The organism is Vibrio sp. T3Y01 (genome assembly GCF_013114525.1).
GTDB lineage: Bacteria > Pseudomonadota > Gammaproteobacteria > Enterobacterales > Vibrionaceae > Vibrio > Vibrio chagasii_B.
The window spans coordinates 173,015-230,685 of sequence record NZ_VTXJ01000004.1 but is presented as its reverse complement, the minus strand read 5'-3'; the positions used below and the strand labels follow the sequence as shown (position 1 = coordinate 230,685).

Annotated in this window: 54 protein-coding genes, 1 riboswitch and 1 other annotated feature (2 of these 56 running past the window's edge); of the genes, 22 read left to right on the top strand and 32 right to left on the bottom strand. The window is 44.6% G+C overall.

Going from position 1 to position 57,671, the window contains the following annotated elements; all coding sequences use genetic code 11:
- On the bottom strand, positions 1-634 hold the 5' portion of the coding sequence (locus F0232_RS06590) for a methyl-accepting chemotaxis protein (protein WP_105059286.1). The gene continues 983 nt to the left of window position 1, outside the view; only the first 634 of its 1,617 coding nucleotides appear in the window; its start codon is at positions 632-634; its stop codon lies beyond the left edge, outside the window.
- Between the two features lie 189 nt (positions 635-823).
- The gene (locus F0232_RS06585) at positions 824-2,257 is read right to left on the bottom strand and encodes a sodium-dependent transporter (RefSeq protein WP_105059285.1); all 1,434 of its coding nucleotides are present in this window, start codon (positions 2,255-2,257) and stop codon (positions 824-826) included.
- 366 nt (positions 2,258-2,623) lie between these two features.
- On the opposite strand from F0232_RS06585, the gene cls reads away from it, so the two are divergent.
- On the top strand, positions 2,624-4,078 hold the full coding sequence (gene cls / locus F0232_RS06580; protein WP_061031734.1) for a cardiolipin synthase: 1,455 nt from the start codon (positions 2,624-2,626) through the stop codon (positions 4,076-4,078).
- 182 nt (positions 4,079-4,260) lie between these two features.
- Complete coding sequence (locus F0232_RS06575; RefSeq protein WP_017108370.1) at positions 4,261-5,445, top strand: cystathionine beta-lyase; 1,185 nt, start codon at positions 4,261-4,263, stop codon at positions 5,443-5,445.
- Between the two features lie 102 nt (positions 5,446-5,547).
- Here F0232_RS06575 and F0232_RS06570 read toward each other — a convergent pair whose 3' ends face one another.
- The 9 genes from F0232_RS06570 to pspA all read right to left on the bottom strand — a co-directional run bounded on the left by F0232_RS06570 (position 5,548) and on the right by pspA (position 14,415).
- Positions 5,548-6,018: a hypothetical protein gene (locus F0232_RS06570; protein ID WP_017108384.1), complete on the bottom strand. Its 471-nt coding sequence runs from the start codon at positions 6,016-6,018 to the stop codon at positions 5,548-5,550.
- The gene (locus F0232_RS06565) at positions 6,009-6,980 is read right to left on the bottom strand and encodes a winged helix-turn-helix domain-containing protein (protein WP_105059284.1); all 972 of its coding nucleotides are present in this window, start codon (positions 6,978-6,980) and stop codon (positions 6,009-6,011) included. The genes F0232_RS06570 and F0232_RS06565 overlap by 10 nt, the downstream gene beginning before the upstream one ends.
- 109 nt (positions 6,981-7,089) lie before the next feature.
- Positions 7,090-7,656 carry a DNA-3-methyladenine glycosylase I gene (locus tag F0232_RS06560; protein ID WP_017108386.1) on the bottom strand — a complete coding sequence of 189 codons (567 nt, stop codon included), beginning with the start codon at positions 7,654-7,656 and terminating at the stop codon, positions 7,090-7,092.
- Between the two features lie 77 nt (positions 7,657-7,733).
- Positions 7,734-10,844, bottom strand: coding sequence for an efflux RND transporter permease subunit (locus F0232_RS06555; RefSeq protein WP_061031736.1), 3,111 nt, complete (start codon positions 10,842-10,844; stop codon positions 7,734-7,736).
- A complete protein-coding gene (locus F0232_RS06550) occupies positions 10,837-11,922 on the bottom strand; it encodes an efflux RND transporter periplasmic adaptor subunit (protein ID WP_017070498.1) in 1,086 nt (361 codons plus the stop codon). Before F0232_RS06550 ends, F0232_RS06555 begins: the two co-directional genes overlap by 8 nt.
- A 1-nt stretch (position 11,923) precedes the next feature.
- Positions 11,924-12,958 carry an efflux RND transporter periplasmic adaptor subunit gene (locus F0232_RS06545; RefSeq protein WP_105059283.1) on the bottom strand — a complete coding sequence of 345 codons (1,035 nt, stop codon included), beginning with the start codon at positions 12,956-12,958 and terminating at the stop codon, positions 11,924-11,926.
- A 158-nt stretch (positions 12,959-13,116) separates the two neighbouring features.
- Positions 13,117-13,503: an envelope stress response membrane protein PspC gene (pspC, locus tag F0232_RS06540; RefSeq protein WP_105059282.1), complete on the bottom strand. Its 387-nt coding sequence runs from the start codon at positions 13,501-13,503 to the stop codon at positions 13,117-13,119.
- Positions 13,496-13,729, bottom strand: a complete 234-nt coding sequence (gene pspB, locus F0232_RS06535; protein WP_004742066.1) for an envelope stress response membrane protein PspB — start codon at positions 13,727-13,729, stop codon at positions 13,496-13,498. Before pspB ends, pspC begins: the two co-directional genes overlap by 8 nt.
- A gap of 14 nt (positions 13,730-13,743) precedes the next feature.
- Positions 13,744-14,415 (bottom strand): phage shock protein PspA, encoded by a 672-nt coding sequence (gene pspA / locus F0232_RS06530; RefSeq protein WP_010440091.1) that lies wholly within the window; start codon positions 14,413-14,415, stop codon positions 13,744-13,746.
- A gap of 272 nt (positions 14,416-14,687) precedes the next feature.
- On the opposite strand from pspA, the gene pspF reads away from it, so the two are divergent.
- The 7 genes from pspF to F0232_RS06495 all read left to right on the top strand — a co-directional run bounded on the left by pspF (position 14,688) and on the right by F0232_RS06495 (position 21,866).
- Positions 14,688-15,710, top strand: a complete 1,023-nt coding sequence (gene pspF, locus F0232_RS06525; RefSeq protein ID WP_061031740.1) for a phage shock protein operon transcriptional activator — start codon at positions 14,688-14,690, stop codon at positions 15,708-15,710.
- Positions 15,711-15,812: 102 nt separating this feature from the next.
- Positions 15,813-17,435 carry an ABC transporter substrate-binding protein SapA gene (gene sapA / locus F0232_RS06520; protein ID WP_004742060.1) on the top strand — a complete coding sequence of 541 codons (1,623 nt, stop codon included), beginning with the start codon at positions 15,813-15,815 and terminating at the stop codon, positions 17,433-17,435.
- Positions 17,435-18,397, top strand: coding sequence for an ABC transporter permease subunit (locus F0232_RS06515; RefSeq protein WP_105059281.1), 963 nt, complete (start codon positions 17,435-17,437; stop codon positions 18,395-18,397). The genes sapA and F0232_RS06515 overlap by 1 nt, the downstream gene beginning before the upstream one ends.
- Positions 18,384-19,271 carry a putrescine export ABC transporter permease SapC gene (sapC, locus tag F0232_RS06510; RefSeq protein ID WP_061031742.1) on the top strand — a complete coding sequence of 296 codons (888 nt, stop codon included), beginning with the start codon at positions 18,384-18,386 and terminating at the stop codon, positions 19,269-19,271. Before F0232_RS06515 ends, sapC begins: the two co-directional genes overlap by 14 nt.
- Complete coding sequence (locus F0232_RS06505; RefSeq protein ID WP_061031743.1) at positions 19,271-20,272, top strand: oligopeptide/dipeptide ABC transporter ATP-binding protein; 1,002 nt, start codon at positions 19,271-19,273, stop codon at positions 20,270-20,272. Before sapC ends, F0232_RS06505 begins: the two co-directional genes overlap by 1 nt.
- Positions 20,269-21,051 (top strand): ATP-binding cassette domain-containing protein, encoded by a 783-nt coding sequence (locus F0232_RS06500; protein WP_008222635.1) that lies wholly within the window; start codon positions 20,269-20,271, stop codon positions 21,049-21,051. The genes F0232_RS06505 and F0232_RS06500 overlap by 4 nt, the downstream gene beginning before the upstream one ends.
- Before the next feature lie 35 nt (positions 21,052-21,086).
- The gene (locus F0232_RS06495) at positions 21,087-21,866 is read left to right on the top strand and encodes a DUF2927 domain-containing protein (RefSeq protein ID WP_061031744.1); all 780 of its coding nucleotides are present in this window, start codon (positions 21,087-21,089) and stop codon (positions 21,864-21,866) included.
- A gap of 98 nt (positions 21,867-21,964) precedes the next feature.
- Here the strand turns inward: F0232_RS06495 and F0232_RS06490 are convergent, their stop codons facing one another.
- Together F0232_RS06490 and F0232_RS06485 are read right to left on the bottom strand one after the other, a co-directional pair.
- Positions 21,965-22,354, bottom strand: a complete 390-nt coding sequence (locus F0232_RS06490; protein ID WP_004742050.1) for a DUF2750 domain-containing protein — start codon at positions 22,352-22,354, stop codon at positions 21,965-21,967.
- A 150-nt stretch (positions 22,355-22,504) separates the two neighbouring features.
- Positions 22,505-23,410 (bottom strand): manganese-dependent inorganic pyrophosphatase, encoded by a 906-nt coding sequence (locus tag F0232_RS06485; RefSeq protein ID WP_061031745.1) that lies wholly within the window; start codon positions 23,408-23,410, stop codon positions 22,505-22,507.
- Positions 23,411-23,611: 201 nt separating this feature from the next.
- Here F0232_RS06485 and F0232_RS06480 point away from each other — a divergent pair, with 201 nt between their 5' ends.
- On the top strand, positions 23,612-24,826 hold the full coding sequence (locus F0232_RS06480) for a putative manganese transporter (protein WP_061031746.1): 1,215 nt from the start codon (positions 23,612-23,614) through the stop codon (positions 24,824-24,826).
- Positions 24,827-25,105: 279 nt separating this feature from the next.
- Here F0232_RS06480 and torA read toward each other — a convergent pair whose 3' ends face one another.
- From torA to torE, 3 genes are read right to left on the bottom strand one after another with little or no spacing between them, the layout of a single operon-like run.
- A complete protein-coding gene (gene torA / locus F0232_RS06475; protein ID WP_061031747.1) occupies positions 25,106-27,568 on the bottom strand; it encodes a trimethylamine-N-oxide reductase TorA in 2,463 nt (820 codons plus the stop codon).
- Between the two features lie 24 nt (positions 27,569-27,592).
- A complete protein-coding gene (gene torC / locus F0232_RS06470; protein WP_105059280.1) occupies positions 27,593-28,774 on the bottom strand; it encodes a pentaheme c-type cytochrome TorC in 1,182 nt (393 codons plus the stop codon).
- A 50-nt stretch (positions 28,775-28,824) separates the two neighbouring features.
- Complete coding sequence (gene torE / locus F0232_RS06465) at positions 28,825-29,007, bottom strand: trimethylamine N-oxide reductase system protein TorE (protein ID WP_008222628.1); 183 nt, start codon at positions 29,005-29,007, stop codon at positions 28,825-28,827.
- Between the two features lie 437 nt (positions 29,008-29,444).
- On the opposite strand from torE, the gene F0232_RS06460 reads away from it, so the two are divergent.
- A complete protein-coding gene (locus F0232_RS06460; RefSeq protein ID WP_105059279.1) occupies positions 29,445-30,239 on the top strand; it encodes an ABC transporter permease in 795 nt (264 codons plus the stop codon).
- Positions 30,240-30,579: 340 nt separating this feature from the next.
- Here F0232_RS06460 and focA read toward each other — a convergent pair whose 3' ends face one another.
- Positions 30,580-31,422, bottom strand: coding sequence for a formate transporter FocA (focA, locus tag F0232_RS06455; RefSeq protein ID WP_008222626.1), 843 nt, complete (start codon positions 31,420-31,422; stop codon positions 30,580-30,582).
- Between the two features lie 362 nt (positions 31,423-31,784).
- The gene (locus F0232_RS06450) at positions 31,785-33,092 is read right to left on the bottom strand and encodes an ATPase (protein WP_105059278.1); all 1,308 of its coding nucleotides are present in this window, start codon (positions 33,090-33,092) and stop codon (positions 31,785-31,787) included.
- 260 nt (positions 33,093-33,352) lie between these two features.
- On the opposite strand from F0232_RS06450, the gene F0232_RS06445 reads away from it, so the two are divergent.
- The 3 genes from F0232_RS06445 (at position 33,353) to F0232_RS06435 (ending at position 35,190) form a co-directional block, all read left to right on the top strand.
- Positions 33,353-33,583: a TIGR02647 family protein gene (locus F0232_RS06445; protein WP_008223560.1), complete on the top strand. Its 231-nt coding sequence runs from the start codon at positions 33,353-33,355 to the stop codon at positions 33,581-33,583.
- Positions 33,584-33,695: 112 nt separating this feature from the next.
- The gene (locus F0232_RS06440; RefSeq protein WP_105059277.1) at positions 33,696-34,550 is read left to right on the top strand and encodes an NAD(P)H-binding protein; all 855 of its coding nucleotides are present in this window, start codon (positions 33,696-33,698) and stop codon (positions 34,548-34,550) included.
- Entirely contained in the window at positions 34,543-35,190 is a 648-nt protein-coding gene (locus F0232_RS06435) for a YdcF family protein (RefSeq protein WP_008223556.1), read from the top strand. The genes F0232_RS06440 and F0232_RS06435 overlap by 8 nt, the downstream gene beginning before the upstream one ends.
- Positions 35,191-35,289: 99 nt before the next feature.
- Here the strand turns inward: F0232_RS06435 and F0232_RS06430 are convergent, their stop codons facing one another.
- Both F0232_RS06430 and cysS read right to left on the bottom strand, forming a co-directional pair.
- On the bottom strand, positions 35,290-35,868 hold the full coding sequence (locus F0232_RS06430) for a thymidine kinase (RefSeq protein ID WP_008223554.1): 579 nt from the start codon (positions 35,866-35,868) through the stop codon (positions 35,290-35,292).
- A 97-nt stretch (positions 35,869-35,965) separates the two neighbouring features.
- Positions 35,966-37,351: a cysteine--tRNA ligase gene (cysS, locus tag F0232_RS06425; protein ID WP_105059276.1), complete on the bottom strand. Its 1,386-nt coding sequence runs from the start codon at positions 37,349-37,351 to the stop codon at positions 35,966-35,968.
- 189 nt (positions 37,352-37,540) lie between these two features.
- Between cysS and F0232_RS06420 the strand changes: the two genes are divergently transcribed.
- From F0232_RS06420 to F0232_RS06405, 4 genes are all read left to right on the top strand, one after another.
- Positions 37,541-38,035 carry a peptidylprolyl isomerase gene (locus tag F0232_RS06420; RefSeq protein ID WP_004742032.1) on the top strand — a complete coding sequence of 165 codons (495 nt, stop codon included), beginning with the start codon at positions 37,541-37,543 and terminating at the stop codon, positions 38,033-38,035.
- Between the two features lie 80 nt (positions 38,036-38,115).
- On the top strand, positions 38,116-38,862 hold the full coding sequence (gene lpxH, locus F0232_RS06415; protein WP_105059275.1) for a UDP-2,3-diacylglucosamine diphosphatase: 747 nt from the start codon (positions 38,116-38,118) through the stop codon (positions 38,860-38,862).
- Positions 38,863-38,973: 111 nt separating this feature from the next.
- Positions 38,974-40,185: an EAL and HDOD domain-containing protein gene (locus tag F0232_RS06410; RefSeq protein WP_061031754.1), complete on the top strand. Its 1,212-nt coding sequence runs from the start codon at positions 38,974-38,976 to the stop codon at positions 40,183-40,185.
- A 116-nt stretch (positions 40,186-40,301) separates the two neighbouring features.
- A complete protein-coding gene (locus F0232_RS06405) occupies positions 40,302-40,811 on the top strand; it encodes a YchJ family protein (RefSeq protein WP_105059274.1) in 510 nt (169 codons plus the stop codon).
- 170 nt (positions 40,812-40,981) lie between these two features.
- On the opposite strand, the gene hisIE is transcribed toward F0232_RS06405, so the two are convergent.
- The 9 genes from hisIE to F0232_RS06360 form a co-directional block, all read right to left on the bottom strand.
- Entirely contained in the window at positions 40,982-41,617 is a 636-nt protein-coding gene (hisIE, locus tag F0232_RS06400) for a bifunctional phosphoribosyl-AMP cyclohydrolase/phosphoribosyl-ATP diphosphatase HisIE (protein ID WP_008223543.1), read from the bottom strand.
- On the bottom strand, positions 41,614-42,387 hold the full coding sequence (gene hisF / locus F0232_RS06395; RefSeq protein ID WP_105059273.1) for an imidazole glycerol phosphate synthase subunit HisF: 774 nt from the start codon (positions 42,385-42,387) through the stop codon (positions 41,614-41,616). The genes hisIE and hisF overlap by 4 nt, the downstream gene beginning before the upstream one ends.
- Positions 42,369-43,106, bottom strand: a complete 738-nt coding sequence (gene hisA, locus F0232_RS06390; protein WP_004742025.1) for a 1-(5-phosphoribosyl)-5-[(5-phosphoribosylamino)methylideneamino]imidazole-4-carboxamide isomerase — start codon at positions 43,104-43,106, stop codon at positions 42,369-42,371. Before hisA ends, hisF begins: the two co-directional genes overlap by 19 nt.
- 43 nt (positions 43,107-43,149) lie before the next feature.
- Positions 43,150-43,764: an imidazole glycerol phosphate synthase subunit HisH gene (hisH, locus tag F0232_RS06385; RefSeq protein WP_105059272.1), complete on the bottom strand. Its 615-nt coding sequence runs from the start codon at positions 43,762-43,764 to the stop codon at positions 43,150-43,152.
- Between the two features lie 9 nt (positions 43,765-43,773).
- Positions 43,774-44,862, bottom strand: a complete 1,089-nt coding sequence (gene hisB, locus F0232_RS06380) for a bifunctional histidinol-phosphatase/imidazoleglycerol-phosphate dehydratase HisB (protein ID WP_105059271.1) — start codon at positions 44,860-44,862, stop codon at positions 43,774-43,776.
- 132 nt (positions 44,863-44,994) lie between these two features.
- Entirely contained in the window at positions 44,995-46,035 is a 1,041-nt protein-coding gene (hisC, locus tag F0232_RS06375; protein ID WP_061031759.1) for a histidinol-phosphate transaminase, read from the bottom strand.
- A gap of 9 nt (positions 46,036-46,044) precedes the next feature.
- Entirely contained in the window at positions 46,045-47,346 is a 1,302-nt protein-coding gene (gene hisD, locus F0232_RS06370) for a histidinol dehydrogenase (protein ID WP_105059270.1), read from the bottom strand.
- On the bottom strand, positions 47,346-48,242 hold the full coding sequence (hisG, locus tag F0232_RS06365; protein WP_061031761.1) for an ATP phosphoribosyltransferase: 897 nt from the start codon (positions 48,240-48,242) through the stop codon (positions 47,346-47,348). Before hisG ends, hisD begins: the two co-directional genes overlap by 1 nt.
- A 53-nt stretch (positions 48,243-48,295) precedes the next feature.
- Positions 48,296-48,432: a sequence feature (His leader region), on the bottom strand.
- Positions 48,433-48,622: 190 nt separating this feature from the next.
- A complete protein-coding gene (locus F0232_RS06360; protein WP_061031762.1) occupies positions 48,623-50,215 on the bottom strand; it encodes a Na+/H+ antiporter NhaC family protein in 1,593 nt (530 codons plus the stop codon).
- 112 nt (positions 50,216-50,327) lie between these two features.
- A riboswitch (Lysine riboswitch) is annotated at positions 50,328-50,505 on the bottom strand.
- A 364-nt stretch (positions 50,506-50,869) separates the two neighbouring features.
- Here F0232_RS06360 and F0232_RS06355 point away from each other — a divergent pair.
- Positions 50,870-51,280 carry an H-NS family nucleoid-associated regulatory protein gene (locus F0232_RS06355; RefSeq protein WP_061031763.1) on the top strand — a complete coding sequence of 137 codons (411 nt, stop codon included), beginning with the start codon at positions 50,870-50,872 and terminating at the stop codon, positions 51,278-51,280.
- Positions 51,281-51,491: 211 nt separating this feature from the next.
- On the opposite strand, the gene F0232_RS06350 is transcribed toward F0232_RS06355, so the two are convergent.
- Together F0232_RS06350 and F0232_RS06345 are read right to left on the bottom strand one after the other, a co-directional pair.
- Positions 51,492-52,796, bottom strand: coding sequence for an inosine/guanosine kinase (locus tag F0232_RS06350; RefSeq protein WP_105059269.1), 1,305 nt, complete (start codon positions 52,794-52,796; stop codon positions 51,492-51,494).
- A gap of 102 nt (positions 52,797-52,898) precedes the next feature.
- Positions 52,899-53,168 (bottom strand): hypothetical protein, encoded by a 270-nt coding sequence (locus tag F0232_RS06345; protein ID WP_008223525.1) that lies wholly within the window; start codon positions 53,166-53,168, stop codon positions 52,899-52,901.
- Between the two features lie 203 nt (positions 53,169-53,371).
- Between F0232_RS06345 and mnmA the strand changes: the two genes are divergently transcribed.
- The 3 genes from mnmA (at position 53,372) to purB (ending at position 56,683) form a co-directional block, all read left to right on the top strand.
- Complete coding sequence (gene mnmA, locus F0232_RS06340) at positions 53,372-54,508, top strand: tRNA 2-thiouridine(34) synthase MnmA (RefSeq protein ID WP_061031765.1); 1,137 nt, start codon at positions 53,372-53,374, stop codon at positions 54,506-54,508.
- A 43-nt stretch (positions 54,509-54,551) separates the two neighbouring features.
- Positions 54,552-55,169, top strand: a complete 618-nt coding sequence (gene hflD, locus F0232_RS06335; protein ID WP_061031766.1) for a high frequency lysogenization protein HflD — start codon at positions 54,552-54,554, stop codon at positions 55,167-55,169.
- A 143-nt stretch (positions 55,170-55,312) separates the two neighbouring features.
- Positions 55,313-56,683: an adenylosuccinate lyase gene (gene purB / locus F0232_RS06330; protein ID WP_061031767.1), complete on the top strand. Its 1,371-nt coding sequence runs from the start codon at positions 55,313-55,315 to the stop codon at positions 56,681-56,683.
- Between the two features lie 242 nt (positions 56,684-56,925).
- Here purB and htpX read toward each other — a convergent pair whose 3' ends face one another.
- On the bottom strand, positions 56,926-57,671 hold the 3' portion of the coding sequence (htpX, locus tag F0232_RS06325; RefSeq protein ID WP_061031768.1) for a protease HtpX. Its footprint extends 118 nt past the window's final position; the window shows 746 of its 864 coding nt (coding positions 119-864); the start codon falls outside the window, past its right edge; its stop codon occupies positions 56,926-56,928.

Here is a 57,671-nt window from a genome sequence, read left to right as displayed (position 1 = left end):
GATTAGTAATAGAACTCGACAACATATACGCAATCACACAACCGAAGACGATAGCAATCGCAGACAACACCATGATAGTGCGTTCAATAGTAGTAAACGTATCGGTGAGTATCAGTAGCGACTGCTCGGTATCCGCTCGCTCATTTGCAGATGCTTGATCCAGCAAGTTTTCAATTGGGATAAGATTTGCCTCATACAAGGATCGAAGCTGCTGCATGTTTGATAGCAGTGCTGATTGGTCATTGATCTTGGGTATAAGCTTAGATTCAAACTCTTGTGTAAAGCGTCCCATTAACTCTTCAATACGCAGAATACGGCGATGATCTTCAGAGCCTCTGCTTTCCAAGCGTTTTGCCTGTTCAATAGCCTGAGCGAACTCACTCTTATTAGTGCGATAGTCATTCAGTGCGTTATCAACCAGTGTAATTGCACCCAGCGCATCTCGGTATACATCACCCGCTTCATCAATCAGCACAAGGTAGGTAACAGTACCCGGAACATCGTCCATTCTAATTTCATCTGCGCTTTTATGGGCATCAATGACTTCAAACCAGACGATGGTAACTAAGGTAACAAGCACCGCCAAAATTGAGCCAAACCCAGCATAAAGCTTTTTTCTTACAGATAATTTCACACAACACCTACCTAAATAAACGACAGCTTATACAGCCTTAACATTTAATATATCGTCTACCAGACGGATAACTTTAGTGAATACCAACGATTATTTTTTATCGATTATTAAGTTACAGGTACAAAAAAACGGGAGCCATTGGCTCCCGTTTTGTAACTTACTTTAGCTCGCGATTGTAGCTTCTTAAAACTATAGCTTCTTAGAGATAAGCGCAGAGCCAGCAATAATACCAATACCTAGTAGCATGATTGCACCTTTACCGCTGTCGAAGCCAGAAGAGATACCCATGAATGCAACGATTGCGATAGCTACTGGGATGATGTACTTAACTAGTGTGTACCATAGACCGAATAGTGGGAAAGATACTTCACCGTCGTTAGTGATTTCTTTCTCTAGGTCTGCTCGGTTTAGTCTCCAACCAGCGAAGATACATACCAACATACCGCCAACAGCTAGGAAGATCTTATCTGTCAGTAGGTCGAAGATATCAAATGCGCCCGTGTCGAATAGTGTTGGACCAACGCCACCTAGAGATAGAGAAGCGAAGATACATAGCGCAGCCATTACCACACTTGCAGACAGTACTGCTGTTACACGCTTCATGCCTTTCTCGTCGATTAGGTAAGAAACCACAACCTCAAGTAGAGAAACAGAAGATGTTAGAGCTGCAACACTTAGACCGATGAAGAACATAAGTGCGAATAGAAGACCAATTACGCCGCCCATTTCAGCAAATAGCTGAGGAACAACAACGAATACTAGACCAGGACCTGCTGCAGGCTCCATACCGAATGCGAACATTGCTGGGAACATTGCAACACCAGCTAGGATAGCAACACCTGTATCCATTGCTGTAACCATAGCGGTAGTTTGAACTAGGTTTTCTTTCTTCTTAAGGTAAGAACCATAAGTCAACATACAACCCATACCAAGAGATAGTGAGAAGAATGCTTGGCCAAGTGCAGCTAGAATTACGTTGCTGTCTACCTTAGAGAAATCAGGGCTGAATAGGAACTCAAGACCAGCCATAGAACCTGGAAGAGTCAGACCTTTGATCGATACCACGATAAGGATCAGGAATAGCAGTGGCATTAGAACCTTACCCGCTTTCTCGATACCGCCCGAGATACCTTTCATAACGATAACAACGTTAAGAAGTAGGTATAGCCCCATCCACATTAGTGGTTGAACTGGGTTAGAGATGAAACCACCGAAGCTGTCACCGATTGCTTCAGGTGCGTCTAGAAGACCACCAGCAATCTTACCGATGTATGCGATAGACCAGCCACCTACTACAGGGTAGAAACCCATGATAAGTAGACCACTCACTACGCCAATAACACCAGCGAACGTCCAACGACGGTCAGTTGATTTAAATGCACCTACTGCTGATTTTTGCGTATGACGGCCAATAGCAAATTCAGTCAGCATTACACTGAAACCGATGAAAATTACAAAAAACAGGTAAATTGCAACGAATGCACCACCGCCACTCTCGCCTGCTGTGTATGGGAATTTCCAAATGTTACCTAAGCCAACAGCAGAACCTGCTGCAGCCATTACGAATCCTAACTTCGAACCCCAGGTATCACGGGGTGTTGTGGTTGTATTACTAGTAGCCACGTTTACTCCAAAATTTGTGTTGTGTGATGTTGTGTTTTGCTTTGGGTGGCGTCTTTAAAAGATAAGGTGTAAAAACGACTTTACACACTTAGAAGATTTGATTGACGCTCTTTGTATAGCAAGTAAACCAGTTTAAGAATAAAATTGGAAGTCCGAACCGTACATATTTCGTTACCAATGTAAATTTTTATGGTTAAATGCCGCCTTTTCATACAAAACAATCGTTTTCTTCTTAAGTTAACCAAAACTTAACAACTATAACCTGTTTAAAGCTTTTGCTCTATTTTGTAAATAGTTGATTCCTTAAATTCCCATATCCACAAAATAGCATTACTATCTAAGTATCTCTTTTTTCGAGTATTCAATGTGGAAAAGCTCTACCATTTTTTAACATTAGCCGCTGTTGCTTTGTACTGGGTACTTGTCGCCGGTGTAACATTGCGTGTTGTACTAAAACGACGCTCTGTCAGCGTTTCTCTCGCTTGGCTTATGGTTATCTACATTATCCCAATTGTGGGGGTGGCTTGTTACTTCCTATTTGGCGAGCTAAATCTTGGCAGGAAAAGGGCTGAACGCGCACATCGCATGTTTACTCCCTTTGGTGATTGGTTCCGTCAATTGAACGATTGCCAACTTCACCAACCAGGGAAAGTCGGCTCCCCTATCCATAAGATTGACGAGCTTTGTAACAATCGAATGGGCATTCCTGCGCTCAGTGGAAACACTCTATCCCTGCAATCTTCACCAAACGAGATCCTACACGCAATTATTGAAGATATAGAAAATGCCCAAACCAGTATTAAGATGGTTTTCTATATTTGGCATCCAGGTGGCCTGACCGATTCGGTTGCCTCTGCGCTGATTCGCGCAGCAAAACGTGGCGTAGATGTTAAAGTTTTGCTCGATTCAGCGGGTAGCCCGCGCTTTTTCAAAAGCCATTGGCTCGCAATGATGAAAGACGCGGGTGTTCATGTTGTACAAGCATTGGAAGTGAGCCCGTGGCGTATTTTCTTGCGACGCCTTGATCTAAGGCAGCACCGTAAGATTATTGTTATTGATGAGACTATTGCCTACACAGGCTCGATGAATATGGTCGACCCTGCTCATTTCAAACAGAGCTCAGGGGTTGGCCAGTGGATTGATGTGATGGTTCGCGTCACCGGCCCAACCGTTAACGTGCTCTCTGCAATCCACGGCTGGGACTGGGAAGTAGAAACCGGCGAGCGTATTTTACCTGAGTTACCTGAGTGCTCTGTAGAAGAAGCAGTGACGCATCACCCCGTACAAGTTGTGCCGTCGGGTCCAGGTATGCCGGAGTATTTGATCCTGCAAGTTCTAACTATTGCGATCAATCAGGCTAACCATACCGTGCGTATTACGACCCCTTACTTTGTGCCGAGTGCGGACTTGTTAGAAACCCTTAAGATGACGGCTCAACGTGGTGTCAACGTCGAACTGATCATCCCACACAATAATGATTCGCTGATGGTTAAGTGGGCCTCTCGTGCATTCTATACCGAGCTACTCGAGGCGGGTGTGAAGATCTACGAGTTTTACGGTGGTCTTCTTCATACCAAATCGGTAGTCATCGATGAAGAGTTCTGCTTAATTGGAACGGTCAATATCGACATGCGCAGTTTATGGCTCAACTTTGAAGTAACGCTCGCTGTGGACGATGTGCATTTCACTCAAACACTCTCTGAACTGCAGAAATCTTATATCGCTTCATCTCACTCTGTAGAGTTAGAACAGTGGGAGCAAAGAAACCTAAGTAATCGCTTCTTTGAGAGGCTGTTCTACTTGTTCAACCCACTCCTATAGTTCCAGCAATAAGTCGATTATGGCTCGTTGTTTCCCCATCGATCATTTTTAACCTTTCACTGTTAACTGAGTGAAAGGTTAAAAATCGTAAGAAAAGCGCAAAAATCCCCGCTCCGCTCTTGCTTTGAACACTCTTGGCATGTTTTAAATAGGACATAACCGATTGATAAGGAATTCACAGCATGTCCGAGAACAAAACCACTAAACTGATCACAGCCGGTCGTGATAAGAAGTGGACCAATGGTGTTGTTAACCCACCAGTACAACGCGCTTCAACTGTCGTATTTAACTCAGTAGAAGAAAAGCGTAAGGCTACGATTAACCGCGCTAACAAAACCCTTTTTTACGGACGTCGTGGAACCAACACTCATTTCGCTTTCCAAGATGCGATGGTTGAAGTGGAAGGCGGTGCTGGCTGTGCACTCTACCCTTGTGGAACGGCAGCTATCTCTAATGCGATCCTTTCTTTTGTAGAAACAGGCGACCATATTTTGATGGTCGACACGTGCTACGAGCCAACTCGTGACTTCTGTGACACCATCATGAAGAAAATGGGTGTAGAAACCACCTACTACGAGCCAACCATTGGTGAAGGTATCCAAGACCTTATCAAACCAAACACCAAGGTACTGTTTACCGAGTCTCCGGGCTCTGTCACCATGGAAGTCCAAGACATTCCAACGCTTGCGCGTATTGCTCACGAACATGACATCATCGTGATGCTAGACAACACTTGGGCAGCCGGCGTTAACTTCTCTCCGTTTGAGTTTGGCGTTGATATCTCGATTCAAGCCGCAACCAAATACATCGTTGGCCACTCAGATGTGATGCTAGGTACAGCGGTCGCGAACGAGAAATGCTGGGATCAGCTAAGAGAGCAAAGCTACTTGATGGGTCAGTGTGTTTCACCAGACGACGCTTACCTTGGCCTACGCGGCATACGTACTCTTGATGTTCGACTGCGCCAACACGCAGAAAGTAGCTTGAAAGTCGCTAAATGGTTAGAAACACGTCCAGAAGTCGACCACGTTCGTCACCCAGCTCTAGAGTCTTGCCCAGGCCATGAATTCTTTAAGCGAGACTTTACCGGTGGTAATGGCTTGTTCTCTTTCGTGCTCAAAAACTCAAATACAAAAGCGACCACAGCGCTACTTGATGGCATGACGCACTTTAGTATGGGTTACTCCTGGGGCGGCTTTGAGAGTTTGATCCTAGCGAACGAACCGAGCAGTTTTGATAGCCTAAGAACCGTTGCGAACCCTAACTTCGAAGGTACCTTGATTCGTGTTCATATCGGCTTAGAAGATGTTGATGATTTGATTGCAGATCTAGAGGCTGGATTGGAGCGTTACAACGCGCTCGTTTAATCTTTAGCATCAAGCTTACCGAGACTAAAAAGGCAGGACTACCCTGCCTTTTTTCAGTTCTGCGTATCAACAGCGTACAGCCCCACAAGCCCTAATAGCTGATTAGTGAACCTTGTAGCATGTCCAATTAAAGATTTCAGAGCGGTGTTCATTAAACAGATACAGGGACTGCTCCTTCTCCAAAATCGAGTAATCAATGGTCACTCCTTTGTACTCACTGTATTCCTGATTGATGATTGGATCATGAAACGGAGTTGCGGTTCTCACATCAATAATGCTCATCGACAAATGATCCCCATCCAAACCATAGTAACCCGAATAAAGGTTTTCCATCGTGCCTTCGGTACCGTCTTTCTCTGTAATCGTCACAAACTCTCTCATGCTAAAAGTTTGGTCAGACTGAAAAGTAATGCTCATTCGCTCATAAAGCGATTGGTACGGTCGGAATGCCTGAGATAAGAAATCCGTTTTTAGCGTTTTACAGTGCCATCGAGAGCCCGCCAGTGCATTTTGGTCGAGAAAAAAGCTTGCCGAAGCAATTACCAATAAAATGAGTAAGCCAATTAATCGCAAAAGTAGCTCCTCTTTTTCATATGAGCTGCAAACGAGTCAAAAGACGTCTCTACATTGAAAATCGTCGCCCCATAATTAAGAGCCTCGCCATCCTTCCTTTGAACTAACATGTACAAAGCATCGCTCTCTGGCTGATCGACAGATGGATAAATACGAACAAACACATCCACATTACAGTGGCTAGGTATCACACTGGTCAGCTTTTCAGTTATCGCTGGTAGCGAATAGGAATCTCCATGAACAATATGGAAAAAATAGTGGTTAGTATTGTCTGTGTAACTATCACTATATTCCGCCTCATCGATAAAGTAAGGCGTTGGCTTGTAGTAAGTTTGGAATAGATTGAACGCAGTAACGAGAACACAAATAAGTGCGATTATATAGCCTGCTTTGATAGCATGTTTATTGTTAGTTATGCTTGATAAACCAAGTGCAACCGAACCGTGCGCTTGATTTGAAGATGTAAAGCCCGAAGTTATAGCCGAAGAACTCTCTACAGGCTCTTGGCTTGTCGTTGAGGCTTTATCTGCTGTTACGATCGACTCCTCTTGAATCGTTGGCTTTGCTGCTATAGTCGCTACAGACGCCGACTGGACTTCATCAAGGTCTACTTGAGGCGCAGCTTGGGTGTTTGAGCTTGTTCCTTTCGACTCATTGATTTCAAGGGAATAGCCGGTTTTACTTACGGTACGAATTGTTGCACAACCACAAGTGACTCTAGACAGCGTTTTTCTGATCTTAGATATCACATTGGTTAGAGCTTGCTCTGAGACAATGACGTTACCCCAACACCTTTCAAATATCAGGCCTCGCTCAATGCATTCACCAGCATTCTCCAGTAAGAACAGGAACACCTTACCTTCTAACGGCGCGATAGTTTCTACGTGGCCATCTTCACGCACAAACTGCCTAAGCAAGGGATCATAACTAGCATCACAAATTTGGTAGCTTTGTTGTTTCACTATCGTCTTCTAGGTTTTAATTCGGTCGCATATGATATTGAATAGTTTATAAATGGCTAGTGAATTTTCCAATTTTCACACAATTATTTCGCGACAATAATTAACACTTTTATTTGTAAGGACAACCAACGATGTGGTCGTTCACCATACCGGTGGCTTGCATAAATGCGTAACAGATTGTTTCTCCTACAAACTTAAAGCCTCTCTTCTTTAAAAACTTGCTCATCGCTTTGGATTGCTCTGTTGAAGCGGGTACTTGAGACATCTCGGTCCACTGATTATCGACCACTTTGTTATCAACGAACTGCCATAAAGCATTCGATAGTGAGCCAAACTCTTTCTGAAGTTCCAGCGTTGCGCGAGCATTACTATATACCGAGGCAATCTTGCCCTTATGCTTAACCACATCGAAGTTTTCAATAATGCTCGGTACATTGTCCTCATTGAAAGCAGCGAGCTTGTTGAGATCATAGTTCTCAAACGCAGCACGATAGCCCTCTCGTTTTTTCAGTATAGTAATCCAGCTAAGTCCCGCTTGAGCGCCCTCCAAAGTGATGAATTCAAACAACACTTGGTCATCGTAGACAGGTACGCCCCACTCCGTATCGTGGTATTCCCTTTCAAGTTCATGTTTGAGTGCCCATGCACAGGTTCTTTCCACGGTATTCGCTTCCATTTCGATAATCTCACTTTGGTAATCGTACATAAAAATAATGCCCCAAGTCGGGGCATTATTTCAAAAGTAAATTAGAGTTATGCTACGTCAATTTTATGGAACAGGCGGTACAGTACCGGTACAACGATAAGCGTCAGTACCGTCGCAAAACCCAAACCAAACATAATGGTAACAGCCATTGGCTTGAAGAAAATATCAGGCAACAAAGGAATCATACCTAGAATCGTCGTAATCGCTGCCATACATACCGGGCGAACACGACTTAGCGCAGCATCAACAACAGCAACATAAGGATCCTTACCTGACTTCATCTCAATCTCGATTTGGTCAAGCAGTACGATACCGTTCTTCAAAAGCATCCCGGATAGACTCAAGAAGCCTAACAGAGCCATAAAGCCAAACGGGGTGTTTAAGGCCAGCAAGCCAGTCGTTACACCGATTAAAGCCAGTGGTACCGTTAACCATACGATCAGCGGCTCTTTTACTGAGTTAAACAGGAACACGGTGATCAAGAACATGAACAAGTAGCCAAGAGGCATGGTTGTGAATAGTGACGCCTGCGCATCCGCAGATGACTCATACTCACCACCCCACTCAAGAGAATAACCCGGTGGCATCTCAATCGCTTCTATTTGTGGCTGTAGGCGCTTCTGTAGCGTAGAAGCGGTTTCTTCGCCCAGTAGGTCAGGATCCGCCATGACTGTCAGCATACGCTTACGATTCTTACGAATGATCAGTGGATCTTCCCATTCCAACTCATAACCTAAAGTCACTTGTTGCAGTGGAATGTATTCACTTAACGCAGGGCTCCAGATCTTCATACCTTCGATGTTACGAATATCGACACGCTCATCTTCTGGTAAACGAGCCACAATCGGCATCAGCGTTGTACCATCACGGTACACACCGATCGACTTACCAGAGAAAGACATCGCGAGGAAATCATCAACATCAGACTTAGTGATACCGTAACGACGAGCTTGGCTTTCATTGAACTGAGGCTCTAGTACCTTAGTTCTTTCACGCCAGTCGTGGCGAACGTTAAATGCGCCGCTATCAGCACGCATTACATCCATCACTTGGGCTGCAATTGAACGAAGTACCGTTGGATCAGAACCTACAATACGCGCTTCAATCTTCGCACCGCCACCAGGACCTAATTCAATCTGCTTAAGCTTGTAATCTATCTCTGGGAACTGACCATCTACGTGCTCACGGAAGCGTTTCATTAGCCCTTCAAGCACTTCGTAACTTTTCACACGCACCGTTATCTCGCCGTAAGCGCTATAACTTTTCTCAGGTGCGTAAGTTAGCATGAAACGTTGCAAGCCTTTACCTGCAGTCGTCGTGATATGTTCTACTTCGTCCTGTTCAGCCAGCCAACCTTCTAGCACTTTAAGCTTGGTGTTGGTTGCTCGGATATCGGTCCCTTCTGGCATCCACACATCGACTTGGAACATCGGTGTCGTCGACGATGGGAAGAAAGCTTGTTTTACGAAACCAAAACCGTAAACACTCGCCCCTAGGCCTATGACTAACACAGCCATCGTCAACCATGCACGCTTCATACAGAACTCTAAAAAGTTCTTATAGATAACAAAGACCATCCCGTTATACGGATCTTTGCCCTCATTATCTGCATCGACCTTCTGACCTTTAAAGAAGATATCGGCAAAGAATGGCGTAATTGAGATAGCCGTAAACCAGCTCAACATTAGCGAGATAAGTAGAACCGTGAACAAGGTGCCACAGTACTCACCCGTCGAGTCTTCAGACAAACCGATAGGCGCAAATGCCGTTACCGCGATAACCGTTGCACCGAGCAATGGCCATTTAGTCTGAGTTACGATATCAGTCGCGGCCTGCATCCGGGTTCGCCCCTTCTGCGTGCCGATCAATATCCCCTCGACCACCACTATGGCGTTATCCACCAGCATCCCCAGTGCGATAACCAATGCACCCAGTGAGATACGTTGTAGATCGATTTTGAAGTACTGCATGAAGATGAAGGTACCAAACACGGTCAGTAGCAGTATCAAGCCAATCAACAGACCGGAACGCAGACCCATGAAGAACAGCAGCACCACGATTACGATCGCAACCGCCTGCCCCAAGCTCACCACAAAGCCGCTTACTGATTTATCTACTTCTTTTGGCTGGTTATACACCTCAGAAATATCGATGCCGACCGGCTGTTGGTACTTAAGCTCTGCCAATCTTCGGTCAAACGCTTCACCCACCGCGACCACGTTTACGCCTTGCGCAAAGGATACACCAAGGTTAAGTGCTAGTTTGCCGTTGTAGCCGATAATGTTAGTCGGTACTTCAACATAACCACGGGTTACCTCTGCTACATCTTTTAAGTAGATGAGGCCTTGAGCGCCACCTTCGGTTAGGATCAAATCACCCAATTGCTCTACATTCTGGAACTCGCCCGTAGGATGGATACGAATGTATTCGTCACCAATTCTCACCGCACCCGCACTGGAAACAATGTTTTGAGTCGATAAAAGATTAAATACCGTGTTTGGCGAGATACCCAAAGAGCTAATCCGTTTCATCGAGATTTCAATGAACACTTGCTCTTGCTGCTGACCAGAAACAGAAACTTTACTGACCCCATCAACCAGTTCCAACTCTCGCCTTAAATAATCGATATAGTCCAATAGTTCTTTGTAGCTGTAGCCATCACCGGTTACCGCGAGCAAAATACCGTAAACATCACCAAAATCATCGATAACTTGAGGGTCGTTCACACCAGGCGGCAGTGACACTTTCAAGTCATTCACTTTTCGACGAAGTTCATCCCAAATCTGCGGCAGATCGTCTGGACCATAGTTATTCTTCATCGTTACCGTTACCTGAGACAGGCCGCGGCTAGAAATAGAGTTAACCTCATCAACATAGGTAAGTTGTTGGATCGCTTTCTCTAATGGATAGGTTACTTCCTCTTCTACTTGCTGAGGTGTCGCACCTGGGTAAGAGGTGACAACCATGGCATCTTTGATGGTAAAAGCCGGGTCTTCTAAACGCCCCAAACCAAAGAAGGCAGAAACACCACCAATCAGGAAGATCAACGAGAGCATCCAACTGATGACTTTATTGCGAATAAAGTAAGCCGCTACACCCGTGATCTGCTCATCACCCTGCTGAGCGTCATTCTGGGGCTTGTTATTTGCTTCACTCATTGTTAGCCTCCTGAGATAATACTTCCACTGTCATCCCATCTCGCAATCGCGATACGCCCGCTACAACTATATGTTGCCCCATCTCTAATCCTTTGATTATTTGCAACGTTTTCTGGTTGGCTTTACCTAATACCACTTTCTGCTTTGAAACTGTATTGTCGTCATTAATGACCCAAACGAATGAGTTCTTGCGAGTAAGTTCATCGCCGTCAGCATTGAATACCGCCTCTATAGGTACTAAAACACCAGCTTTCAGTTCCAACCCAATATCTCGACCATGTGAGGTAACGTCGACCGCCATACCGTCCAGAATCAGATCGTCTTCGGGCATCGGTAGTGCCAAGGTCACGGTAAAGGTTCCGGTGCTTGGATCGGGCTCTGTGGTGAACTCTTTAATGCCTGCTGGATACTCATTACCGCTCGGAACTCGCACGAGTGCGGTAACATTTTCTAGAATAGTTTCGCTTGGTTGGTTAACGTAAATTTGATCAGGAAGCTGAATAACGACCTCGACATCTTCCACGCTATGAATATTCACAATCTGCTGACCCACTTGAATGTTCTCAAATTGATCGACACTCACTCGGGAAATAATCCCATCAACAGGTGCTTTTAACATCGTGAAAGATAGACGTAGCTTCGCCAGTTCTAACTCGGCGTATGCGATCTGACGTTGAGCGGCAATCTCATCAAACTGAGACTTCGCGAGTAAGCCCTTTTTCACAAGAGGTTTTGAACGCCTGAATTGGCTATTCACTACGGTATATCGAGCTTGCGCATTATCGACGTCTAATTGATAGTCCGTTGGATCAAGCTCAGCAATCACATCTCCAGCTTCAACTCGTTCACCCTCTTTGACATCTAGCCTATATATCTCACCCGCCACACGAAAACTCAGATGTGCTTTTTCCGCCGCATTGGCAACGGCAGGGAAATACAATTTGTCGTTAAAATCTAATACTGAAATCTCAATCGCTTTCACTAATGGCGTATTATCGACTTCGACTTGTGGTTTTTCTCCACACGCGGTCAGCAAAGCTAAACATGACAATCCTGTCGCTAATTTAAATGCACTCATGTTATAGCCCCCTTTCCTTGATCCACTCTCGAACTTTAATGCCGGATTCAAGGCCATTGACTCCAGAGGTTACGATGCGGTCTCCATCATTAAGTCCAGAGACAATATGACGTTTTTCATCAATCACGATCGCGACTTTCTCAACGATACCGTCACTGTTTACACGCCATACAGATACATCGTCGCCATCAGTCATCATTGCTGAAGTCGGAATTTTAGTTGCAGCCGCTTGAGCCGACACGAGATTCACGGTACCAGACATACCCGGTAAAATGCCTACATCTGTCGGCCTTTCCATCACCATGGTCACCTTGTACGAACCGGTTTTAGGATCGGCCTCCGTATCCACCTCTTGGAACGTCAACACGTAAGAGTTATCAGGAAACGCGTCAAATATCATAGTCGCATCGGTTTCAAACCCAGAAGAAAAGCGCGTGATAAGTTGGTCGGGCAATAAGAAAACGACTTTAAGAATTTGATTGGTCTGAATATTCATGACGCCCACTTTGGCGGCAATATACTCATGGTTTTCTGCAGGAATAATGGAAATAGTGCCATCATACGGAGCAACCAATGTGGTGTAACGAAGATTCGCATTGGCTTGATTAAGCACCGCTCGAGCTGAATTATGATTCGCTTTCGCTTGGTCGAAATCTTGCTCTGATACCACGCGGTCTTTACGTAGTTTGATCGCACGTTGATATTGAACATCGGCTAGCTGAAAGTTCGCTTTTGCTTGCTTCTCTAGCAGTTGATATTCATCAGGGTTTAACTTGGCAAGTTCATCCCCTTTCGACACATGCTGGCCGGCAGTCACATCTATGCTCTGTAATAATCCAGGAACACGAAATGCAAGTACCGCTCTGTCACCAGCTTCGGTTGTGGCAGGGAAGTTACGCTCAAAAGCATTGTTACCGACGGAGACAGTGAAGAGTTTGGCGGGTCTGGATTCAGGTTCAGGCACGGGAGGAAGCTCCTTACCACACCCAGACAGCCCAGCTAAGGCCGTCAATAGGACAAGGGAGGCTCTATACATTGGTGATCATCCATATCTATAAATATTTTTATAACATAGATTAATCACATGTAACTTACCAGTCAGCGTAAGATTTATTTAGAGAAAATTATTAAAAAAAATAACGGCTTGGAATAAATTTTCCTAAACCGTTATCTAATCTTTCTTAGGTTTTACCGCTACATATTCTTAAATTCTCGGTTCACTTTAAACGTGTCTGAGGTGACATAAGCTTCCATGTTGCGGACACTGGTCTCTAACTTCTGGAAATCACCCTCTAAAGTGTTCAATAGAGACTCTGCGGTTTGCCCTTTTTCCCAAGGCTTCTGCTTAAGCGTATGCTCTTGTTTAGCCTTCAACTGATCAACATATTGAGGTGGTTGTTTTTCGAGCATAAATGTCAAAGCTAAATACGCTAATAACACCAGAAAACTACCACCAAGCAGTGCAGCAGAGATAACCATGATGCGAACTAACCAAACTTCAAGGCCGAAATAGTTCGCTAACCCTGCACACACGCCAGACAACTTACCGTTAATTGGATCGCGATACAGATCTCTACTCATAGTTTCGTCTCCAGTTAGGTGACTCCGCATCCAGTATTTTTTCTAGCGTTGTTACGCGGTCTTGCATCGATTCTGCCTGTGCTGAAAGCTTATGCAGACGTTGAAGATCCGTTTCCGATAGCCCATTACTGGATTTCTTCTTGCTGCGGTAATGTAGGAATAACCATAGCGGTGCCACGAAGATCAAAAAGACAATCAGTGGACCTGCAATTAGAAATGTGGACATAGACAACTCCTGAATTATTTATCGCGGTTTTCAACTTGTTGCTTCAGCTTCGCTAGCTCTTTTTCAATTTCATCTTGAGCCTGCAGTTCTGCAAATTCTTGGTCTAACGATTTTGCATTGCCTGTCTTCGCGTAAACATCCGCTTCAGCTTCTAATTCATCCACTTTACGCGAGAATTGCTCAAACTTCGCCATCGCTTCATTAGTTTTGCTTGAGTGCAGGTGTTTTTGAACATCACGACGGTTGCTCGCTGCATTGTTGCGGATCATCAGTGCTTGTTGCTTGGCACGAGTCTCAGCAATCTTAGTTTCAAGCTTGCCAATCTCGCTGGTCAGTTTTTCAATCGTTTCATGCACTAACGTTTGCTCTGTATGTAGACTCTTGATGATGTCTTCCAGCTTTTGCTTTTCGATCAGCGCTGCTCTCGCTAAATCTTCGCGTTGCTTAGTCAGTGCCAGTGTCGCTTTATTCTGCCAATCAAGAATTTGAGTTTCGATTGCTTCAACTTTACGTGCTAGCTCTTTCTTGTCTGCTATCGCTTTTGCTGAGTTAGTGCGCACTTCAACTAGCGTGTCTTCCATCTCTTGGATAATCAGGCGAATCATCTTTTCAGGATCTTCAGCCTTATCTAATAGTGCGCTGATGTTTGAATTTACGATGTCTGCAAAGCGAGAAAAAATACCCATGAGGAACTCCTTAATTACAATTGAAGGCAAATGCGTTTTAAATCGTTGTGCGACTCATCACCACTTGCTCGCTAATTTACATTTGTTGTTAAACCTACCATAAGTAATCCAAGTAGCGTGCCAACTTTTAAGACATTAATTATCAGTCACTTACAATGTAATGGCGATTAACCTGAACCATGCTATGATGAATTTAACCAAGTATTGGTATTTTTCACCATTACAGCCCTTATATGATCTCCACCAGCGCTCAGCTACTACAAGGACCCGCTATGCAGCAGAATCTTATTGGTGAATCACCTAGCTTTCTCTCTGTTTTGGACAAAGTTTCTCAACTGGCTCCAATAGAGAGACCTATTCTGATCATTGGCGAGCGTGGCACAGGTAAAGAGCTGATTGCACAGAGGCTCCATTACCTCTCAAAGCGTTGGGACCAGCCCTTGATCTCGCTAAACTGTTCAACACTAAGCGAAGGCTTGATTGATTCAGAGCTGTTTGGTCATGAGTCAGGCTCCTTTACCGGTTCAAAAGGTCGCCACCATGGCCGATTTGAAAGAGCAGAAGGCGGCACACTGTTTCTTGACGAACTGGCGACAACTCCCCTTGCAGTTCAAGAGAAACTATTGCGGGTTATTGAATACGGACAATACGAACGTGTTGGTGGGCAAAAAGCGCTAAGTGCAAATGTAAGGCTGGTATGTGCCACCAATGCAGACCTGCCAGAAATGGCATCTAAGGGCGAATTCAGAGCCGATTTACTCGATAGATTAGCGTTTGATGTAATTACTATCCCGCCGCTTCGTGAACGTAAAGAAGACATCACATTACTGGCCGAATATTACGCAATTAAGATGTGTCGAGAGTTAGAGCTTGATTTGTTTGTTGGCTTTGCACCATCGGCCATTGAATCCTTATTGGCATACTCTTGGCCAGGTAATGTCAGAGAGCTCAAGAACGTCATTGAGCGTGCCATCTACCAACATGGCAAGAATCCATATCCTATTGAATCTTTGGTATTTAACCCGTTCAAGCCAGCATGGGACACGAATCAAGAATCCTCTCAAGAAACTGGCAATGATCCATCCAACAGCCATACTTCTTCTGAAGGTTCATTTTCTTTGCCCCTTGATTACAAAGCATGGCAAGAGCAGCAAGACATCAAGCTGCTCAATCAAGCGTTAAAACAGAGCAAGTACAACCAAAAACAAGCCGCCGAATTACTCGGACTCACCTACAACCAATTAAGGGGAATGGTGAGGAAGTACGCGATTGTCGGACAAGGCAGTGAGAAATAGCCACACTCATAGGATTATTATTTGGAGCCGAATAAATAAAATGTTAAATTGTCCGGATCTTGAGGCACCTCTAACGCCTCGTTTCGAAAAGTATTTCTTTTTATGAAAGCACTAATAAGACTATCACTGAGCATCTGCACGCTGAGCTTTTTAGCCGGATGTGGTGAGAGTGTGAATCACGAGCAAATTCGTGAAAAAGGCTTCATTTATTGTGGCCAAGGCAATCCTAGTACCTTCAACCCTCAATTGGTTGATAGCGGAATTACAGCTGAATCGCTGAGCCCGCAAATCTTCGACACGCTGCTCACACTCGATCCTATGACCTATCGACCACAACAGAACTTGGCAACAAGCTGGTCTGTCGATAAATCAGGTACAGAATACACTTTCAAACTGCGCCCTAACGTCGCGTTCCAGACCACAGATTGGTTTACGCCAACCCGTTCTATGAACGCGCAAGATGTGGTTTTTAGTTTCGAACGTATCATTGATAGCTCAAACCCATTCCACTATGTGGGTGGTGGTCTATACCCATGGTTTGCGGGCATCGACTTCAAGAATTTGATTGTCGATATCACGGCAGTGGACGACTTAACGGTTAAATTCCAATTAAGTCGACCAGATAATTCCTTTCTAAATAACATCGCGACCAGTTACGCGGTGATCCACTCTAAGGAATACGCTAACCAACTCGTGGCTGCTGATGAGAAGAATGAAATCGACTCAAAGCCGGTTGGTACAGGTCCATTCTATTTGGATGAATATCAAATCAATGACTTGGTGCGTCTTAAAAAGAACAAGCATTACTGGAAAGGTGATGTGCAAATGGACCAAGTGGTTTTCGATACCTCACAACGCGGAACCGGCACCCTCGCTAAGTTGCTGCGCAATGAGTGTGATGTGTTGAACTCGCCGATTTCTAGCCAGATCCCAATCATTCAAGCACATGAAGAGCTGCAGATATCCGCGACACCAGCGGTGAATGTCTCTTTCATCGCCCTTAATACAGAGCACCCAGCCCTACGCGACTCTCGCGTACGTAAAGCGCTGAACTTGGCTATCAACCGCCAGAATATTCTTGATTCGGTGTACTACGGTACAGGCACCAAGGCTTATACACTGCTGCCTCCGACATCTTGGGCTCATCAGAAAGACAACGTTCAAGTGCGTTATGACCGAAACTATGCGATAGCCCTTCTCAAAGAAGCTGGCGTAGAGCCGGGATTAGAGCTTTCAATGTGGGTGCCGCTAGAGCCAAGAGCTTACAACCCAAGTCCGCGTAAAACTGCGGAACTTATCCAAGCTAATTTAGCGGACATCGGCATCGAATTGAAACTATACACTGACGATCGATTCGACCGTACACAGCTGTCTTCAATCGCCTCAACAGATCTCCTGCTAACAGGTTGGATCGGTAATACTGGTGACCCTGATAACTTCTTACGTCCCCTACTCTCGTGCAGCTCTGAGCGCGCAGGTCTCAACGTATCGATGTGGTGTAATTCAGACTTTGATTTCCTTCTGGATTTAGCCTTAGAGATCAACCAACAAAGGCACCGTGTCAACTTGTATCGCCAAGCCCAAAACATTCTCAACGAGGAAGTTCCTGTGATCCCTCTGGCTCACGGAGTGCAGTTCCGCGTACATGATCGTTCACTAACCGGCTTTAAACAGAGCCCGTTCAATGCCCAACCTTTTGATCAAGTCAGAAGAGAGGTGCACTGATGTTTTGGTATACATTAAGACGTATTAATCTGTTCGTAATCACGCTTGCGATCCTGACGATGGTCGGCTTTTCGTTGCTGCGACTCGATCAAACCTCACCGTGGGCGATTCAAGATTTCTGGCCCGGTTGGATCAGCTATATCACAGAGCTATCAACACTAAACTTTGGCTTAAGCAAGCACGGTACACCAATCATTGATGAGCTTGTGGTTGTTTTCCCAGCGACATTAGAGCTGTGTTTCTTTGCCTTTGTATTAGCGCTCTTAATTGGTATCCCTTTTGGGACCATCGCGGGCATGAGACAAGGTAAATTTGTCGACACCACTATCTCGTTTACCTCGATGGCAGGTTACTCTGCACCTATATTCTGGGTCGCACTCTTGATGATCATGGTTTTCTCACTGCATTTTGAGATGTTCCCTGTTGGCGGTCGATACGATCTCCTTTACGAGATTGAACACGTGACTGGCTTTGCAATGATTGATGCCTTTTTCGCTGAAGGCCGCTACCGTGCACATGCTCTACAAAGTGTTATCGAACACATGGCGTTGCCGTGTCTCGTTTTAGCATTAGCACCAACGACTCAAGTTATTCGTCTCATGCGAGCATCAGTGGCTGAAGTAATGACGCAAAACTACATTCGCGCGGCACGTATTAAAGGTCTTTCAACAAGAGAGATCGTGACTCAGCACGTATTGCGCAATGCGATTCCACCGATTATTCCTAAGGTCGGTGTTCAACTTTCAAGTATGTTAACGCTTGCGATCATTACGGAATCTATCTTTAACTGGCCTGGCATTGGTCGTTGGTTATTGGACGCTTTATCGAATCAAGATTACGTTTCAATTCAAGCGGGTGTAATTGTGGTGGCAACTCTGGTTTTGACTGCAAATATACTGTCTGATCTGTTAGGCGCTATGGTCAACCCACTGGTAAGGAAGGAATGGTATGCTAACAAATAACGTCTACCAAGAAGAACAGATTCCTACCCAGTTTGAGCGCTTCTGGCGTAGCTTCCGCTCTAACAATCTTGCGATGTTTGGCTTGTGGTGTTTGATACTTATCATTCTGGTGACGATCACCTCTCCGTGGTTAGCGCCCCATGATGCGCAAGAGCAAACGGGTCATCTATTAACACCGCCATCTTGGGATCCAGCAGGCACTGTTGAATACTTCTTAGGTACCGATGATTTAGGTCGAGATATCCTTTCTCGCTTGATCATTGGCTCCCAGCTTACCTTTGGCGCTGCGGTCGTGATTACCTTTATCGCTGCGGTTATCGGCTGTCTCATTGGCGTACTTGCCGGTATGACGCGTGGTTTGCTATCAAGTACCCTAAACCACCTGCTTGATACGGTGATGTCGATTCCGTCTCTGTTACTGGCGATCATCTTTGTGGCATTTCTTGGCTTTGGCGAGTTCAATATCTTGCTGGCCTTATGTTTGGCATTGATCCCGCGCTTTATTCGCTCGGTCTACATTGCCGTGCATGCTGAAGTAGAGAAAGACTATATTCTTGCTTCTCGCCTTGATGGTGCGAACGACTTCTACCTGCTATGGAACTCGATTCTTCCAAATATTCTTACCGTAGTAGCACTAGAAATTACGCTGGCGTTATCGGTCGCAATTCTTGATATCACCGCCTTAGGTTTCCTTGGTCTTGGCGCTCAAGCACCGAGTACCGAATGGGGGTCTATCCTAGGTGATTCTGTAGAGCTGATTTATCTCGCACCATGGACAGTAACTCTACCCGGCTTAGCCATTATGTTTACAGTGATTGTGATTAACCTCGTCGGTGAAGGTGTTCGCCAAGCGTTAAATGCAGGAATCGAATAATGCCATTACTTGATATTCGACATCTAACCATCGAAATTGAGACCCCTCAAGGGATGGTTAAAGCGGTAGATCGAATGAGTATTACCCTCAATGAAGGGGAAATTCGTGGTTTAGTAGGTGAATCAGGCTCAGGTAAAAGCTTGGTTGCTAAAGCGATCGTTGGTGTTTGTAAAGAAAACTGGAAGGTATCTGCTGACCGTATGCGACTGGGGAACGTTGACCTGCTTCAACTGACACCAAAAGAACGCAGACGTGTGATTGCTCGTGACATCGCGATGATCTTCCAAGAGCCTTCTACGTGTCTTGACCCTTCTGAAAAAGTAGGCAATCAACTCATTGAAGCGATCCCTTCACACGCCTTTGAAGGTCGATGGTGGCAACGATTTAAGTGGCGCAAGAAGCAAGCTATTGCCCTTTTGCACAAAGTCGGCATCAAAGATCACTCTCGCCTAATGGACAGTTACTCATATGAGCTTACCGATGGTGAGTGTCAAAAGGTGATGATCGCAATGGCGATCGCAGCCAAGCCGAAAGTGTTGATCGCTGATGAGCCAACCAACGACTTAGACCCGATTACCCAATCCCAGATCTTGCGTTTATTGAGCCGAATGAATCAGATCAATAACACAACGATCATTCTGATCGGCCATGACTTAACCACCATCACTCAATGGGCAACTCGAATTACCGTTATGTACTGTGGTCAGTCGGTTGAATCTGCGGATACACAAAAGCTGTTGGATGCACCAAAGCACCCATACACAGTAGCTCTATTGAAAGCGATGCCAGACTTTAACGACTGGATCCCACACAAAGAGAAGCTTCAGTCGCTGCCAGGGTCGATCCCTCCACTACAGCATCTTCCTATTGGTTGTCGATTGGGCCCTCGTTGCCCATATGCGCAAAGACAGTGTGTGGAAATCCCACATACCAAACGAATCAAAAACCATAAGTTTAACTGTCATTTCCCTCTGAATATGGAGAAGAAAAAGAAATCATGAGTGCATTATTAGAAGTCAGTGAATTATCTAAAGACTTTACGACTCGCTCTGGTCTTTTCCGTAAGAAGATTCATCAAGCGGTTAAGCCGGTAAGCTTTACTCTTGAAGCGGGCCAAACGATCGGCTTTATTGGTCAGAACGGCTCTGGGAAATCGACATTAGCAAGAATGCTAGCAGGCATGGTAGAACCGACTGCGGGTGAGATTCGTGTAAACGGCGAAAAGCTAGAGCATAAAGACTATTCGACGCGCTGTAAGTTGATTCGCATGATCTTCCAAGATCCCAACACATCGCTTAATCCGCGTATTCAGATTGGCCGTATTCTGGAAGGTCCACTGAAGCGAAACACCAACATGCCGCCAGAAGCCCGTATGCGCCGTGTAAAGGACACACTATTACGTGTAGGTCTACTACCAGAACATGCTTACTTCTACCCTCAGATGCTTGCTGCGGGCCAGAAGCAAAGAGTTTGTCTCGCTCGTGCCTTGATACTTCAGCCATCAATCATTGTCGCTGACGAAGCTCTGAATGGTCTTGATATGGCAATGCGTTCTCAGATAATCAATCTGTTCTTGGAACTGCAGGAAGAGATGGGCGTGTCATTCGTTTACGTATCTCAGCATCTCGGTATTGTTAAGCACATCACTGACAAGATCATCGTGATGCACGAAGGTGATGTGGTTGAGAGTGGGGATACCGATGAAGTGCTGACCAACCCAACTCACCAAATCACTCAAAGACTGGTTGAGAGCCATTTCTCCAAAGCACCAAACCACTAAGTTGCTACAAGGCTATATTCGGTAAGAGGGAAAGTATGTTAAGAACCGCTTCACTGCTTCCCCTTTTGCTTGCTGCTGTTTCTTTTAATGCCGTAAGTACACCACTCACTTGGTTAGACAAGTCGTTTGTCGAAACGGCCTTCTACAACGTCGCACTGCAACACGAATATTCCTCAGGTAATAAACCACTCGCCAAGTGGCAACAACCGATAAAAATTTGGATTGACCATCGTGTCGGCGATAAAGAGCTTCATCAAGAGCTCACAGAACTTCATATCAAACACTTATCTGAAGTTACCCAGCATCCGATAACAATCGTCAGTAAAGAGTCCGAAGCGAACGTTAAGTGGATATACACGAGGCAGAGTCAGTGGTTGTCTGAGGCGAAATCAGTACTCAAGCTCAAATCAACTCAGCATTTAAATAGCGCCATCTGTACGGCGGGTTATCGAACCAATTCTCAAGGTGAGATTGTTTACGCTGGGATTGTAATTCCCGTAGATCAGGCAAGATCTCGAGGCAAGCTCGTCGCCTGTATCGTGGAAGAGATCACACAGGTTCTAGGCCTGCCGAATGATTCAGACAAAGCCTACCCTTCTATTTTCAACGACCACACGCCAGAAGACTTATTATCGCCGTTAGATGTAGTGCTACTGCAACTATTGTATGAACCAGAACTAAAAGCTGGAATGACAAAATCTGAAGTAAAACCTACCGTTCGAAAGATACTCAGGAGATACAGCAAAACAGGTGTGCTTCAACAAGCTTCTAAAGCCGCACAGCAAGCACCCTTGTATCAGTTGATTGGATATTGACGAATATAAGTTGGAAGCAACTTAGATGGGATAATTTAATGATAGCGCTACCTAAGAAAGGCAGCGCTGACTTACGATGTTACTGTATGACGAAAGAACTAGCGCTTAGCAGCCTGTTTCTTCAGCTCGAAGTCGAATTCATCAGGGAACAGGATAACGCCTTCTTCTTGCTCATTAGGGAATACAACCACAGCAAGTTCGTCGTCTTCTAGGCCATTTGTCCAGCGGCTGTGCCATTTGTTTAATGAGATAGACTCAGCCTTACACTCAGCCCAGTCACCTGTCGCCCATGACTCAGCAAACTCTTGGTTTGGCCATACAGGTACGCAATCTTCGTCTTCTGTGTTTAGCATTACACAACCGTGCTCATCGGTTAAGATCCATACTTCACGGTTTGCTACGATTTCTTTCACACAGTACTTTAGGCGTTGCTCACCCGTATACTTATTGATTTCTGCGATTCTTTTATCGTCTAGCTGTGTAGTCATCTTAATTTCCTACTTTAGTCAGTAACTTTACGCTTAAAGTTATTTTATGCAGAGTGCTTTTAACTGCAAATATTATCGATGAAGAAAAGTGCTCACTTCAAAGAAAAACGCCTGCTAAATTTAGCAGGCGTTTATTATTAAGTGACTTGATTAAACAAGCTCACCTTGTAGCCAAGGCCAGCCTTGCTTCTTACGGCTCAATGTGTTTTCCATCATTAGCATGCCGTCTTTTTCGTGCTTAACCAATTTCTCAGCCCATTCACCTTTGTAAAGAAGGCGAGTTTGAGCAGTAGTGATGTCAGTTAGCATTACAGCTGCGAATGCTAGACCGTCTTTCTCACAACGCTCTTCAAGATCCGCTTCAAGCGCTTCGATCATGCCGTCAACTTGCTCAAGAGTCGCAAGCTCAACCTGACCGACAACAACATCGCGACCGTTGAATGGGTAGCCTTTAAGGTCTTTTTCTACTAGTTGTGCAGCAGATAGGCCTTCGATGTTTGTTTTAGCGATTAGAAGTGCTTTGATGAACGCATCAACGTCTTCTACGCCAGCGATTTCAGCAAGTTCAGCAACCGCGTCTTTGTCTTTTTGAGTACAAGTTGGAGATGCGAAACCAACAGTGTCTGAAAGAATTGCAGACATCATTAGCTTAGCGATTTGTTGAGAGATAGCGTGACCTTCAATCTTGAACATGTTGAAAAGTACTGTGTTTGTACAACCAACAGGCCAGATCCAAGCTTCCATAGGGTTTACTGTCATCACGTCGCCTAGACGGTGGTGATCGACAATACCTAGGATCTCTGCATCAGCAACATCATCTGGTGCTTGTGCTAGATCTGAGTAGTCTACTAGCCAGATTTTCTCACCAGCAACAGAAGTACGAAGTTCTGGCATGTCTGCACCAGCAACTTCAAGAATGTGTTGAGTTTCGCGGTTGATCTCGCCTTGGCGAATTGGTGTCGCTTCCTCGCCACGAGCTTTAAGAAGCTCAGTTGCAACTAACGCACTACAAATACTGTCACTATCAGGGTTTTTGTGACCAACAACTAAAATCATGTTTCTTCCTATTACACTAACAATTACGACTCTACCTATAGAGCCTCTCTTTATTAGGCATACTTTACCCTATTTTTTTAGATTGGTCATGTTTCGTCGGTTTCTCCCACATCCAGAATAGATAAAAAAAACAAAGATGCAATTGATAATTATTATCATTCGTATATATTAATCCTAAGACATCTATTTTGAGTAACACCTATGGACCGACTAATCTCTTTATTACCAAGCAGTCGCGCTTCGAAAACAACTCAGTTTTCACTCTCATTCAAGCGCCTACTGTTACCTATTTCATTAGCAGCTTTGGTCGCGGCACCTGCAACGCGTGAATTGACCGTAACCACATTATCAGACGCCTTCTGGGCGGTATCTTGTTATGTCGCTTTAACCCTAGCGGTCTACCACTGGTTGAGCCTTTACATCAACAAAGACAACGTATTCAGCAAGCTGGTTCATCAGTCTCGTTCTAACCAAGTTGTGTTTGCCGCCTTAATGGGCGCCTTACCCGGCTGTGGTGGCGCAATCGTAGTAACCACTCAGTTTATTTCAGGTAAGCTCGGGTTTGGCGCTGTCGTCGCCGTGCTCGTATCCACTATGGGTGATGCTGCCTTTCTACTCATCGCCAGCGAACCAAAAACGGGATTAGCTATGATGGCGATGGGGGTCATTGTCGGTACTGCGTCAGGCCGAATCATTAACCTATTCCATGCCGATGATTTCTTACGTCCAAAACAAGCTGAGACAAATGTATCTGCCGTTAACTGTTCGTCTCAATCTCAGACCAAAGAAGCGGTGTCTAAAAAAGCGATTAACCTGCAAGGCTACCTTTGGTCGGTTCTAATTATTCCTGGAGCAGCGGTTGCCCTTCTTGGCTCTTTTCAAGTTGATGTCAACGAACTGCTCGCCTTACCCGAGATGTCTATGGAATGGGTCGGCGCTATTCTGTTGATTAGCTCAATGTTTCTTTGGGGGCTAACTCGCGAGATTGAAGATTACAAATCGGCGGTAAGTGAAGATGAAAAGTGTGTCGGCTCTCACCCACTGCAAAAGACCGCTCAGGACACAAACTTTGTTACCGCTTGGGTGGTGGTTGCCTTTTTGTTCTTTGAGTTTGGTTCTGTGATAGCAAATGTTGATTTTGCGACGCTATTCTCAAGCTGGGGAATTATGCTCCCCCTGGCTGGAGTCCTGATGGGTTTGCTACCGGGCTGTGGGCCACAATTATTGGTGACTAGCCTTTACCTTTCAGGTGCGCTTCCACTTTCAGCACAGGTAGGTAATGCAATTTCAAATGATGGTGATGCCCTATTCCCTGCCATTGCAATGGCACCTAAAGCTGCATTAGTTGCTACGTTGTACTCTAGTGTGCCCGCATTAATCTGCGCATACGGATATTGGTTTATGTTCGAGGTTTAGATCTCACAGCTCGATAGGTCTCTATTTAGGTCGGTACTTGGTATCGACCTTTTTGCTTTCTAACCCTTTGTCACTCTAATCACTACCCTCCACCGCTCTTATTTGTAAACGCCCTCTAACCTATACAGTTACTAGCTCCCCCTCAATACGCTTCTAAACGCTCTACACCGTTGCTTTACCGTAAATACAAGGCTCGGTAGATAAAATACAAAAAGCCCCTGTAAGAGTGCTTACAGGGGCTTTAATTCAAGCTTTAATCTTAGCTTTTAAGCGAGATGCTTAAGAAACTTCGATTGGGCCACCGAATGAAGTTACTGGAGGCAGTTTGCCTTGGAACTTCTCGAAGTCTACCAAACATGTGTTTGCTGACGTCGCCTGAGCTAGCTCAGAAGTACCGATGTCTTGAGTCAGTGTGTTTGGATCGCCGTATGTATCTAGCGCGCCCACTTTCTCGTTGATCGGACCGTACCAAGCGCCTTCTTCGATACGTACAACACCAGGAGCGTAGCTATCCATTAGAACAGCACCTGCTAGTAGTTGACCACGGTCGTTGAACACACGTACTACGTCACCGTCTTTGATGCCTTTCTTCTTAGCATCAACTGGGTTGATGTAGATTGGCTCACGGCCTTGTACCGCGTAAGTCGCACGCCACTCTTCAGATTCACACATCTGAGAGTGAAGACGCTTGTCTGGGTGACAAGATTGTAGCCAGTACGGGTGTTTGTCAGAGCCTGGACCACCGTGTGAACGTTCAGATTTCTCGAACCACATTGGGTGTTCCTGACAGTGCTCGTAACCCATGTTGCCAACAGTACGGCTTGTGATTTCGATGAAACCAGAAGGTGTACCTAGAGCATTGATCTCTGGATCTTCACGGAATGAAGCGTGACGAGTCCATGGCTTACCTTTACCGAAGTCTAGGAAACCTTTTTCCCAGAACTCAGCGAACTCAGGCATTTCGAAGCTGCCTTCGTTTGCTGCGCGACATTCGTCGTACAGAGATTTAACCCACTGCATTTCGTCCATACCACGCGTGTAATCGTCGTAACGACCCCAACGTTTAGTTAGGCTAGACATGATCTCGAAGTCAGTCTTAGACTGGAACAGAGGATCCACTAGTTTGTGCATCGCGATCAAACCACGGCCAGAGTATGCACCGTAACCATCGATATCGTTACGTTCCCACTGAGTACATGCTGGAAGCACGATGTCAGAGTGACGACAAGTTGCAGTCCAAGCGAAATCAACAGCAACTACAGTTTGTAGGCTCTTGAATGCTTTACGCATCTTGTTGCGATCTTGGTGGTGGTGCCACGGGTTGTTACCACTGAATACCATCATCTTGATATCAGGTAGTGTTACCGTTGCGCCATTCGCTTTGATCTTCTTACCAGGCTCTAGCAAGCTATCAACCCAACGAGCAACTGGGATTACGCGGCTGTAACCGTTGTAATCTGTGTTTGTGTACTTAGGCTTCTGACCTTGGTCGATGTTCAGCGGGAAAGAACCCGGAGCAGCGAAACCAGTTGAAGATACACCGATACCAGAGTAGTGGTGACCGTAAGAGATACCACCGCCAGGTAGACCGATTTGGCCAACCATTGCCGCGATAACTGCACACATCCAGTAAGGCTGTTCACCGTGTTGTTGACGCTGGATACTCCAACCAACAAGAATCTGTGTACGACCGTTAACCAGCATCTTAGCGAAGTCACGGATAGAATCCGCGCTAGCGCCACAGATAGCAGCAGCCCACTCAGGAGTCTTCTCAACTTTATCTTTCGTTTCACCTTGAACGTACTTGATGAAGTCTTCAAAACCTAGACAGTAAGTTTCGATGAATTTCTTGTCGTATAGACCTTCATTGTAAAGTACGTGAGCAACACCAAGCATGAACGCCACGTCAGTTTGTGGGTTGATGTAGAACTGCTCGTTTTCTAGGTAACGACCTGTTTTGTTCTTAACAGGGTCAACAGAAACAACGTTGATTTCTTTCTTAGCAACTTTTTCTTTCAGCTGTTCTAGGTATGCGAACGACTCGTGAGTCTCACATGTCCAACCTACTTGAAGGTTTTTAACTGGATCGTTACCCCAAAGAACAATGTTGTCACTGTTTTCTAGGATAAGTTCCCAAGATGTACCTTGTGCATAAACTTCAGTAGAACCTAGTACGTAAGGCATGATCGTTTGACCAGCACCTGTCGAGTAGTCACCGATTTTCTTCACAGAGTATCCGTGAAGCGCCATTGCACGTTGCATGTGGTTAGTACAGCTGTGGAACTGACCAGTTTGTCTCCAACCAGTTTGACCTGTGTGAAGTGCCCATGGACCGTAATCTTTCTGTACGCGCTCTAGTTCGCGGTAAACAAGGTCTAGTGCCTCATCCCAAGTCACACGAATAAAGCGGTTGTTACCACGCGTGTCTGCGCTGTATTTATGCTTCTTAAACCAATCTAGGCGAACCATTGGGTAACGCACACGAGATGGGCTGTAGATAATACCCTTGATACCTTTCAGCATTTCAGTTGGGTGCTGATCGATTTCTAGAGGTTTAATTTCTTGTACTTTACCCGCGTAAACGCGAGCTCGGAATGCACCCCAGTGAGAACCAGAGACTTTCCATGTGCCGTCTGTTTCTGCAGCAGATGCTGAAGCCGACGCCAATAAGCTTGGACCGATAACCGATGCCGCACTCGTCGTTGCGACACCTTTCAGAAAACTTCTTCTTGTAATTGCCATTGTGTTACTCCAATTGACGTCTTATTAGTGATGGCCTTCAGAAAAATCTGATGAGTGCTTCTGTAGATACTTAAGAACCAATGCTTCTGTATCTGTATCGAAGTTAACGAATGCAATCATACCATCTAGCATGCCTACCCAACCGTTAGCACTGAAGTGCGCTTCATCTGGTTGTGAGTGACAAGTTGAACAGTTAGATTGATACGCTTGACCAGCTGCGTTCCAGATTGGCTCGAAGTTATCAACCATAGACTCTTTCTTCATCCAAAGTGCTAGGTTAACTTCTTCCCATGGAAGGCCAGTTAGCTCATCTTCTTTCTTCTCGCCAACAGTGATTACGTCACTTTGAGATACTTCTTTCGTCAAGATCGCCGTTGAGATGTTCATACCGAAGTCTTCTTGGATTACACGTCCGAAGCCTTTCGCTTTACGCCAACCGTCGATTTGAATCTTGATCATGTCGCCTTTCTCATCGATCACAGCAACTTTACTTGCAGGGCTTAGTAGACCAGCTTCAACGGTTGCAGTCTCATCCGTGTACATTGGAAGGTGACGAATTGAAATCACGTCTGAACCGTTAGAGTAAGAAGTGCTGCTAGCAACTTGCTCAAGCTCACCAACGATACCACTAGCCGATTCCATATCTAATGGAAGGTTGTGAGCAATACCTTTGTGACAGTCAACACAGCTTTGATCACGCTCTGCTGCGTTCTTCATTTGAATACGCGCTGTTGGGCGCATGTTCTCGAAATCCATTGAATCGTAGTTGTGGCAGTTTTTACACTCTAGAGACTTGTTCGAAGAGAAACGGTCCCATTCGTGTTTAGCCAATTCAATACGACGAGCTTCGAATTTCTCTGGCGTGTCTAGATCACCAAATACTTGAGCGAATACTTCTTTAGATGCTTGCATCTTACGAGCGATTTTTGCTGTCCATTCATGTGGAACGTGACAGTCAGGACAAGTAGCACGTACACCAGATGTGTTTTTCCAGTGAACCGTTTCTTGTAGCTCTACGTATACGTTGTCACGCATGGTGTGACAGCTTACACAGAACTCTTCTGTATTTGTGTGTTCTAGCGCTGTATTGAAACCGCCCCAGAAAATAACACCGGCGATAAAGCCACCCATAGTTAGTACACCCAAACTGATGTGTACTGCTGGGCGTGTCATAGTGCGCCATAATTTAACTAAAAATGATTTCATGTTTAGCTCTCTTAAATATTGATTTTAAAAATTGTTGTTACTAGAGGGCATTACATGCCGCCGTGAGCACCAGGAGGTCCGAATACAAACACTTGTAATGCCCAAACTAGGAAGCCGTAACCACCTACAAAAGCAACACTTAATATTGGAAAGAGAACCACTGCAATGAAGAGGAAAGATTTCCACTCCAGCGAGCGTTTTTCGCCAGTTTCAATTTTGTTAACATCACTCATACATTTTGCCTATTTTGTATTTAGTAATTTCGAGTAGCCCATTCTAGGGGGCTAAAGTTCTTGAGTATCTAACAACAAATTTTAAACCATACGCAAAGTAGGGTTCAATGAAATCTCCCGTTATAACCCTTGCTAATCAATACTTTTTTGAGCTCATCCAGAGTTGTTTTCAGTTAAAGAAACATATTAAAAAGTATTAACAAATGTGAAAAATTAAGTATATTTCAAAGATGTTAAAAACCAACACCTTCGCAACTACATTGTAACTGTTTTTAACGTTTTACCTACTAAGTAGTAGCTAAAAATGCCTTAAACGACCAATAATTTGTACTCGCATTGTTAATTTATTGAGTACTTTTTGAATTCAGTGTTGAAGAGCTGAAATGCATCATTTGGCACTTTCAGATATGATGTGTATCCAATTAAAAGGAAGCACTATGCAAGACGTTATAGACATATCTTGGTGGCAGTTGCTGTTTTTTAGCTCACTTCTTATCCTGCCCATTGCAATTAATCACAAGCTGAAATTAGGTCTGGGTAAAGAGGCCACTATTAGCATTGTTCGCATGGCTGTTCAGCTATTTCTAGTTGGTGTTTACTTGGAGTACCTGTTCACTTTGAATAGCTTATGGGTCAACTTATTGTGGTTGTTCGCCATGATAATAGTGGGTGCGAGCTCAATTGTTGAAAAGTCCAAACTGCCCCGAAAGCTACTGCTAGCCCCGGTAGTCGTTAGCCTTGCAGTGACCTGTGTACCTATTGTTCTATTCATCTGCTTTTTCATTATTAAACCGACACCGCTATTTAATGCGCAGTACCTTATTCCCATTGCGGGGATGTTATTAGGTAATAGCTTAAGCAGTAATATCGTGGCACTGCAGAACTTGTTTGGTGCTTTTGAAACCCAAAGGTCAGAATATGAAGCAGCAATCGCCCTAGGAGCCGCACCAAGCTACGCTGCTGCACCTTTTGTACGTACAGCGATCCAGAAAGCGATGTCTCCGATTATGGCGTCTATGGCTACGACCGGCTTAGTAACGCTACCAGGAATGATGACAGGACAAATTCTTGGAGGGGCTTCGCCAATGATCGCAATTAAATATCAATTGATGATCATGTTGGCTATTTTCGTGATGATGAGCTGCTCTTTGGCCCTCGCATTACACCTATCTTTAAAGACATCACTTACTAAAGAGGGGCGAGTTCTCGCTCAAATCCAACCTTCGAAATAACCTCTCACCTCTTTTGAGATCTGGTTACTCACTGAATTTGAGACAGGTTATCCACAGAATCTGTGGATAACCAAATCAATATAGATCCTTTTTTGTCCACTTCGCCCTTTCAAAAGATCATTCACATTGATCTTTGCTTACTTTCAACGACATATGCACATGTGCCGATCATTGTTGTTGAGTCTTTTCTTAGTAATTGAGGGCATGAACGACATGGTTTTCCACAAATAAAAAACGGCCTGCAATGCAGACCGTCTTTTTAATGTCATAAGTAAGTTGAGTGTTTAAGTGAGCTTCATCAACGCTCAGGCTACTCACTGATAACTAGTGGCGCTATGTCTTAGTCACGCAGGTAGATTAACCAGTACCACATGCCGACAAAGATACCACCGCCGATGATGTTACCTAATGTCACAGGCAATAGATTATTCATCAGAAAGTCGATCATGTTTAAGTCGACATAATCGGCAGGGTTAGCACCTGTCATGGTCCAGAACTCAGCAGGAGCAAATGTCTTAATACCGATAGCAAGCGGAACTTGGAACATGTTTGCAATACAGTGCTCAAAGCCTGCTGATACAAACATCGCCACTGGCAGGATCATCACTGCGATCTTATCAGTGAGTGTGCGTCCGCTGAATGTCATCCATACCGCGATACACACCAGCACATTACACATGATGCCAAGCGCGACCGCTTGAATGAAGTCATGGTGCATTTTGTGTTGAGAAATCGCCATCGCGTTTAAGCCAACCTGACCATGATCAAACATGTATTGCTTCGTCAGTAGCATACAAGCCACCAGCAATAACGCACCAATCAGGTTTCCAATGTAAACCGTCGCCCAGTTTTTCACTAAGGTGTGCCAAGTGATCTTGCCACTTGCACGAGCCACCAAGGTTAGTACCGAACTGGTAAACAGTTCACCGCCAGTAACTACAACAAGAATTAAGCCCAAGCTAAATGCTAGGCCGCCCAACAAGCGAGTAATACCCCATGGCAGATCGCCAGCACCAGTCGTTACGATGGTGTAGAACACAAACGCAATACCGATATGAATACCAGCAGAAATCGCTAGAAGAAAAGATTTGATTGGATCTTTGGTTGCTTTACCTACGCCAATATCTGCAGCGCGCTCAGCCATTTGTGGCGGTAATAATGAGTCAAATTGGTTTAGATTCATGATGATTTACATTTTGAAACATGTCGTCGGGAGCGCGATAATCCTCTCTTTCATTTCTGAATTCAAGAGCTATTTTAAGCCTTAATTATCCTCACCAACCAAGAACACGCCAAACCTGGAATGATATTGAAATTTCATACGACTTTAGTAGTAAAAAGAAAAGTCTGGTGAATGAAATTTTATCAATGATAAAAACAACACATCTATAAATATCAACAAGTTACGTTAAAACCTAAGAAATGGCGTACACTAAAACCGTGTTTTTAAGACTTTTATTTCTAGATTTTGACATAGATCAACAGAACGTAAAAAAGCGCCCTCAGGCGCTTTTAACTCAATCACAGTTCAAGAGATTCGTTGTCTTAAACCGACGGTTCAATCACTTCTTCAGACACAGATTCTAAAGCAGCATCCGTAAGGTCTGGTTCCGGACTAGGGAGTGCTAGATCAGGATCGCTTTCGTTAGCAACTTTACCACCAAGCGTCTTCAGGCTGTCCACTAGCTCTTCTAAGCTCTTAATATGTGCATCACTCTTGGTTATCTGTTCGTCGAGAAGTTGACTACGTTTTGTTGCTTCTGACAACTGCTGCGCCTGCTGCTGGTTTGCGTTTTCTAATGTCGCAACTTGTTCAGTTAGAGACTCGATTTCAGATTTCAGTAGAGCTGTCATGTCTGAGCTTTTAAGCGCTTTAATGCTAGCAACAATTTTTTGAGACTGAAGACGTAGCACAACGTCACGGTAATCTTCATCATTGATCACTTGTGAAATGCTTAATAGCTGATTTTCAGCATTCAACACCGATTGCTCGAACTTGTCCCCTTTTACGCTCGCAAGTACTTTAACTTCATGAGCGACACTTCGTACGTGGTCTAACTCAAACTCCGCAGCCCTAACAGCATCTTCAATGATAGACTTTTCACGAGGGCTCGCTTTGACCTGATTCTCAGCTAGCGCGATTTGTGCAGAGGCCTTAGCAAAGGTCAACGGCACAACGTCATCAAAATCTTCATCTTCTAAATACTCTAATTCGTCTTTTAACGGTTCGATGTATTTCTTATGTGCGACTTTCACTTCCAACAGCCGAGCATTGTTGAGGAATTCAACTTGAGCTTCTTGAGCGTCTTCTAGCTCATCAACTAATACATACTCAAATAGTTCACTGTATTCTGAATACAAACGCTTATAACTCGAAGCAAACATGGTGTCAGCACCAAGGTATTTTAGGTAATCCATTTGCACGATCGAATCAGCGAGTACTCTATCCGCTTTTTTCTTAAGCACTAGGATTGCGTCATAGTTTGATTTGATTAGTGCGATTTTCTCATCGAAGGCTTCAGCGTAAGTTAAGCTCGAAAAAATAGAATAACTTTTAGTCAGACGCGTTTCGTCTTCTAGTAAATCGGCATAAATACTTTCAGCGTCTTCCCATGCGTCTAGCAACTCATTGTAATTCTCTGGAGCATAGAGAGACAATTGAGCATGACTTTCAAGCTTGGATTGCCACTCTGCGTAAACAACCTGTACTGAATGAAAAGAACGGACCTCTGCTGCAGATTCATTGTTGTTATTTGTGGTTTGATTTGCGTCTGTCTGCTCTGAGGGTGTGCTTTGACAACCTGAGATTGCAAATAGCATGCTAAGAACTAATGCTACTTTGTTTGCTCTCACTGATGCATTTCCTTTTTTGTACAATATTAGCTGAATGCAATATATTTCTAGTCCAACAATATATTACAACCATTTAGCAATAAACATCATTCGCCATTTAAGTGGGCACAAATCACTCAATCCAACCAAAATAACTTCACCATGCGACGATTAATCATTCAATTTGGTATCAGTTATCAAATCTATTTATTTGCTGTTGCTTGAGCCGAGAATGCGCACTAAGGTGAAGGTAGAGAACGTTATGAATTTATAGGTTAATTATGAAGTACAACGCTGAACATATTGCTGATTTAAACCTCCTTCTTCAATTTGATGTAAGTAGCGCTGCTACCGGCATTAAAGTTCATCAAGAGGCTAGCCAAGAGACTCAAGACGCCGTTAAGCGCCTATTCGAAAAAAACCTTTGTACTCAACCAGACGGTGGTTACCTAACCGATGAAGGTATTGAGATGGCAGAGCGTGCAGACAAGCTACTTCGCGTACTTAAATAAAGCGCTACTGTTATAGTAAAAACTCCACTCGCTTCGGCCGTGGAGTTTTTTCATTTTTGGCCAAAGGTTTGTTAGGCTTATTAAATCCCTAGCTTGTCGTTGTGAGGAAAAGATGGCTTCTATATTTATTGTTGGTGCTGGATGGGTAGGCGCACCTTTATCTGAACACCTAGAAAGACATGGCAATCGCGTCGTCGTCACTAAAACGACCCAAGCAGGTGCAGACACGCTCAGTAGTAAACGTATTCCCTGCGAAGTATTCAGCTTTGACTCGTCAAACCCTGATCAAACCGTGGGACAACTCTACTCTTTACTGCTCGAAAACAACTCCGAGATAGTAATTGGTAGCTTCCCTCCCGGCTTTAGAAAAGGCGCAGGAAAAGAGTATGCCGACTATTGGCAGTTACTTATTAGCGCTTGTCAAAAAGCCAATATTAAAAAGCTCATCATGGTCAGTTCAACGACGGTATACCCAACTAAACCGGGCATTCTTTATGAAGATGACGCATCACTTGCGCTTGCACTCGCTGACAGCGATCAGGCTAACTCATTTTCCGATAACGCACGAATCATGCTTCAAGCTGAACAATCGGTAATAGATTCTGATATCGATTACACCATCCTTCGTTTTAGTGGATTGATTGGCCCAAATCGTCACCCATCAAGATTTGCTAGTAAACTAAAGCAAGTGAGCAACCAAGCCCCAGCGAATATGCTACACCTTGATGATGCGATTGGTGCGGTTGATTTTGCAATCAGTCACCTGCATAACGAAGTCGCGAATGTAACAACGCCAAACACAGTAAGCAAAGCGGAGTTCTATGCTGCGGCCTTAAAGAGCGCGAATAGTAACGAGCCACTTCCACCTATTGTTAATGACCCAGACAAACTGATCTCTTCAAAAAAGATTCTCGACTTAGGTTATTCGTTTAAGTTTGAATCCACATTGGACGCTCTTCATGACTAAACAACCATTAAATAAGCTGCACCGTTCGATCGATACGCTTTGGAATTTCATGTCTATGGGTCATAAAGTTGAGCCTTCAGACTGTATTTTTGTGTTATGCAGCAACGATACAAGAGTCGCGGAATATGCGGCCGAGCTTTATCACCAAAAAATAGCGCCCTACATCGTTTTTTCCGGTGGTGTTGGACGCTTCACTGAAGGCAATTTTGACCGTTCAGAGGCCGAAACCTTTGCGGCGATTGCGCGAGACAGTGGTGTACCGGAATCTGACATTATCATTGAAAAACAGGCGACTAATACTGGTGAAAATGTCCGCTTCACATACGAATTGCTTACTGAGTGTGGCTTATCCCCGAAAAAACTGACCTTAGTGCAGAAGCCTTTTATGGAGAAACGAACCTACGCCACCTTCAGTAAACAATGGCCTGAAGAGACAACGGAAATAACCGTAACCTCCAAATGGCAGGACTGGGTCGATTACTTTAATGAAGAATTGCCATTAGATATGGTGTTAGGCGCATTGGTGGCGGATTTTGAACGCATCAAATCGTACCCCGCTAAAGGTTTTCAGATTGAAATGCCTATCCCAGAGGAAGTGGATCACGCCTATCAAGCGATTAAGAAACTCGGCTTTGAATAGATAGCGATAACCAATAAAAACAAAAACGGTGGCACTGAGCCACCGTTTTTTTATTCCATTACTTTGTATTTCAGTTATCACCGAAATATTGAAAAACGCTTATTTACCTAGCGCTTCTTTGTAGTGAAGGCGACATACAGACACGTATTTATCGTTGCCACCAATTGCCACTTGATCACCTTCCGCGATCGCGACACCGTGCTCATCGGTACGGATTACCATGTTTGCTTTGCGGCCACAGTGACAGATGGTTTTCAGTTCCACCAGCTTATCAGCCCAAGACAGTAGATACTTACTGCCTTCAAACAGCTCACCAAGGAAGTCTGTTCTTAGCCCGTAACAAAGCACAGGGATATGCAGTTTATCAACCACTTCTGTTAGCTGATATACCTGCTCTTTCGACAAGAACTGACACTCATCGATAAGTACACAGTGACGCTTTTCTTGCTCGTTCAGCTCGTTAATCGCTTCAAAAAGATTCGTGTCACTCTTAAAAAGCTGTGCTTCAGATTGAAGACCAATTCGAGAGCTCACTTTACCAATACCGTAGCGATCATCGAGTGCTGCCGTAAAGATCACCGGCGTCATGCCACGTTCTTGGTAGTTAAATGAAGATTGAAGAAGCGTTGTTGATTTACCCGCATTCATTGCCGAGTAGTAAAAATACATCTGAGCCACAGAAATATTCCTGTCTAATAAAGTTGAATATAGAAAAGGTGAAATTCGAGAATTTTTGCTAGAAAAAAGGGCTGAAAATCAGCCCTTTTTTATAAGATTACTTACGACGCCAAGTCGTACCTTCTGGGCCGTCTTCCAGAACGATGCCCAACTCGTTTAACTTATCACGAGCAAGATCGGCATTTGCCCAATCTTTTGAAGCACGAGAGTCGTTACGCAGTTTGATCAGAGCTTCGATTTCAGCCACTTCGTCATCATTACCCGCTGCATCACCTTGTAGGAATGCTTCTGGATCTTGGTGAAGAATACCGATGATGTCCGCTAGTTCACGCATCAACGCACCAAGTCCACTCGCCTTTTCAATGCTTTCTGTCTTGATACGGTTGATTTCACGAGCCATTTCAAACAGCACTGAGTATGCTTCTGGCGTATTGAAGTCATCGTTCATTGCTGTAGAGAAACGAGTTACGTACTCTTCACCACCAGCAGGTGCAGCAGTAAGGTCTAGGCCACGAAGTGACGTGTATAGACGCTCTAGCGATGCGCGAGCTTGGTTTAGGTTGTCTTCACTGTAGTTCAGTTGGCTACGGTAGTGACCAGACATTAGGAAGTAACGCACTGTTTCAGCATCGTAGTGTGCTAGCACATCACGGATAGTGAAGAAGTTACCTAGTGACTTAGACATTTTTTCTCTGTCTACCATCACCATGCCACTGTGCATCCATGTGTTTACATAGTCAGTACCATGTGCACAGCAAGATTGCGCGATTTCGTTCTCGTGGTGTGGGAATTGTAGATCTGAGCCGCCACCGTGGATATCGAAGTGGTTACCCAGAATAGACGAGTTCATTGCTGAACATTCAATGTGCCAGCCTGGACGACCAGGACCCCATGGGGATTCCCATGTTGGTTCACCTGGCTTAGACATCTTCCAAACAACGAAATCTAGCGGGCTACGTTTTGCAGACTCTACGTCAACACGAGCGCCAGCTTGAAGCTGATCGAGGTCTTGCTTGGAAAGCTTGCCGTATTCTTCGAACTTCTTAACTTCGAACATTACGTCGCCGTTGCTTGCAACATAAGCAAAACCACGTTCAATCAGCTTTTCTACAAGCTCAATGATTTCAGTAATGAATTCCGTTGCACGAGGCTCAACGTCTGGACGCTTCATGTTCAACGCATCGAAGTCTGCATGCATTTCACCAATTAGGCGCTCAGTCAGAGAATCGCAAGACTCACCGTTTTCGTTCGCACGCTTAATGATTTTGTCGTCGATGTCTGTGATGTTACGAACGAACGTTAGGTCGTAACCTAAGTAACGCAGGTAGCGAGTCACAACGTCGAAAGAAACGAACGTACGGCCATGACCAATATGACAGAGATCGTATATGGTTACCCCACAGACATACATGCCGACTTTGCCAGCTGTAATTGGTTTGAATTCCTCTTTCTGTCTTGTGAGCGTGTTATATATCTTTAGCATGATCTCTATCTATTTTATGGATTAATCAAAATAAGCCCGCAGTATAACAAGTCATACCTTAATAGGTAATACCTTTCACCACCAAATCGGCTAAACTCCTTGTTATCTATTGACGATTTCGTATTTTGAAACTCAATCAAACTAGGCTAGAATCGCCTTTCATATTAAAAATACAGTAAGGTAACAATCATGATCATCCTTCACACAAATTTTGGTGACATCAAAGTTCAACTAAACGAAGAAAAAGCACCAGAAACAAGCGCAAACTTCCTACAGTATTGCCGTGACGGTTTCTACGACAACACACTATTCCACCGTGTTATCGATGGTTTCATGATTCAAGGCGGCGGTATGACTTCTGGCCTTAAAGAAAAAGCGACTCGCGCAACTATCAAGAACGAAGCAAATAACGGCCTAGCGAACAAAGTTGGTACGCTAGCTATGGCTCGTACTATGGAACCACATTCAGCGAGCTCTCAGTTCTTCATCAACGTAAACGACAACTCTTTCCTTAACTTCCGTAGCGAAAGCCTAGACGGTTGGGGTTACTGTGTATTCGCAGAAGTTGTAGAAGGCATGGACGTAGTAAACAAGATCAAAGGTGTTAGCACTGGTTCTATGGGTATGCACCAAGACGTACCACTAGAAGAAGTGATCATCACTGGTACAACAATCGAAGCTTAATTTAGCCTTCGATTCGTATTCAGCATTGATACATCAATAATTAGGACAAGGGAGCACTCGCTCCCTTTTTTTCAAACTGTATGAAAACATATTTTATCTCAGACCTGCACCTTGCTCCGTCACGACAAGACATCACGGACTGCTTCCTAACCTTCATGAAAAATGAAGCGGTAGAAGCCGATGCACTCTACGTGTTAGGCGACCTTTTCGAGTTCTGGATTGGTGACGACGACAAGAGTGAGTTCGCGACTTCTATTCGCCAAGCTTTTATCGATTTGGTGAAAACAGGCGTACCCTGTTACTTCACGCAAGGTAACCGTGACTTTTTGGTCGGTAAAAGATTTGCAAAACAGACTGGTGTGCAGCTTCTAGACGAAGTGACAACTATCGATATCTACGGACAAAAAGCCGTGGTACTGCATGGCGACACTCTATGTACTGAAGATGTCAAATACCTCGCCTTCCGTGAAAAAGTCCATCAACCTTGGCTACAGTGGATCTTCAACAGAATCCCATTCTTCATTAAAAAGAAGATCGTCTCTAAGGTTCAGTCAGATATTAAAGATGACAAACAGACCAAATCTTTGGACATCATGGACGTGACACAGCAAGAGGTCGAAAACGTGATGGCGAAAAATAATGTCGACCTTATGATCCACGGTCATACACATCGGCCGAACGTCCATACTTTTGATGCTAACAATTGCACTAAAACACGTATCGTACTTGGTGATTGGTATACACAAGGTTCCGTGCTGGTCTTTACTCCACAAAGTTTTGAACTACAGAATCGAGCGTTTAGCAACAGCTTTCAACAACAGTCTTAAACTTTCAGTTTGATTGTTATAGTGGGTCAGAGTTTCTTCGATTGTGTATGGTAATTTCTAGCAAATTAGCTATTATCTCTCTATCAGAAATAAACCGAACACAGTACCAAGTTGAAATATTCATACGTAGCGCGTCAACCCATACTCGATGCAGATAAGAAAACCATAGGTTACGAGTTGCTATTCAGGGATGGTCCTAAGAACACTTTCCCTGAAGTAGAACCGGAGCTCGCTACAAGCCGTTTGCTATCTGACCATTTCTTATCGACCCACTACAATACATTGGGTGATAAGCTGGGTTTCGTTAATTTCCCCTATGCAAGCCTGATCAACTTAGTCCCGACTCTGTTCCCCAAAGAAAGTTTAGTCGTTGAGGTTCTTGAAGACTGCGAACCGACCGATGAGTTACTTGAAGCAATTAAGACTATCTATGATGCGGGCTACACCATCGCTCTGGATGACTTTGTTCCAAGTAAGGCGTGGAAGCGCTTCTTACCTTACGTATCGATTATCAAATTCGACATCCGTCTGATATCTATCGAAAAAGCCTCAATATTTATGAGCTCTATGCAAGGGCTGGATATCAAGTTTCTTGCCGAGAAAGTAGAGACTTACGAGGAATATCAGCAAGCAAACAAAGCCGGTTTCAGTTACTTCCAAGGGTATTTCTTCAGCAAACCTGAAATGATCCAGACTCGCGCTCTCAACCCCGCTTTTCTGACCATCGTCCAGCTACTGAAAGAGATAGCCAACGATCCTATCGATTTTGGTGAAGTAGAACGACTGATCACGTTAGACGTGACGCTTTCCTATAAGCTACTAACCTACGTAAACTCAGCAGGTGGTTCAGCAACCACCATCCGCTCGTTCCGCCAAGCACTGGTTTATTTAGGCGAGCAGAAACTGCGTAAATTTGTATCTCTCGTAGCGATAGCATCGGCGAAAGAAGACAAACCAGATTCACTTTATGGCTTAGCGGTGATTCGCGCTCGTCAATGCGAACTGCTAGTCGAAAAGATGAACGTGAAGGTTGAGCCCGGACAAGCTTTCTTAACCGGTATGTTCTCGTTATTGGATTCATTGTTTGATCAACCGTTAAAGCAAGTGCTGGATTCAGTACCAATTGACGAAGAGATAAAACAAGCACTAATACTACGCAAAGGTGTATTAGGCGCGGTCTTAGCCATGGTGGTCGCTTATGAGCAAGCTCGATGGGATGAAGCAACTCGTATTCGCAATCTCCTCAAACTCAGCGAGGCTCAACTCGGCCTTGCCTATGATGAGGCGACGGCTTGGGCTCAAGATTTATTAGCTCCCGCCTAAACATCACGAATCTACTTAAATTAAAACTACACTTTGGTGAGCTTTAGTTTCTTGTTAAACTCCAACGCATTCATTTATGGCCTCTTACTCAGAGGCCATTTTTACAGGATTTGACCATGTCTTTATGCCCATGTGGTAGCAACAATACTTACCCAAAGTGCTGTGAATCAGCACACCTTGATCACAGCTCAGTAGAAACGCCAGAGCAGTTGATGCGCTCTCGTTATTCCGCGCATGTTTTAGGATTGGTCGATTATGTGGTTGCTACCTATCATCCTAGCTGTGATGCTGAGTCTCAAAGAGAAGGGATTGCTGAATCAATCGACAGTGATTGGGCGGGGCTAGAGGTTATCGATACCGCGAAAGGTTCTCACGAAAACGAGGGCTTTGTTGAGTTTAAAGCTTATTTCAATGAAGACGGCGCACAATACTGTATGCAAGAACGCTCTCGTTTTGTTCGTGAAAACGGCCTTTGGTTCTATATCGATGGTGAGTTCCCAGAACAAAGCCAACCAGAGCCCGAGATAGATCCTCGCCTAAACCAAACGGTTGAAAGCTTCAAGATCGGCCGTAATGACCCATGTATTTGTGGTAGTGGTAAGAAGTACAAGAAGTGCTGCGGGTAACTCGCGCAACTAGGAAGTCAGATTAACAGAAGAGATTCCTGATGTCGCTAAGGCTCCTTGGAGTGACGAGACATAAAGACAAAGAACTCGACTCATAGATTGACACTAAAAAGCCCCGTAAACGCAATGTTTACGGGGCTTTACTTATCTAGATGTATCCTAAAGATAGATTACTTATGGCGCTCTTTAAGTTTATTAACTACGTCGTTCATTGATAGACCTTGGTCTTGAAGAAGAACCATTAGGTGGTAAATCAAATCCGCAGATTCACACACTAATTCCGCCTTATCGCCCGACGTCGCCGCAAGCGCGACTTCAACGCCTTCTTCGCCCACTTTTTGCGATATACGCTTGGTGCCACGGGCATATAAACTGGCAGTGTAAGAAGACTCAGGATCTGCGTCCTTGCGGGCAGCCAGTAGCTGCTCAAGTTGATGAAGCCACACCATCTGAGACTCTTCTTGTGGGTCAGAATCCCAACATGTTGTTGTACCCAAGTGGCATGTTGGGCCAATTGGATTAACTTTAACCAACAACGTATCGTTGTCGCAATCAAGTGACATGTTCACCAGTTGCAGAACATTTCCTGAAGTCTCACCCTTGGTCCAAAGGCGCTCTTTAGTACGAGAGAAGAAAGTCACTTGACCTGTTTCGCCCGTCTTAGCTAGCGCATCTTGGTTCATGTAACCCATCATCAGCACTTGGCTTGATTGGAAATCTTGTACAATCGCAGGAACGAGACCGTCGACTTTATCCCAATTGATACGTTCAGCTAGCGTATTTACTTCTGTCGCTGCAAAACTCATAGACGCACCTCTACACTTTGTTGTTTTAGATACTGCTTTAATTCACCAATATTGATGACTTGTTTATGGAATACTGAAGCAGCGAGCGCTCCATCCACATTGGTTTTGTTATAAGCTTCAGCAAAGTGCTCCATTGCACCTGCGCCACCCGAAGCAATCAGAGGCACGTTACACACTTCACGCACCATGTTGAGCTGCTCAAGGTCGTAACCGTTGCGAACACCATCTTGGTTCATCATGTTTAGTACGATTTCACCTGCGCCACGCTTTTGTACTTCCTGCACCCAATCTTTGGTTTCCCATTTGGTTGCTTTGGTACGCGCTTCATCGCCTGTGAATTGGTAAACCTGATACTTACCGGTCTCTTTATCGAAGTATGAATCGATACCAACAACGATACACTGCACGCCGAACTTATCAGCAAGATCAGTGATCAGTTGTGGATTAGCCAGTGCTGGCGAGTTGATGGATACTTTATCAGCTCCAAACTCTAGAATGCGCGCTGCATCTTCTGCTGATTTAATACCACCAGCTACACAGAAAGGAATATCGATCACTTCAGCGACACGCTTTACCCAACTCTTGTCGACAACACGGCCATCACTTGATGCCGTGATATCGTAAAATACTAATTCATCCGCGCCCTCTTCTGCGTAGCGCTGTGCTAGCGGAACGATGTCGCCAATGATTTCGTGGTTACGGAACTGAACGCCCTTTACCACTTGTCCGTCACGGACATCCAAACAAGGGATTATTCGCTTTGCCAACATGCAAACGCCTCCTCTGCGGTGAACTTGCCATCAAGTAGCGCACGCCCCACAATAACACCAGCCACACCGCTACCTTTTAGAGCTTCGATGTCCGCTAGGCTGCCAATGCCGCCTGATGATTGGAATTGAACCTGCGGGTACTGCTTACAAAGATCCACGTAAAGCTCTACGTTTGATCCTTCTAGCGTGCCATCACGAGAGATATCAGTACACAGCACGTGCTTAAGACCAACGGTTAGGTAATCTTCAATCAACGCTTCAATGGTCACGCCTGAATCTTCCTGCCAACCTGAAATCGCCACTTTGCGAGTGCCGTTTTCGTCAATGTTGATGTCCAAAGCAAGAACAATTTTTTCAGCTCCGTACTTTTCCATCCAACCTTTAACAAGCTCAGGCTGCTTCACTGCTGTTGAACCAACAACAACACGTTGTGCACCGGCTTCAAGTAGGTCAATCACATCTTGCTCATTACGTACACCACCACCAATTTGAATATTAGCCGGCGTACTATCAAGTAGCTTCGCGATCAGGTCTAACTGGCGAGCAGTGGTGTCTTTTGCGCCTGTTAAATCAACAAGATGCAGCCAGCCAGCACCAGCTTGGTGATATAGATTGAACTGCTCTGCTGGGTCTACTTTGTATTCTGTCACTTGCCCGTAATCCCCTTGGAATAAGCGAACTACTTGGCCTTCAATTAAATCTAATGCGGGAATAATCATTTACATTCCTTATATGGCAACGTTAGCCGCTGCCTAATCCTTATTACAATTCCAAGAAATTCTGAATCAGCTTAGAACCAGCTTTTGATGAACGTTCTGGGTGGAACTGAACACCATAATAGTTACCGCTTTGCACCGCTGCGGTAAACGGATTACCGTAATCACACTGTGCGATGGTGTAGTCACCTACTGGCATTGCGAAGCTGTGAACGAAGTAAAAGTACTCGCCTTCTTCAATGTCTTTAAATAGAGGGTGATTCGGTGTTGCTGTGACGGTATTCCAGCCCATGTGTGGCAGTGGTAAATCGCCCGTATCCAGTAAACGAACCTCACCCTCGCACAAGCCTAGACATTCAACTAGCTCGTCAGCCTTTTGGCCTTTCTCTTGAGACAATTTACCAAGAAGCTGCATACCTAAACAAATGCCAAGTAGAGGCTTCTCTACTTGCTTTACAAGAGCGACAAGGTCACGTTCTTGTAGGTTTTTCATCGCTTCACTTGCTGTGCCTACACCGGGTAGGAATAACTTGTCAGCTGCAAGAACCACTTCTGGCTCTTTTGAAATTTCAACCGCATAGCCCAAACGTTCAATGGCGAACTTCACCGATGAAACATTGGCACAACCAGTATCAATAATGACGACTTTCTGCTCTTTCATACCCATTCCTTACAGGACGCCTTTGCTGCTCGGTAACTCAGTACCTTCAACTTTAATTGCTTGGCGAAGTGTACGACCAAACGCTTTGAATAGGCTTTCAATGATGTGGTGATCATTGTTGCCAGCAGAAGAAAGGTGCAGCGTACAAGCTAGCGTGTCAGTTAATGAGCGGAAGAAGTGAACCACCATTTCCGTTGAAAGGTCACCCACTTGCTCACGGCTAAATTTAGCATCGAACTTCAGGTATGGACGGCCAGAGAGGTCTAGCGCACACTGAGCGAAACACTCATCCATTGGCAGGCTAAAGCCAAAGCGGCCAATGCCACGTTTGTCACCTAGCGCGTCTTTCAGAGCTTGGCCTAACGCAAGTGCTGTGTCTTCTACTGTGTGGTGATCATCAATGTGCAGGTCGCCTTTCACGGTCAGGTTCATTTGGAAACCACCGTGTGTCGCGATTTGATCAAGCATGTGGTCAAAGAAACCCATACCTGTATCGATCTTGTTGCCACCGGTTTCATCAAGGTTTACCGCTACCTTGATGTCAGTTTCTTTGGTGGTACGAACCACTTCAGCAACACGAGCGTTAACCGTCAGGTCTTTTACAATTTGTGGCCAGTTTAGCGTGCCTTCCGTTTCAGCATCTGGGCCATATTGAATACCGCGGATTGCCATGTTCTCTGCAAGTTGAAGATCCGTTACTCGATCGCCAATCACAACAGAGTGTTGGAAGTCGACTTTACCGCCCTGTAGATATTCTTTAACCATGCCTAGCTTAGGCTTACGGCAAGAGCAATTGTCTTCGTCAAAGTGAGGGCAAATAAGCACGTCATCAAACTTTACGCCTTGAGATTCGAACAAATCCATCATCATATTGTGTGGCGCATCGAAATCTTCTTGTGGGTAGCTATCAGTACCAAGGCCATCTTGGTTAGTTACCATCACTAGACGGTAACCAGCATCTTGCAATGCAAGTAGGCTAGGAATCACTAGCGGTTCAAATTTTAGTTTGTCTAAACGGTCTACTTGGAAATCTACTGGCGGCTCAACAATTAAGGTGCCATCGCGGTCTATAAAAAGTATTTTCTGTTGTTTACTCACTTGAACTTCCTTTTAATTTTAAATCTGGTGGCCTAGCAAAAATCAAACGCTAACCCAAAATATTGATTTCATTTGTCAGCCTATTATTCATCGAATAAAGGCTAACAAATGTTATTACTGGCAAGCCTTTCGTTACTGATAAAAGTTACGAATGAATCCAAGTGTCTTTTCGCACTCTTCGCGGTTACCAATACTAATTCGAACACAGTCTTCAATTGGCGAATTACGTAAGATAATGCCACTGTCCCATGCCGCTTTAAACAATTCGTCACCGTTCGGGAATTTAACCAAAAGGTAGTTACCCCAACCATCAAATACCGTAACGTTAGGCATCCCCATTAGGCCTGCCTGTAAGTATGCTCGGTTAGCGCTCAAGTCCAAAACCTGAAACTTTGCTCTTGCAAGACCTTGTTCTGAAAGTGCTTGAACCGCGATATCCGCAACAGGGATTGGCACTGGATATGGCGCAATCACTTTCAACAATACATCGATAAGCTCTTGGTTCGCCAGCGTAAAGCCACAGCGTAGTCCAGCCAATGCAAAAGCTTTAGACAAGGTACGCAGAATCGCTAGATTCGGGTATTGCTCAAGTAAATCAACGGTTGACGCTTCTGGGCAGAAGTCGATGTACGCTTCATCCATCACCACAATCGCTTTGTCTTGAGTCATCTCAAGTAACTTGATGATGTCTTTACGTTCAACCAAATTACCAGTCGGGTTATTTGGGCTACAAACAAACACCACTTTCACGTTGTCTAACTGAGCTTCAATCGCTGGAAGATCGAGTTGCCATTCAGCAGTTAGAGGTACAACTTTGCGCTCAACACCAATCGTCTCAGCGCTAATCGCGTACATACCATAGGTTGGTGGGCAGTAAAGAATAGCGTCTTCGTTCGGCTCACAAAAAGCACGAATCAGCAGTTCAATACCTTCATCGGCACCACGTGTTGTCAGAGTTTGATCTGATTTCACACCTGCATATTGAGCATAAGCATCAATCAACTCTTTAGGCTGACATTCGCTGTAGCGATTAAGACGAGACAAGCTTACGTTGTACTCGTTATCGAATGGGGATTCGTTGGCGTTTAACCAAACGTCACCCGTGCCGCCAATGCGTCTTGCAGACAAGTAAGGTGTAAGAGCCTGAACTTGTTTTCTCGCTAACTTTTCCATGCCCTGCCCTTATTTTGCTTGGTTTAACTTTTCAACTCGGATGGTCACAGCGCGTTTGTGTGCATCCAAGCCTTCGGCTTCCGCCATTGTTACTACAGTCGGAGCTAGACCTTTTAAGCCATCGGCTGTCAGTTCTTGCACCGTCATACGTTTAGAGAAATCGGCTAAACCAAGGCTAGAATACGTCTTTGTGTAACCGTAGGTCGGCAATACGTGGTTAGTACCAGAGGCATAATCACCTGCAGATTCTGGAGACCAGTCACCAAGGAAAATAGAGCCTGCATTATCTAGCAATGGCAGCAATTCTCGTGGATTCTTGGTTTGAACGATCAAGTGTTCAGGACCGTAGAAGTTCGAAATAGCAATCGCTTGAGTGATAGATTCAGCAATGATAATTAGGCTTGATGCCAACGCTTGCTGAGCGATACTCGCACGAGACAGTTCTTTCAATTGTTTTTGAACGGCTTCGGTTACTTGATCTGCAATCAATGGCGATGGTGTTACCAACACCACTTGCGAGTCAGGTCCGTGCTCCGCTTGGCTCAACAAGTCAGCCGCAATGAAGTCTGCGTCTGCCGTTTCATCAGCAATCACTAACACTTCTGATGGGCCTGCTGGCATATCAATCGCCGCGCCACGGAAGTCGTTGCTCACTTGGCGTTTCGCTTCAGTTACGAAGGCATTACCTGGGCCGAAAATCTTATCGACTTTAGCAACGCTTTCCGTACCGTAAGCCATCGCAGCAACCGCTTGACCACCACCAACGTTGTAAACCTCATCGATCTTACAAAGCTTAGCGACGTACAAAATTTCGTCAGCGATTGGTGGAGGCGAACAAAGCACAACCTTACGACAACCTGCGATTTGAGCGGGAACACCTAACATAAGAACCGTTGACGGAAGCGGCGCACTGCCACCCGGGATGTACAGACCAACCGTGTTAATTGCACGTGTCACTTGCTCACACACAACACCTGGTTGCGTCTCAACCTTAATTGGCTGAGGTTTCTGAGCTTCATGGAACTTAGCAATATTGCTGTAAGCTTGTTCTAACGCCTGCTTCATTTCTGGAGTTAAACGAGCGCTCGCTTCTTCAATCTCATCCGAGCTCACTCGAATTGATTTTGGAGTCACGCGGTCAAACTTCTCAGTCAGTTCTTTAAGCGCGGCATCACCCTCATTTCGTACTTTTGCAATAACATCAGAAACTGTCGCTGTGATGTTTGCACCTTCAGTAATAGCGGGACGCTCTAATACCGAGTCTTGCTGTGACTCACTTAAAGATTGCCAAACAACGGTTCTCATCGTCATTACCCCATCATTTTTTCGATTGGTAGTACTAGAATCGAGCTAGCGCCCAACTCTTTCAGCTGTTCCATCGTTTCCCAGAACAAGTTCTCTGTACTTACTAGGTGAACAGCAACTTTATCTTTGTCCGTTGACAGTGGCAGAACCGTTGGATCTTCAGCACCAGGCAGTAGTGCTTTGATTTGCTCCAGCTGAGACGTTGGCGCGTGTAGCATGATGTACTTCGACTCTTTCGCTTGTTGAACACCCTGCATACGAGTCAGTAGTTTTTCAATCAATGCTGTTTTGTCTGCGTCGAATTCACCAGTACGTTGAATCAAGGTCGCTTTAGATTGGAAAATCACTTCCGCTTCTTTTAGGCCGTTTGCTTCTAGCGTCGCACCAGTAGAAACCAAGTCCGCGATTGCGTCAGCAAGGCCAGCGCGAGGAGCTACTTCAACCGAGCCTGTTAGCATACAAGTGCTGAAATCAACACCCTGCTCGTCCATGTAGGCTTTAAGTAGTTGTGGGTAGGTTGTTGCAATACGCTTGCCCGCTAGATCTTGTGGGCCGTTGTACTCTTCATCTTTGTTAATTGCGATAGATAAACGGCAGCCACCGAAATCTAGACGACGTAGTGTTTCGAACTCTGCTGGCTCTTTAAGAGCAAGGCGATCTAGACGAACTTCTTCAAGCTCATTTTCACCGATAAAACCAAGGTCAACCACACCGTCCATGATAAGACCTGGGATGTCGTCATCACGAACTAATAGCAGGTCAATTGGCATATTTAGTGAATGAACCACTAGGCGCTCACCCATGATGTTAAATTTAACACCACATTTTTTTAGTAGGTCTTGGCACTCTTTACTTAAGCGACCTTTCTTTTGAATTGCGATTCTTAGGCGTTGTGTCTGCATTGCTGTATCCCTGTGCAAATATTTGAATTTATTGATTATTTAAAAGCGCTAAAACTAAAAAACCCTCGGAAGACTCTGTCATCCCGAGGGTTTAAATCTAAATTCTTTTGACTTAACCTCCGGGAGTAATCTTGCTCCCGGGTATACGTAAATCTCCCCGAAAGACTAGATAGGGTGATGATGGTGATGAATGTTCATTACTAATTTACGCATACTTATCAGCTCTTAGGTTGTTTGCTGTCTTGTCTCCACACTAACTAAGGTAAGATCCTTTTTCAACCATTTATTCGAACTTTTTTCACGAAACTTAAAATTAAATTAACAGGCATAAAAAAGGGAGGCCAACGCCTCCCTGATAGTTTACTGATTAACTTTCGTTTTTAGCTTTTACATGTCGCCATTTTGCAACGAGAGAAATAAGCCAGAGCGAAACATACAGCTACGAACGTTAGTGCTGCAGCGCTGAATGCGATACCAATAGAAGCTGTCATACCTAAGGTAATAAAGCCAATACACGATACAAATGCGACTGAAAGCGCGTACGGAAGCTGTGTCGATACGTGGTCGATGTGGTTACAACGAGCACCAGTAGAAGACAGAATCGTCGTATCAGAGATTGGAGAACAGTGGTCACCAAATACTGCACCCGCTAGAACCGCACTTAACATAGGAAGAATCAGTGCGATATCCGATGCTGCTGCCATGTCACCTGCGATAGGTAGCATGATACCGAACGTACCCCATGAAGTACCTGTTGAGAACGCCATAACGCCCGCTAGAAGGAACAAGATAACTGGTAGCCAGTGGTAATCGATGCTGCCCGTTACTAGAGATGATAGGTACGAACCTGTTTTCATGTCGCCGATTACAGAACCGATAGTCCATGCGAACACAAGGATTAGGATTGCGCCAAACATAGAGCTTGCACCAATCCACATTGTTCTTGCGATATCGGCCATAGATAGCTTTTGCTTGAATACTGTCGCTAGTGCTACTAGTAAGCCGATAACACCACCGTAAACAAGAGATTTACCAACATCTGTATTTTCGAATGCACCAAGTAGGTTAAACGCTTGACCATCAGCAGCTAACGCCTGACCGCCTGTGTAAAGCATCGCAGCTACAGTCGCTACGATCAATGAAACGATCGGCATGATTAGGTCAGAAACAGAACCGTTCTCGCTCTCTTCGATATCTAGCTCTTCGTTTAGATCGTGAGCTTGCTGGCTATCGTTGTCACCTTCAAAACCACGGCCTTGAGACGCTTCGATCTCGTGATCGCGCATCTTACCAACATCTAGACCGAACCACGCCACTGCGAACACCATAAGAAGTGCAAATACCGCATAAAAGTTCATTGGAATTAGACGAACGTAAGCGCCGAGAGCTGAATACTCAGTCACACCGTGTGTTACTAGGATGCCACCAATAATAGTAATGATGTAAGCACCCCAACTAGAAGCTGGCATGATCACACACATAGGAGCTGCAGTAGAATCAAGAATATAAGCTAGCTTAGCGCGAGATACGTAGAAACGGTCTGTAACAGGACGAGAGATTGCACCCACTGCCAAGCTGTTGAAGTAATCATCAACAAAGATGAATACACCTAAAAATGCAGCAAGCAGTTTTGAACCACGCTTGCTCTTAACTCGAGATTGAGCCCACTCAGCGAATGCACGAGTACCACCAGAAAGCGTTAATAGCGCTGTTGTCATTCCAAGAATAATTAGGAAAGCAATGATGCTCATGTTCCAAGTATTGATACCACCATCTTCGATGAAAACACCAGATGCTTTAGTAAATACGTAGCTAGCGGCATTACCTACTGAATAGTCAGCCAGCAAGATGGCACCCATAACGATACCGACACCCAAAGAAACCAATACACGGCGGGTAACAATAGCAAGGCTTAAAGCCACAAGTGGCGGAAGCAAAGATAAAGGAGATGTTGCAAAATCTATTAAATTCATGATCTTCAAAAACCAGTTTTTTATTTGGCTAGAGATCTACTGCAGACAAACTTGATACGGCTGACCAAGTTCATGTTGAACTAAGCGAAAGGGAAGTGAACACTTCACCCAACCCTACAGTAGCGCTCCATAGTTTAAAATTAAGACTATGGCAGTGTTGTACCTATTGAGCACAACCCCAGCAAATTGCTTAGATATACAATTTACTTCGGCAATTACACCTTTCATTCCCGTTCATTGGCATCACCCCAACGAAAACTACTTTTTATAATTGCACCTCTACGTGCGACAACATTATTAACCAATCAAACAACAGTTTAACAAATGATTAACCAAAGCATCGCATCAGGTAGCCGCAATTGTACCCATCAAGAGCAACAATGCAACATATCATTCCGAGAAAAGCAGCTTTTTATTTATGAACTAATCAACCTAAGAGTAGTCAACATAAGGTAATTACTCCACCAGTCACATATCAGTTTTTAAGATAATCTTAATATCTATTATAAATTCAATAGAAAGGTGCATGGAAATTTTCAACTATTCATCTCACTTTTATATTTAAATATGTAATAGAAGAAATACTATTTGTTTTATTCCTAAGCTCTGTTTATTATTAGGTGGATTATTTAGTTTACCTTGATGGAAAATATCATGTCTGAATTAACAAAAACTCTATTAAATATCCGTAGCCTTCGCGCATTCTCACGTGAATTAACTCTTGAGCAATTAGAAGAAGCGCTAGACAAGCTAACTATTGTTGTACAAGAGCGTCAAGAGTCTGAAGCTGAAGAACGTGCAGCAAAAGCAGCACAAGAAGCTAAACTTTCTGCTATTGCTGAGCAAATTGCAAAAGACGGAATTGATGTTGCTGATCTTATTGCTGCACTTTCTGGTGAAGCAAAATCTAAAACAACAAAAGCAAAACGCGCTCCTCGCCCAGCTAAATACAAATACGTAGACGCAAACGGTGACGAGAAAACTTGGACAGGCCAAGGTCGTACGCCTTCAGCTATCCAAGAACAACTAGATGCTGGTAAATCTCTGGAAGATTTCGCTATCTAAGCGTTTAGTTTGCAGAGTGAGTAATCCAATTACCTACTAAGCAATAGAATTAATATTTAAGTCGACCAAAGTATTATTTACGGCTTCAATATATTCAGAAACAAAAAAGGCTCCTTTCGGAGCCTTTTTTATATTTTGTTACTCTTCAATGTTTTTTATAAACATAGATGCGCATTTGATAAACTCATGCGCACCAGATAAACAAAATCTCTTATCTTTCCCAGTACGCTTCTTCTAGGCTGTCTTCTCTTTCAGGAAGGCCGCGAGATAAACGTGGAGAGTGCTGAACTAATACTTCGTAACTTGCACGGTTTGAGTATTTACAAACTTGTGAGAAAGAAGAATATGTCAGGAATGAATGTTGGTGCTTGCTTGAGTTTGGCACGTTTTCTTTGTGGTACTTATTCGCAGCCATATCATGCAATAAAGCCGATAAAGCAGCATCACCAGCACCATTAGTATTTTTGATCTTTTCTGGACCGCCCATATAAGGAGCAATATGTGAATAAACTTTCGTTGGGTTTTCACATAGATCTTTATGAGCCGGACGACTAAATTCGTAACGGTTGAATTCGGCAATTGAACCAGGAAGCAAAGGCAGTGATGTTTCACGCTTCGCTGCATCTTCTGTGTAACCCGCCATAAATAAGCCAACAGGACCTGCTGTACATAATACTAGGTCTACCCAGTCTAGCGCTTTATCAGAGGCAGCGAGTGGATCGCTTTCGCCAGTTAAAGCTTCAGCTTCGTCTTCATTCATTGCAACAACAGTTACGTGTCGCTCTAAGAAATCTTTCCAGAATTCAGGATCGTCTTGAATAACAAATTTCGTACCCAGTGTTAAAACAACAGGCACATCGTATTTCTTCGCGTATTCGATCGCTTTCATTGTTGCTTCAGGCATAGGGTCACCTGGTTTACAACGAACTAAATAAGCAGTTAATACTAAAGCAGAAGCACTTTTGAAAATCTTTTCAGGAATACTTTCTGGATTTAGTTGGTTCATTTGACCTTCGCTAATTGCGAAAGTACGTTCACCGTCTTCAGTAATTAATGCAAAGCAGCGACCAATTGCGCCATCTACCCCTTGTAAATGGTTCAAATCCATTCTGCTTGATGTATTACATAAATAGCGGTAACCATAACTACCGATTTTAATATCTTGGCTCATTACGCCCAGCAGCGTTGAGCGGTCATCCGCCAGTACTGAATAGTTGTGTAATGTATTACCAATAGTGCCACCAGCATATTCATTGGTAATTAAGCACTGCTCTTTGAGTTCTTGATATAAAGACTCAGCCGCTTCATCACCGATAACCAGTGAGTGTCCCTTACTTAAACCGTACTTCTCAATAAGTTCAGAACTCACTTTTGCTTCAATATCCACCAAAGTTTGGTCAATACCGATAATATGAGTACGTGACATTCTTTTACTGCTTTGAGCTTGGCTCACTAATGGATCACGAGCGTGAACCGGAAAATAGTGCTTTGATTTACGTTGTCCAGGGAATTTCATAGGGCTAGTCTAAGTCAAGGGGAAATAGGTGGCGGATTCTACCGCGCTATATTTAACGCGGCAATCACTCAAACTATAGCAAACGTTTGCTGAGCTATTTTTTTATTCGCCTTCCATAAAGCTTAAATCAGGCAGCATCTCTAAATGCTCGGCATAACGCTTTTGGTTAAACTCTGCGCCATTTTTCATTACGTCAAATACTTCAACGGCAAGTGCACATGCCATTGCTGCAATTGCATCTTCACGCGGTGTGCCTGTCATCATCAGACGCATTAACGTCTCTTTTACCTTAATTGGCTGGCCGTCTTCTAGCTGATTTTCAATAATTTCAATCAACTGCTCTTCTTGCATAAATTCGTTTTGTTCAGACATTTTTTTATCTCAGGTCTTGGATTTCGAGCGACTATGCCACATATACTTCTGACATCCTAGCGACTCACCTCGCTCTCATGCGATTCCTAACAAACTCAGCGCACTATTTGTGCAAATGAAACTGTGATTCCGGTCTCGGATCTGTCACGGCGTTTCTCTTTCTGTTAGAATCTGCGACCAAGTAATAGTAACGGTGTTTAGACATGTCAGATATCAGCTCTGGAAACAGCGAAAAGAAAGTAATTGTCGGTATGTCCGGCGGTGTAGATTCGTCAGTATCGGCGTATCTTCTTCAGCAACAAGGCTATCAGGTAGAAGGCCTTTTCATGAAAAACTGGGAAGAAGACGATAACGAAGAATACTGCACAGCAGCTGAAGATCTTGCTGATGCTCAAGCGGTATGTGACAAACTAGGTATCCACCTTCACACTATCAACTTTGCTGCAGAATACTGGGACAACGTATTTGAATACTTCCTTGCGGAATACAAAGCAGGCCGTACGCCTAACCCAGATATTCTTTGTAACAAAGAAATCAAATTCAAAGCATTCTTAGAGTTTGCCGATGAAGTACTAGACGCAGACTACATTGCGATGGGTCACTACGTTCGTCGTACTTTCCCGACTCAAGAAGAACTAGAGGCTGGCGTTAAACCAGAAATGCTACGCGGTCTAGACAGCAACAAAGACCAAAGCTACTTCCTTTACACACTAAGCTCAGATCAAGTTGCGCGCAGCCTATTCCCAGTTGGTGAACTAGAGAAGCCTGAAGTTCGACGCATTGCTGAAGAGCAAGACTTAATCACCGCGAAAAAGAAAGATTCGACAGGTATCTGTTTTATCGGTGAGCGTAAGTTCACAGAGTTCCTTGGCAAATACCTACCAGCACAACCAGGTGATATCGAAACACCAGAAGGTAAAGTGATTGGTAAGCACAACGGTCTGATGTACCACACATTGGGTCAGCGTAAAGGCCTTCACATTGGTGGTACCAAAGGCGGTGGCGGTAACGAAGACCCATGGTTTGTTGGCGAAAAAGACCTTAAACGTAATGTTCTGATTGCCGTACAAGGTAAGGATCACCCACTTCTAAAATCAGAAGGTTTGATCGCTTCTCAGCTTCATTGGGTAAATCGCACACCAATTACTGAAGTTATGACATGCACGGTAAAAACACGTTACCGTCAAACCGATATTCCTTGTACAATCATCCCAATTGATGACGAGAACATTAAGGTTATTTTTGACGAGCCACAAATCGCAGTGACCCCTGGTCAGTCTGCAGTATTCTACCAAGACGACGTGTGTCTTGGTGGTGGTATCATCGAAAAACGCATCTAACTGATCGAACGACAAACGATAGAAGACAACTAGGAGTTACTACGTGGCTAATACACTTTATGACCGTACCATTGCTTTCGCCGGAATTTGCCAAGCTGTGGCTTTGGTTCAACAAGTAGCGAAAGACGGCCATTGTGATAAAGATGCCTTCGAAGCTTCACTCAGTGCTATTTTGAACACTAACCCAGCGAACACTGTGGGTGTTTTTGGGCGTGAAGCTAACCTAAAACTTGGGCTTGAGTGCCTAGTAAAAGGTATCGATAGTACTCCTGCTGGTAGCGATATTACTCGTTACATCATCAGCTTAATGGCGCTTGAACGTAAGCTATCATCTCGCAACGATTCTATGTCTCAGCTTGGTGACCGCATTCAAACAGCAGAGCGCCAGAGTGAACATTTCGACTTGTTTGATGAACAAATGATCAGCAACCTAGCGAGCATCTACCTTGATGTTGTAAGCCCAATCGGCCCTCGTATTCAGGTTTCTGGTACACCAGCGGTACTTCAACAAACCTCGAGCCAACACAAGGTTCGCGCCCTACTACTCTCAGGGATTCGAAGTGCTGTTCTATGGCGTCAAGTTGGCGGCAAACGTCGTCACCTTATCTTCGGTCGCAAGAAGATGATCGAGCAGGCTCAAATCCTATTAGCTCGAATGTAACTTATTAGCTCGCGCCTCGTCGCGAGCTTGTTTTTTGTATCAATACAACTCTCACGCAAACGTTTGCGCAATGTGCGTGACAATTGAGATTGTTACTGGTATAAACCTCTCAAAATTTAGAAAACTCAATTCAGGAGAACACCATGGAACTGTCAGCATTGACTGCTGTTTCACCAGTAGACGGCCGTTACGGAAGTAAGACTATTGCATTACGCAGCATCTTTAGTGAGTTTGGCCTACTAAAGTACCGATCTATCGTTGAAATTCGTTGGTTACAAAAGCTTGCAGCTACTGATGCAATCAAAGAAGTACCAGCGTTCAGTGCAGAAGCTAACCAGTTTCTTGATGAACTAGCCGCTAACTTCAGCGAAGAAGACGCTCTACGTATCAAAGAGATCGAGCGCACAACAAACCACGACGTGAAAGCCGTAGAATACTTCTTGAAAGAGAAAGTAGCAGGCGTTCCTGAGCTTCACGCCGTAAACGAATTCATTCACTTTGCATGTACTTCTGAAGACATCAACAACACGTCTCACGCACTTATGCTTAAAGAAGCTCGTGACGAAGTTGTTCTTCCAGAGATCCGCAACGTAATCGACGCAATCAAAGCGCTTGCGAACGAATACCGCGACATTCCTCTTCTTTCTCGTACACACGGTCAGCCTGCTTCTCCTTCTACTATGGGTAAAGAGATGGCGAACGTTGCGTACCGTATGGAACGTCAATACAAGCAAATCGAAAACGTTGAGATCCTAGCGAAAATCAACGGCGCTGTTGGTAACTACAACGCACACCTTTCTGCATACCCAGAAGTAGATTGGCACCAGTTCTCAGAAGAGTTCATCACTGAATCTCTTGGCGTAACTTGGAACCCATACACAACTCAAATCGAACCTCACGATTACATCGCAGAGCTATTCGACGCGATCGCTCGTTTCAACACTATCCTTCTAGACTTCGACCGTGACGTTTGGGGCTACATTGCTCTTGGTCACTTCAAGCAGAAGACGATTGCTGGTGAAATCGGCTCATCTACCATGCCGCACAAAGTTAACCCAATTGACTTCGAAAACTCTGAAGGAAACCTTGGTCTAGCTAACGCAGTATTTGGCCACCTAGCACAGAAACTTCCAGTTTCTCGCTGGCAACGTGACCTAACTGACTCTACGGTTCTTCGTAACCTAGGTGTTGGTGTTGGCTACGCAATCATTGCATACACTTCAACTCTGAAAGGTATTAGCAAGCTAGAAGTTAACCGCGAGGCACTACTTGCTGAACTAGACAAGAACTGGGAAGTTCTTGCTGAACCAGTACAAACAGTAATGCGTCGTTACGGCATCGAGAAGCCATACGAGAAGCTAAAAGAGCTAACTCGTGGTAAACGTGTAGATGGCGAAGGCATGCGCGCATTCATCGACGGCCTAGAGATCCCTGAAGACGAGAAAGTTCGTCTGAAAGAGATGACTCCAGCGAACTACATCGGTCAAGCTGTCGAGCTAACTGACAAGCTGTAATTTTCGAATTTCGAATTGCAGAATAGACTAAGGCTTCCCATGTGGAAGCCTTTTTATTACGTGCAATAACATGCCCAGACACAGACTTACCAAACAAGAACACAAACCCTACCTGTCACCTCACTTTGATCGACCTAAGCTCTCAGAATAGGCAAACCACATTCCTTCCTATCGCCACTTAAACCACGATCAAAAAAGGCTCCCCGTAGGAAGCCTTTAACACTCTCTCAATATATTAGAGATTACATGTTACGTAGAGAAGCAATACGCTTATCAAGCGGTGGGTGGCTCATTAGAAGCTCTGTTAGAGAACGTTTACCGTTGATACCAAATGCCATCATAGAACCCTCTAGTTGTGGCTCGTGGCTCACCTTTAGACGCTCTAGTGCAGCAATCATCTTCTCTTTACCTACCAAGTGCGCTGCACCTGCATCAGCATGGAATTCACGATGACGGCTGTACCACATGGTGATGAAGCTCGCTAAGAAACCAAATACCAACTCCAACACCATAGACACACCGAAGTAGACCATCATGTTGCTACCACCCTCTTCTTCGTTGTCGTTCGACGCCACAATGTTAGCAATGAAACGAGAAAGGAAGATAACGAACGTGTTCACAACACCTTGCATTAGCGTCATTGTCACCATGTCGCCGTTTGCGATGTGGCTAACTTCGTGAGCCAATACCGCTTCAGCTTCATCACGCGTCATGTTGTGTAGCAGGCCTGTTGATACTGCGACCAATGAATCGTCGCGCTTAGCGCCAGTTGCAAATGCGTTGATGTCTGGCGAATCGTAGATCGCCACTGTCGGCATACCAATACCAACTTGTTGAGCTTGACGGCTTACCGTCTCCATCAACCAGTGTTCTGTTTCGTTGCGTGGGCTTTCAATCACCATACCGCCAACAGAACGAAGTGCCATTTTCTTTGACATCATTAGTGAGATGAATGAGCCGCCGAAACCGAATACCGCAGCCATCACCA

Bases quoted from the DNA above. Each gene is read 5' to 3' on its own strand.
- F0232_RS06575 (WP_017108370.1), top strand. From the start codon at position 4,261: ATGTCCGAGAACAAAACCACTAAACTGATCACAGCCGGTCGTGATAAG.
- F0232_RS06560 (WP_017108386.1), bottom strand. From the start codon at position 7,656: ATGGAAGCGAATACCGTGGAAAGAACCTGTGCATGGGCACTCAAACAT.
- F0232_RS06555 (WP_061031736.1), bottom strand. From the start codon at position 10,844: ATGAGTGAAGCAAATAACAAGCCCCAGAATGACGCTCAGCAGGGTGAT.
- F0232_RS06550 (WP_017070498.1), bottom strand. From the start codon at position 11,922: ATGAGTGCATTTAAATTAGCGACAGGATTGTCATGTTTAGCTTTGCTG.
- F0232_RS06545 (WP_105059283.1), bottom strand. From the start codon at position 12,958: ATGTATAGAGCCTCCCTTGTCCTATTGACGGCCTTAGCTGGGCTGTCT.
- pspC (WP_105059282.1), bottom strand. From the start codon at position 13,503: ATGAGTAGAGATCTGTATCGCGATCCAATTAACGGTAAGTTGTCTGGC.
- pspB (WP_004742066.1), bottom strand. From the start codon at position 13,729: ATGTCCACATTTCTAATTGCAGGTCCACTGATTGTCTTTTTGATCTTC.
- pspA (WP_010440091.1), bottom strand. From the start codon at position 14,415: ATGGGTATTTTTTCTCGCTTTGCAGACATCGTAAATTCAAACATCAGC.
- pspF (WP_061031740.1), top strand. From the start codon at position 14,688: ATGCAGCAGAATCTTATTGGTGAATCACCTAGCTTTCTCTCTGTTTTG.
- sapA (WP_004742060.1), top strand. From the start codon at position 15,813: ATGAAAGCACTAATAAGACTATCACTGAGCATCTGCACGCTGAGCTTT.
- F0232_RS06515 (WP_105059281.1), top strand. From the start codon at position 17,435: ATGTTTTGGTATACATTAAGACGTATTAATCTGTTCGTAATCACGCTT.
- sapC (WP_061031742.1), top strand. From the start codon at position 18,384: ATGCTAACAAATAACGTCTACCAAGAAGAACAGATTCCTACCCAGTTT.
- F0232_RS06505 (WP_061031743.1), top strand. From the start codon at position 19,271: ATGCCATTACTTGATATTCGACATCTAACCATCGAAATTGAGACCCCT.
- F0232_RS06500 (WP_008222635.1), top strand. From the start codon at position 20,269: ATGAGTGCATTATTAGAAGTCAGTGAATTATCTAAAGACTTTACGACT.
- F0232_RS06495 (WP_061031744.1), top strand. From the start codon at position 21,087: ATGTTAAGAACCGCTTCACTGCTTCCCCTTTTGCTTGCTGCTGTTTCT.
- F0232_RS06490 (WP_004742050.1), bottom strand. From the start codon at position 22,354: ATGACTACACAGCTAGACGATAAAAGAATCGCAGAAATCAATAAGTAT.
- F0232_RS06485 (WP_061031745.1), bottom strand. From the start codon at position 23,410: ATGATTTTAGTTGTTGGTCACAAAAACCCTGATAGTGACAGTATTTGT.
- F0232_RS06480 (WP_061031746.1), top strand. From the start codon at position 23,612: ATGGACCGACTAATCTCTTTATTACCAAGCAGTCGCGCTTCGAAAACA.
- torA (WP_061031747.1), bottom strand. From the start codon at position 27,568: ATGGCAATTACAAGAAGAAGTTTTCTGAAAGGTGTCGCAACGACGAGT.
- torC (WP_105059280.1), bottom strand. From the start codon at position 28,774: ATGAAATCATTTTTAGTTAAATTATGGCGCACTATGACACGCCCAGCA.
- torE (WP_008222628.1), bottom strand. From the start codon at position 29,007: ATGAGTGATGTTAACAAAATTGAAACTGGCGAAAAACGCTCGCTGGAG.
- F0232_RS06460 (WP_105059279.1), top strand. From the start codon at position 29,445: ATGCAAGACGTTATAGACATATCTTGGTGGCAGTTGCTGTTTTTTAGC.
- focA (WP_008222626.1), bottom strand. From the start codon at position 31,422: ATGAATCTAAACCAATTTGACTCATTATTACCGCCACAAATGGCTGAG.
- F0232_RS06445 (WP_008223560.1), top strand. From the start codon at position 33,353: ATGAAGTACAACGCTGAACATATTGCTGATTTAAACCTCCTTCTTCAA.
- F0232_RS06440 (WP_105059277.1), top strand. From the start codon at position 33,696: ATGGCTTCTATATTTATTGTTGGTGCTGGATGGGTAGGCGCACCTTTA.
- F0232_RS06435 (WP_008223556.1), top strand. From the start codon at position 34,543: ATGACTAAACAACCATTAAATAAGCTGCACCGTTCGATCGATACGCTT.
- cysS (WP_105059276.1), bottom strand. From the start codon at position 37,351: ATGCTAAAGATATATAACACGCTCACAAGACAGAAAGAGGAATTCAAA.
- F0232_RS06420 (WP_004742032.1), top strand. From the start codon at position 37,541: ATGATCATCCTTCACACAAATTTTGGTGACATCAAAGTTCAACTAAAC.
- lpxH (WP_105059275.1), top strand. From the start codon at position 38,116: ATGAAAACATATTTTATCTCAGACCTGCACCTTGCTCCGTCACGACAA.
- F0232_RS06405 (WP_105059274.1), top strand. From the start codon at position 40,302: ATGTCTTTATGCCCATGTGGTAGCAACAATACTTACCCAAAGTGCTGT.
- hisIE (WP_008223543.1), bottom strand. From the start codon at position 41,617: ATGAGTTTTGCAGCGACAGAAGTAAATACGCTAGCTGAACGTATCAAT.
- hisF (WP_105059273.1), bottom strand. From the start codon at position 42,387: ATGTTGGCAAAGCGAATAATCCCTTGTTTGGATGTCCGTGACGGACAA.
- hisA (WP_004742025.1), bottom strand. From the start codon at position 43,106: ATGATTATTCCCGCATTAGATTTAATTGAAGGCCAAGTAGTTCGCTTA.
- hisH (WP_105059272.1), bottom strand. From the start codon at position 43,764: ATGAAAGAGCAGAAAGTCGTCATTATTGATACTGGTTGTGCCAATGTT.
- hisC (WP_061031759.1), bottom strand. From the start codon at position 46,035: ATGGAAAAGTTAGCGAGAAAACAAGTTCAGGCTCTTACACCTTACTTG.
- hisD (WP_105059270.1), bottom strand. From the start codon at position 47,346: ATGACGATGAGAACCGTTGTTTGGCAATCTTTAAGTGAGTCACAGCAA.
- hisG (WP_061031761.1), bottom strand. From the start codon at position 48,242: ATGCAGACACAACGCCTAAGAATCGCAATTCAAAAGAAAGGTCGCTTA.
- F0232_RS06360 (WP_061031762.1), bottom strand. From the start codon at position 50,215: ATGAATTTAATAGATTTTGCAACATCTCCTTTATCTTTGCTTCCGCCA.
- F0232_RS06355 (WP_061031763.1), top strand. From the start codon at position 50,870: ATGTCTGAATTAACAAAAACTCTATTAAATATCCGTAGCCTTCGCGCA.
- F0232_RS06350 (WP_105059269.1), bottom strand. From the start codon at position 52,796: ATGAAATTCCCTGGACAACGTAAATCAAAGCACTATTTTCCGGTTCAC.
- F0232_RS06345 (WP_008223525.1), bottom strand. From the start codon at position 53,168: ATGTCTGAACAAAACGAATTTATGCAAGAAGAGCAGTTGATTGAAATT.
- mnmA (WP_061031765.1), top strand. From the start codon at position 53,372: ATGTCAGATATCAGCTCTGGAAACAGCGAAAAGAAAGTAATTGTCGGT.
- purB (WP_061031767.1), top strand. From the start codon at position 55,313: ATGGAACTGTCAGCATTGACTGCTGTTTCACCAGTAGACGGCCGTTAC.